Annotated in this window: 49 protein-coding genes, 1 tRNA gene and 3 pseudogenes (1 of these 53 only partly in view); 22 read left to right on the top strand and 31 right to left on the bottom strand. The window is 72.9% G+C overall.

Going from position 1 to position 57,247, the window contains the following annotated elements; translation table 11 throughout:
• The 5 genes in view from ABZX67_RS05685 to ABZX67_RS05665 are tightly spaced (at most 7 nt apart) and all read left to right on the top strand, a layout consistent with a single transcriptional unit that may run on beyond the window.
• Positions 1-578, top strand: the 3' end of a protein-coding gene (locus ABZX67_RS05685) for an ATP-binding protein (RefSeq protein WP_355355027.1). 1,138 nt of this gene lie to the left of the window's left edge; the window shows 578 of its 1,716 coding nt (coding positions 1,139-1,716); its start codon lies off the left edge, out of view; it ends in the stop codon at positions 576-578.
• A gap of 7 nt (positions 579-585) precedes the next feature.
• Positions 586-1,020, top strand: a complete 435-nt coding sequence (locus ABZX67_RS05680; RefSeq protein ID WP_355355024.1) for a roadblock/LC7 domain-containing protein — start codon at positions 586-588, stop codon at positions 1,018-1,020.
• A gap of 3 nt (positions 1,021-1,023) precedes the next feature.
• Entirely contained in the window at positions 1,024-1,422 is a 399-nt protein-coding gene (locus ABZX67_RS05675; RefSeq protein WP_355355021.1) for a DUF742 domain-containing protein, read from the top strand.
• Positions 1,400-2,029 (top strand): ATP/GTP-binding protein, encoded by a 630-nt coding sequence (locus ABZX67_RS05670; protein ID WP_355355018.1) that lies wholly within the window; start codon positions 1,400-1,402, stop codon positions 2,027-2,029. The genes ABZX67_RS05675 and ABZX67_RS05670 overlap by 23 nt, the downstream gene beginning before the upstream one ends.
• Positions 2,026-2,610 carry a GAF domain-containing protein gene (locus ABZX67_RS05665; RefSeq protein ID WP_355355015.1) on the top strand — a complete coding sequence of 195 codons (585 nt, stop codon included), beginning with the start codon at positions 2,026-2,028 and terminating at the stop codon, positions 2,608-2,610. The genes ABZX67_RS05670 and ABZX67_RS05665 overlap by 4 nt, the downstream gene beginning before the upstream one ends.
• 121 nt (positions 2,611-2,731) lie before the next feature.
• On the opposite strand, the gene ABZX67_RS05660 is transcribed toward ABZX67_RS05665, so the two are convergent.
• Positions 2,732-3,928 (bottom strand): acyl-CoA dehydrogenase family protein, encoded by a 1,197-nt coding sequence (locus ABZX67_RS05660; protein ID WP_355355012.1) that lies wholly within the window; start codon positions 3,926-3,928, stop codon positions 2,732-2,734.
• A 647-nt stretch (positions 3,929-4,575) separates the two neighbouring features.
• On the opposite strand from ABZX67_RS05660, the gene ABZX67_RS05655 reads away from it, so the two are divergent.
• A tRNA-Pro gene (locus ABZX67_RS05655) sits at positions 4,576-4,649 on the top strand.
• A gap of 96 nt (positions 4,650-4,745) precedes the next feature.
• On the opposite strand, the gene ABZX67_RS05650 is transcribed toward ABZX67_RS05655, so the two are convergent.
• From ABZX67_RS05650 to rhaI, 3 genes are all read right to left on the bottom strand, one after another.
• Positions 4,746-6,278 carry a rhamnulokinase family protein gene (locus tag ABZX67_RS05650; protein WP_355355009.1) on the bottom strand — a complete coding sequence of 511 codons (1,533 nt, stop codon included), beginning with the start codon at positions 6,276-6,278 and terminating at the stop codon, positions 4,746-4,748.
• A gap of 185 nt (positions 6,279-6,463) precedes the next feature.
• Positions 6,464-8,509 carry a bifunctional aldolase/short-chain dehydrogenase gene (locus ABZX67_RS05645; RefSeq protein ID WP_355355006.1) on the bottom strand — a complete coding sequence of 682 codons (2,046 nt, stop codon included), beginning with the start codon at positions 8,507-8,509 and terminating at the stop codon, positions 6,464-6,466.
• Between the two features lie 75 nt (positions 8,510-8,584).
• The gene (gene rhaI / locus ABZX67_RS05640; protein ID WP_355355003.1) at positions 8,585-9,754 is read right to left on the bottom strand and encodes an L-rhamnose isomerase; all 1,170 of its coding nucleotides are present in this window, start codon (positions 9,752-9,754) and stop codon (positions 8,585-8,587) included.
• A gap of 41 nt (positions 9,755-9,795) precedes the next feature.
• On the opposite strand from rhaI, the gene ABZX67_RS05635 reads away from it, so the two are divergent.
• Positions 9,796-10,482, top strand: coding sequence for a LacI family DNA-binding transcriptional regulator (locus tag ABZX67_RS05635; RefSeq protein WP_355355000.1), 687 nt, complete (start codon positions 9,796-9,798; stop codon positions 10,480-10,482).
• A gap of 138 nt (positions 10,483-10,620) precedes the next feature.
• Here the strand turns inward: ABZX67_RS05635 and ABZX67_RS05630 are convergent.
• The 8 genes and pseudogenes from ABZX67_RS05630 to ABZX67_RS05595 all read right to left on the bottom strand — a co-directional run.
• Positions 10,621-10,728, bottom strand: a pseudogene (locus tag ABZX67_RS05630) (fumarylacetoacetate hydrolase family protein); the annotation flags it as partial.
• The gene (locus ABZX67_RS05625; protein ID WP_355355271.1) at positions 10,725-10,910 is read right to left on the bottom strand and encodes an SDR family NAD(P)-dependent oxidoreductase; all 186 of its coding nucleotides are present in this window, start codon (positions 10,908-10,910) and stop codon (positions 10,725-10,727) included. The gene ABZX67_RS05625 and the pseudogene ABZX67_RS05630, both read right to left, overlap by 4 nt.
• On the bottom strand, positions 10,907-11,878 hold the full coding sequence (locus ABZX67_RS05620; protein WP_355354997.1) for a fumarylacetoacetate hydrolase family protein: 972 nt from the start codon (positions 11,876-11,878) through the stop codon (positions 10,907-10,909). Before ABZX67_RS05620 ends, ABZX67_RS05625 begins: the two co-directional genes overlap by 4 nt.
• A gap of 178 nt (positions 11,879-12,056) precedes the next feature.
• On the bottom strand, positions 12,057-12,995 hold the full coding sequence (locus ABZX67_RS05615; protein WP_355354994.1) for a VOC family protein: 939 nt from the start codon (positions 12,993-12,995) through the stop codon (positions 12,057-12,059).
• Positions 12,996-13,009: 14 nt separating this feature from the next.
• Entirely contained in the window at positions 13,010-14,062 is a 1,053-nt protein-coding gene (locus ABZX67_RS05610) for an amidohydrolase family protein (protein WP_355355237.1), read from the bottom strand.
• A 20-nt stretch (positions 14,063-14,082) separates the two neighbouring features.
• Positions 14,083-15,213 carry an FAD-dependent oxidoreductase gene (locus ABZX67_RS05605; RefSeq protein WP_355354991.1) on the bottom strand — a complete coding sequence of 377 codons (1,131 nt, stop codon included), beginning with the start codon at positions 15,211-15,213 and terminating at the stop codon, positions 14,083-14,085.
• Positions 15,214-15,251: 38 nt separating this feature from the next.
• Complete coding sequence (locus ABZX67_RS05600) at positions 15,252-16,226, bottom strand: cyclase family protein (RefSeq protein ID WP_355354988.1); 975 nt, start codon at positions 16,224-16,226, stop codon at positions 15,252-15,254.
• Positions 16,205-17,203: a fumarylacetoacetate hydrolase family protein gene (locus ABZX67_RS05595; RefSeq protein ID WP_355354986.1), complete on the bottom strand. Its 999-nt coding sequence runs from the start codon at positions 17,201-17,203 to the stop codon at positions 16,205-16,207. Before ABZX67_RS05595 ends, ABZX67_RS05600 begins: the two co-directional genes overlap by 22 nt.
• Before the next feature lie 130 nt (positions 17,204-17,333).
• Between ABZX67_RS05595 and ABZX67_RS05590 the strand changes: the two genes are divergently transcribed.
• On the top strand, positions 17,334-18,248 hold the full coding sequence (locus ABZX67_RS05590; protein WP_355354983.1) for a LysR family transcriptional regulator: 915 nt from the start codon (positions 17,334-17,336) through the stop codon (positions 18,246-18,248).
• A gap of 239 nt (positions 18,249-18,487) precedes the next feature.
• Positions 18,488-18,781, top strand: a complete 294-nt coding sequence (locus ABZX67_RS05585) for a hypothetical protein (RefSeq protein ID WP_355354980.1) — start codon at positions 18,488-18,490, stop codon at positions 18,779-18,781.
• A 126-nt stretch (positions 18,782-18,907) separates the two neighbouring features.
• Here the strand turns inward: ABZX67_RS05585 and ABZX67_RS05580 are convergent, their stop codons facing one another.
• The 6 genes from ABZX67_RS05580 to ABZX67_RS05555 form a co-directional block, all read right to left on the bottom strand.
• Positions 18,908-19,099 carry a lasso RiPP family leader peptide-containing protein gene (locus tag ABZX67_RS05580; RefSeq protein ID WP_355354977.1) on the bottom strand — a complete coding sequence of 64 codons (192 nt, stop codon included), beginning with the start codon at positions 19,097-19,099 and terminating at the stop codon, positions 18,908-18,910.
• 83 nt (positions 19,100-19,182) lie between these two features.
• Positions 19,183-20,625 (bottom strand): serine/threonine-protein kinase, encoded by a 1,443-nt coding sequence (locus ABZX67_RS05575; RefSeq protein ID WP_355354974.1) that lies wholly within the window; start codon positions 20,623-20,625, stop codon positions 19,183-19,185.
• Positions 20,622-21,431: an FHA domain-containing protein gene (locus tag ABZX67_RS05570; protein ID WP_355354971.1), complete on the bottom strand. Its 810-nt coding sequence runs from the start codon at positions 21,429-21,431 to the stop codon at positions 20,622-20,624. Before ABZX67_RS05570 ends, ABZX67_RS05575 begins: the two co-directional genes overlap by 4 nt.
• An 89-nt stretch (positions 21,432-21,520) precedes the next feature.
• Complete coding sequence (locus ABZX67_RS05565) at positions 21,521-23,551, bottom strand: family 43 glycosylhydrolase (protein WP_355354968.1); 2,031 nt, start codon at positions 23,549-23,551, stop codon at positions 21,521-21,523.
• 87 nt (positions 23,552-23,638) lie between these two features.
• The gene (locus ABZX67_RS05560; RefSeq protein WP_355354965.1) at positions 23,639-25,153 is read right to left on the bottom strand and encodes a peptidoglycan DD-metalloendopeptidase family protein; all 1,515 of its coding nucleotides are present in this window, start codon (positions 25,151-25,153) and stop codon (positions 23,639-23,641) included.
• Positions 25,154-25,286: 133 nt separating this feature from the next.
• Positions 25,287-25,490 carry a hypothetical protein gene (locus ABZX67_RS05555; protein ID WP_355355268.1) on the bottom strand — a complete coding sequence of 68 codons (204 nt, stop codon included), beginning with the start codon at positions 25,488-25,490 and terminating at the stop codon, positions 25,287-25,289.
• Here ABZX67_RS05555 and ABZX67_RS05550 point away from each other — a divergent pair.
• The 4 genes and pseudogenes from ABZX67_RS05550 to ABZX67_RS05535 form a co-directional block, all read left to right on the top strand.
• Positions 25,396-25,794, top strand: a pseudogene (locus tag ABZX67_RS05550) (penicillin acylase family protein); the annotation flags it as partial. The gene ABZX67_RS05555 and the pseudogene ABZX67_RS05550 sit on opposite strands and share 95 nt — an antisense overlap.
• Positions 25,795-25,873: 79 nt before the next feature.
• A complete protein-coding gene (locus ABZX67_RS05545) occupies positions 25,874-26,437 on the top strand; it encodes a penicillin acylase family protein (RefSeq protein WP_355354963.1) in 564 nt (187 codons plus the stop codon).
• Positions 26,434-27,459 carry a penicillin acylase family protein gene (locus ABZX67_RS05540; protein ID WP_355354960.1) on the top strand — a complete coding sequence of 342 codons (1,026 nt, stop codon included), beginning with the start codon at positions 26,434-26,436 and terminating at the stop codon, positions 27,457-27,459. The genes ABZX67_RS05545 and ABZX67_RS05540 overlap by 4 nt, the downstream gene beginning before the upstream one ends.
• A 10-nt stretch (positions 27,460-27,469) precedes the next feature.
• Positions 27,470-28,134 (top strand): annotated as a pseudogene (locus ABZX67_RS05535) (alpha/beta hydrolase-fold protein); the annotation flags it as partial.
• A 50-nt stretch (positions 28,135-28,184) separates the two neighbouring features.
• Here ABZX67_RS05535 and ABZX67_RS05530 read toward each other — a convergent pair.
• Entirely contained in the window at positions 28,185-29,855 is a 1,671-nt protein-coding gene (locus ABZX67_RS05530; protein ID WP_355354957.1) for a peptidase M23, read from the bottom strand.
• A gap of 322 nt (positions 29,856-30,177) precedes the next feature.
• Between ABZX67_RS05530 and ABZX67_RS05525 the strand changes: the two genes are divergently transcribed.
• Positions 30,178-30,837: a cutinase family protein gene (locus tag ABZX67_RS05525; protein WP_355354954.1), complete on the top strand. Its 660-nt coding sequence runs from the start codon at positions 30,178-30,180 to the stop codon at positions 30,835-30,837.
• A 48-nt stretch (positions 30,838-30,885) separates the two neighbouring features.
• Here ABZX67_RS05525 and ABZX67_RS05520 read toward each other — a convergent pair whose 3' ends face one another.
• From ABZX67_RS05520 to ABZX67_RS05500, 5 genes are all read right to left on the bottom strand, one after another.
• Positions 30,886-32,031, bottom strand: coding sequence for a BTAD domain-containing putative transcriptional regulator (locus ABZX67_RS05520; protein ID WP_355354952.1), 1,146 nt, complete (start codon positions 32,029-32,031; stop codon positions 30,886-30,888).
• Positions 32,032-32,188: 157 nt separating this feature from the next.
• A complete protein-coding gene (locus ABZX67_RS05515) occupies positions 32,189-33,859 on the bottom strand; it encodes a tannase/feruloyl esterase family alpha/beta hydrolase (protein WP_355354949.1) in 1,671 nt (556 codons plus the stop codon).
• A gap of 145 nt (positions 33,860-34,004) precedes the next feature.
• Positions 34,005-35,240 carry a cytochrome P450 gene (locus ABZX67_RS05510; protein WP_355354946.1) on the bottom strand — a complete coding sequence of 412 codons (1,236 nt, stop codon included), beginning with the start codon at positions 35,238-35,240 and terminating at the stop codon, positions 34,005-34,007.
• Positions 35,241-35,314: 74 nt separating this feature from the next.
• A complete protein-coding gene (locus ABZX67_RS05505) occupies positions 35,315-36,151 on the bottom strand; it encodes a DUF4097 family beta strand repeat-containing protein (RefSeq protein WP_355354943.1) in 837 nt (278 codons plus the stop codon).
• A 79-nt stretch (positions 36,152-36,230) separates the two neighbouring features.
• Positions 36,231-36,779: a hypothetical protein gene (locus ABZX67_RS05500; RefSeq protein WP_355354940.1), complete on the bottom strand. Its 549-nt coding sequence runs from the start codon at positions 36,777-36,779 to the stop codon at positions 36,231-36,233.
• A 194-nt stretch (positions 36,780-36,973) separates the two neighbouring features.
• Here ABZX67_RS05500 and ABZX67_RS05495 point away from each other — a divergent pair, with 194 nt between their 5' ends.
• The 8 genes from ABZX67_RS05495 to ABZX67_RS05460 all read left to right on the top strand — a co-directional run bounded on the left by ABZX67_RS05495 (position 36,974) and on the right by ABZX67_RS05460 (position 47,398).
• Positions 36,974-38,476, top strand: coding sequence for an ABC transporter substrate-binding protein (locus ABZX67_RS05495; protein WP_355354937.1), 1,503 nt, complete (start codon positions 36,974-36,976; stop codon positions 38,474-38,476).
• 8 nt (positions 38,477-38,484) lie between these two features.
• A complete protein-coding gene (locus ABZX67_RS05490; RefSeq protein ID WP_355354934.1) occupies positions 38,485-40,236 on the top strand; it encodes an ABC transporter permease subunit in 1,752 nt (583 codons plus the stop codon).
• Positions 40,233-41,264 carry an ABC transporter ATP-binding protein gene (locus tag ABZX67_RS05485; RefSeq protein ID WP_355354931.1) on the top strand — a complete coding sequence of 344 codons (1,032 nt, stop codon included), beginning with the start codon at positions 40,233-40,235 and terminating at the stop codon, positions 41,262-41,264. Before ABZX67_RS05490 ends, ABZX67_RS05485 begins: the two co-directional genes overlap by 4 nt.
• Positions 41,261-42,106, top strand: coding sequence for a dipeptide/oligopeptide/nickel ABC transporter ATP-binding protein (locus tag ABZX67_RS05480; protein ID WP_355354928.1), 846 nt, complete (start codon positions 41,261-41,263; stop codon positions 42,104-42,106). The genes ABZX67_RS05485 and ABZX67_RS05480 overlap by 4 nt, the downstream gene beginning before the upstream one ends.
• Before the next feature lie 16 nt (positions 42,107-42,122).
• A complete protein-coding gene (locus ABZX67_RS05475; protein WP_355354925.1) occupies positions 42,123-43,094 on the top strand; it encodes a succinylglutamate desuccinylase/aspartoacylase family protein in 972 nt (323 codons plus the stop codon).
• A gap of 117 nt (positions 43,095-43,211) precedes the next feature.
• Positions 43,212-45,446: a glycosyl hydrolase gene (locus ABZX67_RS05470; RefSeq protein WP_355354922.1), complete on the top strand. Its 2,235-nt coding sequence runs from the start codon at positions 43,212-43,214 to the stop codon at positions 45,444-45,446.
• A 98-nt stretch (positions 45,447-45,544) separates the two neighbouring features.
• Complete coding sequence (locus ABZX67_RS05465) at positions 45,545-45,934, top strand: hypothetical protein (protein WP_355354919.1); 390 nt, start codon at positions 45,545-45,547, stop codon at positions 45,932-45,934.
• 87 nt (positions 45,935-46,021) lie between these two features.
• Positions 46,022-47,398, top strand: coding sequence for a carbohydrate-binding protein (locus ABZX67_RS05460; RefSeq protein WP_355354916.1), 1,377 nt, complete (start codon positions 46,022-46,024; stop codon positions 47,396-47,398).
• Positions 47,399-47,419: 21 nt separating this feature from the next.
• On the opposite strand, the gene ABZX67_RS05455 is transcribed toward ABZX67_RS05460, so the two are convergent.
• From ABZX67_RS05455 to ABZX67_RS05425, 7 genes are all read right to left on the bottom strand, one after another.
• Positions 47,420-48,982: a GMC family oxidoreductase N-terminal domain-containing protein gene (locus ABZX67_RS05455; RefSeq protein WP_355354913.1), complete on the bottom strand. Its 1,563-nt coding sequence runs from the start codon at positions 48,980-48,982 to the stop codon at positions 47,420-47,422.
• Complete coding sequence (locus tag ABZX67_RS05450) at positions 48,979-50,532, bottom strand: APC family permease (protein ID WP_355354910.1); 1,554 nt, start codon at positions 50,530-50,532, stop codon at positions 48,979-48,981. Before ABZX67_RS05450 ends, ABZX67_RS05455 begins: the two co-directional genes overlap by 4 nt.
• Positions 50,525-51,655 (bottom strand): aromatic ring-hydroxylating dioxygenase subunit alpha, encoded by a 1,131-nt coding sequence (locus ABZX67_RS05445; protein WP_355354907.1) that lies wholly within the window; start codon positions 51,653-51,655, stop codon positions 50,525-50,527. Before ABZX67_RS05445 ends, ABZX67_RS05450 begins: the two co-directional genes overlap by 8 nt.
• 9 nt (positions 51,656-51,664) lie before the next feature.
• Entirely contained in the window at positions 51,665-52,819 is a 1,155-nt protein-coding gene (gene solA / locus ABZX67_RS05440) for an N-methyl-L-tryptophan oxidase (protein WP_355354904.1), read from the bottom strand.
• A 16-nt stretch (positions 52,820-52,835) separates the two neighbouring features.
• A complete protein-coding gene (locus tag ABZX67_RS05435; RefSeq protein WP_355354901.1) occupies positions 52,836-55,271 on the bottom strand; it encodes an FAD-dependent oxidoreductase in 2,436 nt (811 codons plus the stop codon).
• Between the two features lie 23 nt (positions 55,272-55,294).
• Positions 55,295-55,930 carry an MBL fold metallo-hydrolase gene (locus ABZX67_RS05430; RefSeq protein ID WP_355355234.1) on the bottom strand — a complete coding sequence of 212 codons (636 nt, stop codon included), beginning with the start codon at positions 55,928-55,930 and terminating at the stop codon, positions 55,295-55,297.
• A gap of 233 nt (positions 55,931-56,163) precedes the next feature.
• Positions 56,164-56,907 (bottom strand): IclR family transcriptional regulator, encoded by a 744-nt coding sequence (locus tag ABZX67_RS05425; RefSeq protein WP_355355231.1) that lies wholly within the window; start codon positions 56,905-56,907, stop codon positions 56,164-56,166.
• Positions 56,908-57,247: the final 340 nt, after the last annotated feature.

Below are 57,247 nucleotides of genomic sequence, written 5' to 3'. Positions count from 1 at the left end.
CCCGCCGGCACGGCATCGCCGTCCGCCTCCAGACCAACATCTACGGCGGCGTCCAGGCCGCCATCGTCCTGCCGCAGGGACTCCTCGGCGCCGAATCCGCCTCGACCCCCCAGGCCGCGTCCACCACGGGGACCCCGGGGACCCAGGGGACGGAAACCCCGGCGGCCGGCGACGTACCGGCACCGCTCGCGCCACCGGACGCCGCGCGCCCCGAGCCCGTACAGCCGCGACCCGCCCCGCCCGCCCCACCCGCCCTGCCGCCGCAGCAGCCGGCTCCGTACGTACCGGACCCCGCGCCCCTCCCCGTACAGGAGGAGCACGGCGACCGGCCCCGCCTCCCCAAGCGGCGCGCGCAGGAGCACCTGGTGCCGCAGCTGCGCGACGCGCCCGTGGTGCGCCGCCACGACGACGAAACCCTGCACGACCCGGGCCTGATGGCCGCCTTCCGGCGCGGTATCGGACTGGCGGAGCTCGCTCACGCCGACTCCGACACCGACCCGGCCCCTGCCCCCGTCCCCGACACCGCTTTCGACCGACACCCCGCACCGCAGCGACACGACGAAGCTCACAAGGAGTAGATGCACCATGGCGAGTGATGTGCCCACCGGCCATTCCTCGGATCTCGACTGGCTGCTCACCGGTCTGATCCAGCGGGTCCCCCATACCCGCAGCGCGGTCCTCCTCTCCTCCGACGGCCTGGTGAAATCGGTGCACGGCCTCGACGCCGACAGCGCCGACCACATGGCGGCCCTCGCCTCCGGCCTGTACTCGCTGGGCCGCAGCGCCGGTACCCGCTTCGGCGACAACGGTGAGGTCCGGCAGGTCGTCGTCGAACTCGACAACACCCTGCTGTTCGTCTCCACCGCCGGATCCGGCACCTGCCTGGCCGTGCTGGCCGGGCGCGAGACCGACGCCGCCGTCCTCGGTTACGAGATGGCGATGCTGGTCAAGAGCGTACGGCCCTACCTCGTCACCCCGGCCCGACAAGCGGCGGCGGTCCCGGGCGCCACGGGACGCTGAGCCGTGCCGTCCTCCCGATCACGGCAACGCCAAGGGCAGTGGCAGGACGGGCCCTGGCTCGACGACGCGGCCGGCCGGCTCATCCGCCCGTACACGGTGAGCGGCGGCCGCACCCGGCCGACGGCCGCGCTGGACCTGCTCTCCCTCGTGATGGCCACCGGGGCGGTGCCGCAGGCCCCGCTCGGCCCGGAGCACACCCAGGCCCTCGGGCTGTGCCACGGCCCGACCTCGGTGGCCGAGGTCGCGGCGCACCTGCGGCTGCCCGCGGTGGTCACCAAGGTGCTGCTCTCCGACCTCGTCGACTGCGGGGCGCTGACCGCCCGGGCGCCCCGCGTCCACGACAACCCCACCGACCGTTCCTTGCTGGAGGCAGTGCTCCATGGCCTACGACGACGGCTCTGAGGCTCCAGACGGTTTCGACGACGACGTCTTCCCCACCGCCGTGAAGATCCTGATCGCGGGGGGCTTCGGGGTCGGGAAGACCACCTTCGTGGGCGCGGTGAGCGAGATCGAACCGCTGAGCACGGAGGAGCTGCTCACCCAGGTGAGCATCGGCACCGACGACCTCGCCGGCGTGGAGTCCAAGACCACCACCACGGTCGCCATGGACTTCGGCCGCCTCACCCTCGACCGGCGGCACGTGCTGTACCTCTTCGGCACACCCGGCCAGGAGCGGTTCTGGTTCATGTGGGACGAGCTCTCCGAGGGCGCGCTCGGGGCGGTGGTGCTCGCCGACACCCGCCGGCTCCAGGCCTCCTTCTCGGCCGTCGACTTCTTCGAACGGCGCGGCATCCGCTTCGTCGTGGCCGTCAACGAGTTCGACGGCTCCTTCCGGTACGCACCCGACGAGGTCCGCGCCGCCATCGACCTCAAGCCGGAGGTACCGGTCGTGCTGTGCGACGCCCGGATCGCGAGCTCCGGAATCCAGACCCTGGTCACCCTCGTCCAGCACCTGCTGGCGACCAACCCCGCCCCGGCCCCGGCGCCGAGCTACGGAGCACCGTCATGACCTACGACCCCACCCGTCACCTCCTGCTCACCCCCGTCGACCGCGAGGCACCCCTGCGCGTACGACGGCTGCGCGAACTCGGCCTCGGGGAGCAGCCCGACCCCGCCCTCGACGCGTTCGCCGCCAGGCTGGCGCAGGTGACCGGAGCGCCGTACTCGATGGTCAACTTCATCGACGAGAACCGGCAGTTCTTCGCCGGCCTGCACACCCCGGACGGCACCCACGCGCGCCAGGACCTCAAGTCCACCGCTGCCGCCACGGCCGCGGCCACGGGGGGCGTCAGCCGCTTCATGGCGCGCGACCACGGCTACTGCCCGCACGTGGTCGTGCGCCGCAAGGCGCTGGTCCTGGAGGACGTCTGCGACTATCCGCGGTTCGCGGGCAACCCGGTCGTCGACGAGATCGGCATCCGCTCCTACCTCGGCGCGCCCCTCATCGACCGTACGGGCACGGCCCTCGGCACGATCTGCGTGGTCGACACCGAACCCCGGCCGTGGGGGCGGGCGGGCCTGGAGACGATCAAGTCGCTCGCGGCGGAGCTCGTGGAGCAGATCCACCGCCGCGAGGACGGGGGCCTGTGAGCGGCCCTCGCCCCGTGGTGCGCCGGCCATGATGTCCCCGAGGGGCGCCTTCCGAGCCCCTCGGGGACATCATGCGTTCCGTGCGCGCCCGTTCCGTGTGCGGTGCGCCGCAGGGCGGGCACTAAAGGGCTGGTTGCATGCGTACGACATCGGCGAGCCGCTCCGACCACTGGCCTTTCGACGCGCCCAGCGCGACCTCGGCGAGGCGCAGCAGCTGGACGTCGGAGGTGCCGGCGGGGGCGAAGATGTGGTGCGCGTCGCGCAGGTAGCGCTCGATGGGGCGGTCGGTGAAGAGCCCGGCCGCGGCGTGGATCTCCATGGCGTCGCGCGCGGAGTCCAGCGCCGACTCGACGTTGAGGAGCTTGGCGTTCATCAGCTCCGCGTCGCAGGGCATCCCCTGGTCGAGCAGGTGCACCGCGTGGTAGGCGGCCAGCCGCGCCGTCATCAGCCGTGACTGGATCCGGCCCAGCTTGAGCTTGACGGACGGCAGCTCGTGCAGGGGCGCGCCGTAGCGCTGGCGCTCCTCGCCGAAGCGGATCGTCTCCTCCAGGATCGCCTGGTGGATGCCGAGGGAGACGGCGGTCAGGTTGGCCCGCCCGTACAGCACGCTGGAGGAGTAGGCGACGGCGAGCCCGTCCCCCTCGTCGCCGAGGCGGTTCGCCGCCGGGACGCGGCAGTTGTCGAAGAACAGCTCGCCGAAGCTGAAGCCGTGCAGGCCCATCGTCGGCTTCTGGTCGCCGACGCGGAAGCCGGGCCGCCACGGCTCGACGAGGAAGGCCGTGAGCCCCTTGGAGCCGGGGCCGGTGCGGACGACGACACCGTGCAGATCCCCGACATGGCTGTTGCCGACGAACACCTTCCGGCCGTTGAGGAGGTAGTCGTCGCCGTCCCGGACGGCGGTGGCGTTCATGCCCAGGACATGGCCGCCGGACTCGGGCTCGGTGACCGCGATCGTCGGCAGGCAGTCACCCGCCGCGATCGCCGGCAGCCACGTCTTCTTCTGCTCGTCACTGCCGAAGTGCACGATCTTGGCGGCGCCCAGCTGCGAGGCCTGGACCATGGCCCCCATGGCGCCGCTGACCCGCGACAACTCCTCGATGATGATCGTCTTGCCGAGGTGACCGATCCCCATCCCGCCGTAGTCCCTGCCGATCGTCGCGCCCAGCCAGCCCTGCCGGGCGATGAGCCGGGACAGCTCATGGTGCACCGACCGGGCCGCCTCCATGGCGGGTATCAGTGGCCGAACCCGGTTCTCCGCGAAGTGCCTGACTTCCTCCCGTAGTTGGTGATGGAGTCGACTGGCGAAATACCCGTCCATGCGAGCCCTCCTCTGCGAAACGCCTGCTCGTGCGGTTGTCGAACAGGTGGTGCATCGGTAGTGGTCCCGTCCCGAACAGGCCGACCACCTCATGGTGTTGATCGTCTCCGACCCTTCAGCGCGCCGCTCAACTTTGTCCAGAACACGGTCGGTTGACGTTTCACGGGGGCTGTGGTTCCCGTGGTACTGGCCTGTCCGGTCCTATCCGGGGTCCATTCCCCCTGCGCTTCTTTCTGCCACATGCCAAGGGCAAAGCTTTCGCGGGCCTCTCGCCCGGAGGGGTGGATTCCGACCTCACTGGTTCACCGTGGCCCCAGGCGTACGGGGTGGGCGGATCGATTCGGCACGGGTGCCGACCGAATCCCTACCGTGGATGAGCGGGATGTGCGCTTCGTTGCGCACGGGTGGCTGCGGCGAGGCGGGGAGGGGGCGTGCGCGGTTCCGGCGCGTGAGGGCGCACGGCGGCGTACGTCGCGTGGCGGGGTCGCTCGCGTGGTGTGCGGGGGCGCGTGCGGGTGGTGCGCGCGCGGCCGGTCTGATGGTTTCGAACTGGTGACCGATACGGAAAGCGGTTCGTGATCACCGCTGGGAGTGCGGTATTGTTCTCATGCACGCCGGGCCGGGGAAACCCCAGGTCAGACGGGCATCGGGACGTGGCGCAGCTTGGTAGCGCACTTGACTGGGGGTCAAGGGGTCGCAGGTTCAAATCCTGTCGTCCCGACTTTGCGGAGTCGCAGGTCAAGGGGCCGTTTCAGAGTGATCTGAAACGGCCCCTTGACCGTTTTGGGGTATCGGCGGCGAAGAGGGGCGACGCGCGTCAGGAGAGCCTCGGGGCGGAGTCCAGCCGGGCGGCTGCCGCGTCCCAGGCGGCGCTGTCGCCCCGGGGGGTGTAGTGCCGCAGGTGCTGAGTGGAGGCGACCAGCCGGCGCATGTCGGGGAGGTCGCCGACCAGGCCGGCGGCGCGGGCCTGGACGAGGATGTTGCCCAGCGCGGTGGCCTCGGTGGGGCCGGCGACGACGGGCAGGCCGGTGGCGTCGGCGGTGAGTTGGCAGAGCAGGTCGTTGCGCGCTCCGCCGCCGACGAGGTGGATCCGGGTGATGTCGCGGCCGGCGAGCTCGGCGGCCTGGCGCAGGGCGCGGCGGTGGGCCAGGGCCAGGCTCTCCAGGATGCAGCGGACCACCGCGCCCCGGCTGCCGGGAACGCGCTGGCCGGTGCGGGCGCAGTGGTCCCGGATGCGGGCCGGCATGTCGCCGGGGGCGAGGAACTCCGGGGCGTCCGGGTCGATGAGGGAGGCGAACGCCTCGGACCGGGCCGCGTCGTCGAGGAGGGCCGGGAGAGGGGTGGGCGGGTTCTCCTTGCCCCAGGTGCGCCGGCACTCCTCCAGCAGCCACATTCCCATGATGTTGCGCAGGTACCGCACGGTGCCGTCGATACCGCGCTCGTTGGTGAAGTTCGCCGCCCGGGACGCCTCGCTCAGGACCGGGGCGTCCAGTTCGAGGCCGGCCAGCGACCACGTACCGCACGAGATGTAGGCGAAGTGCGGCTCCGTCGCGGGCACGGCGACGACCGCGGAGGCGGTGTCGTGCGAGGCGACCGTCGTCACCGGCGTCCGGGGGTCGAGCCCGGTGTAGGCGGCGACGTGGGGCAGCAGGGTGCCCGCCGGGTCGCCGGGGGAGCGCAGCGGAGGGAACAGGCCCGGCTCGAGAGAGAGCCGGTCCAGGAGCTCCTGGGACCACGTACCCGTGCGGGCGTCGAAGAGACCGGTGGTGGAGGCGTTGGTCTCCTCGGCGCCGATGGACCCCGTCAGCCAGTGGACCAGCAGGTCGGGGACGAGCAGCAGCATGCGGGCGGCGTCCCGCTGGGCGGTTCCCTCGGTCGCGGCCAGCTGGAAGACGGTGTTGAACGGCAGGTGCTGCAGGCCCGTGATGCCGTACAGCTCCTCGGGGCCGATCCGCTCCCAGACGCGGGCGGCGGCGCCGTCGGTCCGGTTGTCGCGGTAGTGGAACGGATTGCCGAGGAGGGAGCCGTCGGCGTCGAGGAGTCCGAAGTCCACGGCCCAGGTGTCGACGCCGATCGAGGCGACACCACCACCGGAGCGGCCGGCCTCGCGGAGCCCGTCGAGGACGCCCTGGAACAGGGAGAGGACGTCCCAGCGCAGGCCGTCCGGCAAGCGCACGGGCGTGTTGGGGAAGCGGTGCGCCTCGATGAGGTCGAGGCTGTCCGGACCCACCCGACCGGTGATCACACGTCCGCTGGTGGCGCCGAGATCGACCGCGGCGAACGCGGACGCGGACGAGGGCGCGGACGAGGGCGCGGACGAGGGCGCGGACGAGGGTGGCGTGGTGGTCACGTGGATACCTCTGCGGTGGGGGCGGCTCAGCGGCTCGTCGAGGAGCGAGAAGGAAGGTGCAGGCGGACCGGCGGCGCCGTGCGGGCACGGTGTCAGGGCCGGTTCCCGTACGGCAGGGTGCCGCCGGTCCGCGGACGCACCTGGGGCCGGTGGGCCGGTCGCCGGCCCCAGAAAGAGAGGGACCGTCAGCGGAGGAAGGCCGCGGCGACGCCGGCGTCGACGGGGATGTGCAGGCCGGTGGTGTGGGTGAGGTCGCCGCCGGTCAGGGCGAAGACGGCGTTCGCGACGTGCTCGGGGAGGACCTCGCGCTTGAGGAGGGTGCGCTGGGCGTAGAACTCGCCGAGCTTCTCCTCCTCGATGCCGTACGTCGCCGCGCGCTGGGCACCCCAGCCGGCGGCGAAGATGCCGGAGCCGCGCACCACTCCGTCGGGGTTGACGCCGTTGACGCGGATGCCGTGCTCGCCGAGTTCGGCGGCGAGCAGCCGGACCTGGTGGGCCTGGTCGGCCTTGGTGGCGGAGTAGGCGATGTTGTTCGGCCCGGCGAAGACGGCGTTCTTGGAGGCGATGTAGACGATGTCGCCGCCCAGGCCCTGCTCGATCATGATCCGGGCGGCCTCGCGGGAGACGAGGAACGAGCCGCGGGCCATGATGTCGTGCTGCAGGTCCCAGTCGCGGGCGGTGGTCTCCAGCAGCGGCTTGGAGATGGAGATGCCGGCGTTGTTCACGACCAGGTCGACGCCGCCGAAGGCGAGGACGGCCTCGCGGAACGCGGCGGCGATCGCCTGCTCGTCCGTCACGTCCACCGTCACCGCCACGGCCCTGTCCGGCCCGCCGATCTCTTCGGCGACCGCCGCGGCGTTCTCGGCGTCGAGGTCGGCGACGACGACGCAGGCGCCTTCGGTGGCGAGGCGGTGGGCGACGGCCTTTCCGATGCCGCTGCCGGCGCCCGTCACCAGGGCGACGCGGGTGGCGAGCGGCTTCGGCTTCGGCATGCGCCGCAGCTTGGCCTCCTCCAGCTCCCAGTACTCGATCCGGAACTTCTCCGACTCCTCGATCGGCGCGTACGCCGAGACCGCCTCGGCCCCGCGCATCACGTTGATCGCGTTGACGTAGAACTCGCCCGCGACCCGCGCGGTCTGCTTGTCCTTGCCGAAGGAGAACATGCCCACGCCGGGGACCAGGACGATCGCGGGATCGGCCCCGCGCATCGCGGGGGAGTCCTCGGTGGCGTGCCGCGCGTAGTAGGCGGCGTACTCCTCCCGGTAGGCGGTGTGGAGTTCGCCGAGCCTGGCGAGGACGGCGTCCAGGGGCGCGGTGGGCGGCAGGTCGAGGACGAGCGGGCGGACCTTGGTGCGCAGGAAGTGGTCCGGGCAGGATGTGCCGAGCGCCGCCAGCCGGGGGTGCTCGGCGCGGGACAGGAAGTCGAGGACGGCCTCGGTGTCGTTGAAGTGGCCGACCTGGGGCCGGTCGTGGGAGGCGAGCGCCCGGATACGCGGCGCGAGAGCGGCGGCACGGTCCCGGCGCGCCGCCTCGTCCAGCGGCTCGTAACCGGCGACGACCGGTCCGAACGGCTCGGGGCGGCCCCGCTCGGCGAGGAAGGCCTCGGCGGTCCGGATGATGTGCAGGGAGTTGCGCTCGCACTCCTCCGACGTGGTTCCCCAGGCTGTGATGCCGTGGCCGCCGAGGACGCAGCCGATCGCGTCGGGGTGGGCGGCCTGGACGGCGGCGATGTCGAGCCCGAGCTGGAAGCCGGGCCGGCGCCACGGCACCCACACCACGCTGTCCCCGAAGCATGCGGCGGTCAGCTTCTCCCCGTCGGCGGCGCAGGCCAGAGCGATGCCGGAGTCGGGGTGCAGGTGGTCGACGTGTGCCGCCTCCACCAGGCCGTGCATCGCGGTGTCGATCGACGGGGCCGCACCCCCCTTGCCGAACGAGCAGTGATCGAGGGCGGCGACCATCTCGTCCTCGCGCTCCACGCCGGGGTAGACGTCCTTCAGCGCCCGCAGGCGGTCCAGTCGCAGAACGGCGAGGCCGTCCTCCGTCAGGGTGCCCAGGTCGCCACCGGAGCCCTTGACCCAGAGCAACTCGACCGCAGTGCCGGTCACCGGGTCCGTGTCGACGCCCTTGGCCGAGGTGTTCCCCCCGGCGTAGTTGGTGTTGCGGGGATCGGCGCCCAGGCGGTTCGAACGCTGCAGGAGCTCACGGGGCGTGGGGCGGGGAGCGGAAGACATGGACCATCCTTCGAGGATCGCGAGAGGAGGAGGAAGGGGCGGTCGGCGGGCTGCCGGGCATGACGCACGACGAGGTCAGGCGCCCCAGCCGGCCTGTTCGCCGCCGACGCGCTCGGCAGCGGTCTTCTCGGCCCAGCCGGACGCGGCGTACGCGGCGACGGGGTCGGCGGCCAGCCCCATCTCCTCGCGAACCTCCCGCAGCAGGGGGCGAACGTCCGTGGCGTAGGCGTCCATCAGCACCGCGTTGGCCGCGAGTACGTCACCGGCGCGCTGCGCGGCGGCCAGCGCGTCGGTGTCGACGAGGAGGGCCTTGGCGGTGGCCTCCTGCACGTTCATCACCGAGCGGATGACCGCGGGGATCTTCGCCTCGATGTTGTGGCACTGGTCGAGCATGAAGGCCACGTTCGCGGCCGGACCGAGGCCGCCGTTCTTGGCGACCTCGTGCATGATCCGGAAGAGCTGGAACGGGTCGGCGGAACCGACCATCAGGTCGTCGTCCGCGTAGAAGCGCGAGTTGAAGTCGAAACCGCCGAGCTTCCCCTCCCGCAGCAGCAGCGCCACGATGAACTCGATGTTGGTCCCCGGCGCGTGGTGGCCGGTGTCCACGACCACCTGCGCCCGTGGGCCGAGCTTCAGGCAGTGGGCGTACGAGGTCCCCCAGTCCGGCACGTCCGTCGTGTAGAAGGCCGGCTCGAAGAACTTGTACTCGAGCAGCAGGCGCTGGTCGTCCCCGAGGCGTTCGTAGACCTCGGCCAGGGCGTCGGAGAGCCGGTCCTGGCGGGCGGCGACGTCGTCCTGCCCCGGATAGTTGGTTCCGTCGGCGAACCACAGCTTCAGGTCCTTCGACCCCGTGGCGTCCATGATGTCGACACACCCCAGCAGGTGGTCGACGGCCTTGCGGCGCACCGCCGCGTCGGGGTGGCAGACGCTGCCGAGCCGGTAGTCGTCGTCCTGGAAGGTGTTCGAGTTGATCGCGCCGAGCTGGAGGCCACGCTCCTTCGCGTACGCGGCCAGGGCGGCGTAGTCGTCGACCTCGTCCCACGGGATGTGCAGGGACACCTTCGGGGCGACGCCGGTGAACTCGTGGACCTTCGCCGCGTCGTCGAGCTTCTCCCAGGGTGTCCTGGGGACGCCGGGCCGGGCGAACACCTTGAAGCGGGTGCCGGAGTTCCCGTAGCCCCAGGAGGGCGTCTCGATGGTCTGGGCCTTGAGCGCGGCCTTCACGGCGTCCCGTACGACAGTCATGGGCAACCTCGGAACCTGGGCCGCGCTTGCGTCGGCGGCGGATGAATCGTTTCATTGACACGGAAACACGCTTCTGGAGACTGGTCAAGACGCTGCGACGTAAACGGAGTGAAAGGATTCACTTCGAGTGGCAAGGGGGCGGCCTACGATGGCGATCACACGGAACCGAGGTGAACGGACGGTCGGCAGTGGTGGGCATCAAGGAGGTGGCGCGCCAGGCGGGCGTCTCCGTGGGCACGGTCTCCAACGTGCTGAACCGGCCCGAGCGCGTCTCCAGCGAGGTCCGGGACCGGCGCGAGGGGCTCGTCCGCGCGGTGGAGGAGTCGGGGAGGGGACGCGACGCGATCGTGGACATCCCGGCCGAGAGACTGGACGTGGGCGCCGGCCGGGACGCGGGGGCACGGCTCGTCGGGCTGTCGTCCCGGCCGACCGCCGTCTTCTGCGCGAACGACCTGCTGGCCCTGGGTGTGATGCAGACGGCCTTCGACATGGGCGTCCGCGTGCCGGACGACCTCGCTGTCGTCGGCTACGACGACATCGAGTTCGCGGAAGCGAGCCTCATCCCGATGACCTCGGTGCGTCATCCGGCCGGCGAGATGGGCCGGCTGGCGACCGAGCTCCTGCTGCGGGAGATCGACCCGCCGGAACCGGGGAGCGAGCACCGGCACACCGGCATCGTGCTCAAGCCGGAGCTGGTCGTGCGCCGATCCAGCATGCCGCGGCCCTGACCCACGTCAACGCCGCACTCGGCCGCGACGCCGCACTCGGCCGCGACGCCGCACTCGGCCGCGACGCCGCACTCGGCCGCGGCGGTGCCCCGGCAGGGAGCCGTAGGGCGTGGCCCTGGAGCCGTCCACACCCACGTCGAGCCTGCCGATCCGCTCGATCTCGACGACGACACGATCGCCGTGGCCGATCGGGCCGACGCCGGCCGGGGTGCCCGTCGCGACCACGTCGCCCGGGTACAGGGTCAGAACCGACGCGCGGCCCGATCGTCGGCCAGGGTGACGTCGAGCCTGCGGACGCCCTCTTTGCTGTTCCGGTCCGTGGCGATGACCGTGGCGCCTTCCCGCTCCAGAGCGGTTACCGCGGCGGCGCCCTGGCCCCGGGCCGCGCCCGTGACGACGACCTTCTCCGCGAGGCGCCCGCCGTTCACGGCCGCTCCCGGCTGCGGCGCCGCCCCCGGGGCAGCTCGACCGGCGCCGGGCCGGGCACGACACGGGTGGTGAGGGACCCGATGCCCTCCACGGTCAGAGTGACGGTGTCGCCCGGCTTCAGCGGCGGGGGCACCTGTTCACCGCGCCGGCCCCACAGTTCGGCGAGACAGCCGCCGTTGCCGCAGGTGCCCGAGCCGAGCACGTCGCCGGCGACGATCCGGGTGCCGCGCGAGGCGTAGGCGGCCATCTCCTCGAAGGTCCAGCTCATGTTGGACAGCAGGTCCGAGCCGATCCGCTCGCCGTTGACCTCGGCGGTCAGCGCCAGGCGCAGGAAGCCGTCGGGATCGCGGTACGGCTCCAGCTCGTCCGCGGTCACCAGGCAGGGGCCGAGGGTGGTGGCGGTGTCCTTGCCCTTGCACGGGCCGAGTCCGACCCGCATCTCGGCGGACTGCAGGTCCCGCGCGGACCAGTCGTTGAAGATCGTGTAGCCGACGATGTGGTCCCGCGCCCGCTCCGGGGTGAGGTCGCGGCCCTCCCGGCCGATGACGGCCGCCACTTCGAGTTCGAAGTCGAGCACGGACGAGCCCGGGGGCATGGGCACGTCGTCGTGCGGGCCGAAGACCGCGTGCGGATTGGTGAAGTAGAAGGTGGGCGCCTCGTACCACTGAGCGGGTACTCCGGACTCGCCGCTGACGGACCGGCGTACGCCCTCGACGTGTTCCTCGAACGTGACGAAGTCCCTGACGGAGGACGGCTGGAGAGGGGAGAGCAGTCGGACTTCGGAGGCGTGCGGACCAGGCGGCACGTCCAGCGCCGCGGCGCCGGCGGCGAGCAGTCCGGCGAGGCCGTCCGTCTCACGGATCAGATCGGTCAGCGAGGTGACCCCCGGCAGAGGGAACAGCGTGCCGTCGTGCTCCACGACGGCGACACGCGGCCGGTGCCGGTACTCGAAAGCGGCGAAGCGCATGGTGCGGCTCCAAGGGAAGGAGGAGAGGAGTGGGCCACGCGGCCGGGGACACCCTGGACGGAGAGGCACTACCGGCTCAGGGCGGGCGCCCGGCCGCGCGCACCGGCCGGGGACGCGGCGGCGGGAGCCAGGGCGGGACACCGCCTGCCGCGCCCCCGGGGATCGGACGGGCCGGGCCCTACACCGGCGGGGCGACGAAGCAGCCGCGGTCGGGGTCGTTGAAGGACTCCTTGGCGACGAGCTCGTTCATCGGGTTGGCGGTGCCCCACTGGTCGGTGACCTCGGGCTGCGAGAAGTCGTAGACGTGGGGGTGCCAGGTGTCCTCGTCGAGCTCCTCCAACTCGGTGGTGTACTCGACGGTGTTGCCGTGCGGGTCGAGGAAGTAGGTGAAGGTGTTGTCGCCGGCCATGTGCCGGCCCGGGCCCCAGATCTTCCGGAACCCGGCCCGCATCACCCGGCCCGAGCCGCGCATGTACTCGTCGAGGCCGCGCATCTCGAAGGAGACGTGGTGCAGGGAGGTGTGCGGGCCCTTGGCGAGGGCCATGGAGTGGTGCTGGGTGCTGATCCGCATGAAGTGCATGACCTCGCCCATGTGGGGCGAGCTGAGGGTGTCGGACAGCCGGAAGCCGAGGTGCCGCTCGTACCAGGCGCGGGTGCGCTCCAGGTCGGGGGAGTTGAGGACGACGTGGGACAGCTTGACCGGGATGGCTTCCTTCTCCTCGATCTTGCGGTGCTTGCGGACCTGGACGTCGGCGGAGACCTCGATGGTGCGGCCGTCGACGTCGAAGAACCGGAAGCCGTAGCCGCCGCCGGGGGTGTCGACCGTGCCGGGCCGGGAGATCAGCCGCACGCCGCCGGCCAGGAGCTGCTCGGCGAGCGTGTCCACGTCGGCGGCGGAAGCGGCCCCGTACGAGACCAGGTCGAGGCGCTTCTCGTCGGCCTTGCGCAGCCGGACGACGTACTGCTCCGGGCTGCCCTCGGCGGCGAGGAAGGAGATGCCGGAGTCCTCGGCGACCTTGGTCAGGCCCCACACGCCGGCGTAGAAGTCGAGCTGCTTGTCGTAGTCGGGCACGGCGAGGTCGACGTGCCGCAGGTGGGTGAGCAGGCGGTTGTTCATCGCGGGGTGCCTCCTCAGGCGGGGGAGAGGTGGAGCAGGGCGGCGGCGTTGGCGCCGCGGACGGCGTGGAAGTCGGCGGCGGACAGGTCCGCTGCCCGCAGTGCGCCGACGGGGTCGTCGCAGCCCATGTCGAAGGGGAAGTCCGAGCCGAGCAGCACCCGGTCGGCGCCGGCCGTCTCGACCAGCGCCCGCAGGACGCGGTGGTCGTGCACGAGGGAGTCGAAGTACAGGCGTCGGAGGTAGCTGCTCGGCGGCTGCGCGCAGCCGGCCGACGCGTCGGCGCGGGCGCGCCAGGCGTGGTCGCTGCGTCCGATGTGGGTGGGCAGGTAGCCGCCGCCGTGGGCGGCGACGATCTTCAGCCCGGGGTGCCGGTCGAGGACGCCGGAGAAGATCAGGTGGGAGAGGGCGACGGCGTTCTCGGCGGGCTGGCCCACGGTGTTGGACAGGTACCACTGGTCGAGGCGCTCGTCGAGCGTGCAACCGAACGGGTGGAGGAAGATGATCGCCCCCGCCTTCTCCGCGCGCGCCCACAGGGGCTCGTACGCGAGGTCGGAGAGTTCCCGGCCGGGGGCGTGGCTGGAGATCTCCACCCCGGCCAGGCCCTGCTCCAGGGCGTGGTCGAGGGCGGCGACGGTCTGTTCCGGGTGCTGGAGCGGCACCAGGCCCAGGCCGCGCAGGCGGTCCGGCGCCGCCGCACAGTGTGTGGCGGTCGCCTCGTTGGCCAGCCGGCAGACCTTCTCGGCCGTGTGCGCGTCGGCCCAGTAGTGGTAGTGCGACGGCGAGGGACTCACCAGTTGTACGTCGACGCCCTGCGCGTCCATCCGGGCGAGCCGGACGGCCGGGTCGGTCAGGGCGGGGATCCGGTCGCGGACCATGGCGCCGCTGACCGCGAGCGCGGCGGGGCCGTTGCGGCGGGCATCGAGCTCCCCGGCCTCGGCGTGTCCGGGAAGGCCCGCGACGAGGGCGTCGATCTGGGGCAGCAGGACGTGCGCGTGGACGTCCACGGTGGGCGCGGCCGACGGAACCGGAACGGGGGCCCAGGCGGACGCGGCCGACGGAACCGACACGGGGGCCGGGGCGGGCGCGGTCACGGCAGCTCTCGCAACATGGTCATGGTGCGGGCCATCAGACCCGGTACGTCGGCGTCGCGGACTCCGTCGAGCTGCCACTGGCCGATCCGGACGGACGCCTCCACGACCGGGCGGACCCGGGCGATCCGCCGCTCGTAGTAGGCCTGGAGCAGGTCCCCGTCCCAGTCGTCGGCGGCGGTGAGCATCCCGGCGAGGACCCAGGCGTCCTCCAGGGACAGCGCCGCACCCTGCGCGAGGGTGGGCGGACAGCAGTGGGCGGCGTCCCCGACCAGGACGACCCGGCCGCGGTGCCACGAGCCCTCGACCAGCAGCCGGTCGAACCACGTGTAGTTGACCTTGGCCGGGTCGGTGATCGTGGCGGTGATGGCGGGCCAGGCGCCTCCGTAGGCGGAGGCGATCCGGCGCATCTCCTCGGCGTACGACCCCGCGGGCAGGGAGGCGCGGTCGCGGTTCCTCTCGACGACGTACGCGTAGAGGGTCGTGTCGCTGGTGGGGCAGTAGCCGGCGATGAACGCCGGTCCGCCGTAGGCGAGGTCGGTGCGCTCGACGCCCACGGGCCGCGGGGCGGCGACGCGCCAGATGGCCATGCCGGTCGGCTCGGGCCGGTCCGCGATCCCGATCTGCGCGCGGGTGGCCGAGCTCAGTCCGTCGGCGGCGATCACCAGGTCGTAGCGGTGCTCGGTGCCGTCGCTCAGCCGGACGGAGACACCGGTCGCGTCCTGGTCCAGGATCGTGGCGGTGGTCCCCAGGCGGACGGTCGTGCCACCGGCGCGGACGGCGTCGATCAGGATCCGCTGCAACCGGGGACGCTGCATGCCGACCGTGGCCGGAAGATCGTCGCCGCCGGTGCGCAGGTCGCGCTGGACGTGCAGGACGGTGCCGTCGGGCGCGGTGATCCCGACCGACCCGAAGGGGAAGCCGGACCTCTTCACCCGCTCCCACACGCCGAGTTCGCGCAGGACGCGCAGGGCGTTGCCCTGGAGGGTGATGCCGGAGCCGGCGGTGGCGTTCCAGTCGTCCTTCGCCTCGACGAGGTCGACGCCGATCCCGGCGCGGCTCAGCAGGATCGCGGTGGCGTTGCCGGCCGCCCCGCCGCCGATGACCAGGACCTTGCGTGGTGTGCTCATGGGGAACTCCCTTGTTCCTCAGACCTGTCGGCCCGGGACTACTTGACGGCGACGGGGTTGACGGGGGACCCGACGGCGCCGGTGATGGGCAGGGGCGCGGCGGTGAGCCAGAACGCGTACACGCCGTCGGCCGCGCAGTCCTCCGCCAGGGCCTCGAAGTCCCACATCTCGCCGACGAGCAGCCCGATGTGCGGGATGACGACCTGGTGGAGCGGCTGGAAGGCGTGGTCGAACTCGTTGGGCCGCACCTCGAAGCCCCACGTGTCGGTCGCGATCGCGGCGATCTCACTGCCGTGCAGCCAGGACGCCGTGGTGAAGGACAGGCCGGGGGCCGCGCCGCCGGCGTAGTCCCCCCACCCGTCCCGGCGTACTCGGGCGAGCTGTCCGGTCCGTACGAGGACGATGTCACCGCGGCCGACCGTGACCCCATGGGCCTGGGCAGCGGCCGTCAGGTGCTCCTCGGTGATGGCGAAGCCGTCCGGCAGTTCACCGTCCTGGCCGGCCGTCCGGCCGATGTCGAGGAGCACGGCGCGCCCGGCGATGTGCGGGGCCATGTGCTCGATGCCGGTGACCTGGTCGCCGTCGGAGGTGACGACCTGCTCGGCCGGGCGTCCGTTCCACGCCCTTCCGTGGTCGAAGATGTGCCCCAGGCCGTCCCACTGAGTCGAGCACTGCAGCGGCATCGCGATCACGTCGTCGGCGCCTCCGATGCCGTGGGGGAGGCCTTGGTTGCCCAGGGCCGCGTCCGTACCCGTGTCGAGCATGGTGTGGACCGGGTTCGTCCGCCGCCGCCAGCCCTTCTGCGGGCCGTCGATGTCGAAGCGCTGGGAGAGGGAGAAGCTGACGCCGCGGCGGACGAGCGCCGCACCTTCGCGGCGCTTGGCCTCGTCGAGGAAGTTGACGGTGCCCAGGCGGTCGTCCTCGCCCCAACGGCCCCAGTTGGAGCACTCCTTGGCAGCCCGGGCGATCGCGGCCTCGGGGTCGGCGCGGTTCACGCCTCCTCCGCGACACATCGCGTGCGCTGCGCGCCGAGGCCGGTGATCGAGGCGTCCATGACGTCGCCGTCGCGCAGCAGCCGGCCCCAGTGCATGCCGTTGCCGGCGGGGGAGCCGGTGAGCACGAGGTCCCCGGGCAGCAGCCGGGCGGTCCGGGAGGCGTACGCCACCATGCGCGCCACGCCGAAGATCATGTCCTTGGTGGACTCGTCCTGCATGACCTCGCCGTTCAGCTTCAGCGTCAGGCGCAGGTCGCCGGTGTCGCCGACGGACTCGGCCGGCACGATCCACGGGCCCAGCGGGGTGAAGCCGGGGGCGTTCTTGCTGCGCAGCCAGTCCGTCCCGATCTGCGGCATGTCCCGGCGGAACACCGTCGCCCGGTCGGTCAGGTCGTTGGCGATCGTGTAACCCGCGACGTACTCCAACGCCTCCTCGGGGGACACCCGGTACGCCGGCCGGCCGATCACCGCGGCCAACTCCAGCTCCCAGTCCGGCTTCTCGGCCCAGGCGGGCAGCGTGACGTCGTCGTACGGTCCGGTGACCGCGCTCGGCAGGCCGATGAAGACGTACGGCAGGTCCTCGGCGGCCCGCCGGTCCATGATGTCGGCCGCCTCGGCCCGGCGTTCCTCCTCGGAGCGCTCGTCGCCCGGCGCCCGGTGTGCGACATGCAGGTCGATGACGTGCTGCCGGTAGTTGGCGCCCGACTGGAAGACCTGCCGCGGTTCGACCGGGGCGAGTACTCGGAAGTCCGACAGCGGGCGCCGGACGGCTCCCGCATCGGCCGCGAGCTCCCGCAGTCGGGGAAGGATCGCGGGCCACCGCTCCAGCAGGTCCCGCATCGTCAGCGCCGGGTCGGCCAGCGCCGTCCGCAGGTCCACGGCCTGCCCCTCGGCGTCGACGAGGGCGGGGAAAGCGGGGCCTTCGGCTGCCGAAAGGGTGCCGAGGGCGAAGGGCCCGGAGAAGAGCGCGGAAGCGGATTCAGGTTTCACCGACATGTCCTCCTGATTGCGTTGGGCCTAATCTGGACCCGCACCAAGCAATCAGGGAAATAGATTCTGTGGATCCCTGAGATCGGTGAAACAAATAGCGCGTGCTGATGCCGCTTCCGAGAAGGGACTCCGCGTCGTGAACCTCGCCCGACTCGACCTCAACCTCGTCGTCGCGCTCCGCGCCCTCCTCGAGGAGCGCAACGTCACCAAAGCCGGACAACGCGTCGGACTCAGCCAGCCCGCGATGAGCGCCGCCCTGGCCCGCCTGCGCCGCCACTTCGGCGACGAACTGCTCTCCCGGGTGGGAAGCCAGTACGAACTGACCGCCCTCGGCCAGGTGCTCCTGGACCGCACCGCCACCGCGTACGACGTGCTGGAACGCCTCTTCACCAGCCAGGCGGCCTTCGACCCGGCCACCGAGACCCGCGAGTTCCGCATCGTCGCCTCCGACTACGCCGTCGACGTCTTCGGCGTCGAACTGGCCCGCGTCATCCACGAAGAGGCCCCGGGCATCCGCCTGCGCTTCACCCGGACCCCCCTCACCGTCGTCGACGACACCGCGAGCCTCCTCAGCGCCACGGACGGCCTCCTGATGCCCCACGGCGTCATCAGCGACTTCCCCGCCACCGACCTCTACGACGACCGCTGGGTCTTCGTCGTCGCCGACGACCACCCCAGCGTCGAGGACCGCCTCACCCGCCAGGACCTCGCCCGCCTGCCCTGGGTCACCTACCAGCGCACCTATGACGCCCCCGCCGTGCGCCAGCTTGGCATGCTCGGCATCGAACCGCGTGTCGAGGTCTCCGTCGACAGCTTCCACGCCCTGCCCGCGCTCGTCGCCGGCACCCGCCGCATCGCCCTCGTCCAGGCCCGCCTCGCCCGCATGCTCGCCCCCCTCGCCGCCGTACGCGTCCTCGACCCGCCCTACGAAGCCGTCCCCCTGCGCGAAGCCCTGTGGTGGCACCCCGTCCATACCCACGACGCCGCCCACATCTGGCTCAGGGAGACCGCGGCCAGGGTCGGACGCCGCATCGCCGACACACAGGCCTGAGGTCTCCCGCCTCCGCCTGACCGGAGAGTATCCATCCGGTGGATCGGGACCATCTCCACATCGAATGGCGCGAGGGGTGGGCAGGAGGCACACCCGGACGCATAGTCGAAGGTGTGATCAGTGCCCGGGTGGCCGGGCACTCGAGGTCCGCGCGGTCTGCGGCCCGTGGCCCGCGGCTATCGGACGCCGGGCGCCGCGGTGCTGCGCCGGACGACCAGCCGGGGGGCATCGTGGTCTGCATGGCTCGGTCGCGCCGTCCCTCGACGCGTGCGATCAGCATCCGCGCGGCGGTCGCGCCCATGGTGCGCCCGACCAAGGCGATGTCCCGGTGCCCGAGCGCGACGAGGTGGTCGACCACCAGCCCCGCGCCCAGATCGTCCGCGTCGACCACGGAGTCGTGCACGTCGGAGGTGCCGTGGTGGCCGACCGTCTGGACCGCCGGCACCTGGACCCTCGTCCCCGGCCTCTACACCTTCGCCACCGCCCGCGACTCCCGCGCCGTGACCGCGCAGAGGACCGTCGGCATCGGCTGACAGCGCTGTTCACCGGTGCGCGTGGTGTGAGGCCCGTCGTCTTCGACGGCGGGGATGTACTCAAGGGCGGACGCCGCCCCGCGGCCCGGTGAAACCGCGAACCAGCGTCCACCACAGGCCGTACGGTCAGCCTCCGGGGGTCAAGAAGCCGCTGAAGCCGTCCCACACCCACCCCGCGTATCCGCGGGTGGCCTCGGCATAGGACCCTGCCTCGACCAGCACGGGCGGCTCGTATACCTCAGCCTCTTCGATGTGCGAAACCTCGCCCGTACCTACCCCTTTTCGTTGAAGGTGACATGGACCCTTCTGATGGGTCATGTCCCCCTCCGTCTCCTTCGAAGACACGGGAACGCACACCCAGGAGTGAAGCGGTGAAGGCGTGAACGGGGTCCACCCCCCCGTCAGCGCACGGCCGCGGCGTGCGGGCACTCCGGCAGGGGCGGCCGGTCCCTGGTGCGTACGGCGGGCAGCCAGGCCGCGGGGGGTGTGGAGCCGGGTGGGAGGCGGACGCGGAACCAGTGGGTGGACCGCAGGTCCTCCTCGTCGATGATGGGCTGCCCGTCGGGCACTTCGCAGTCCGCGGTGAGGACGTCGCCGTGCCACACCCTCGTCGGGACGACGTTGTCCGCGGTGTAGGGCCGCACAGGATCGATCGCCAGGCCCAGACTGCACTGCGGGTCCCGGTCGACCCGGTCCTGGCAGCCCCGCTCCGCGTTGAACACCCGGACCGTGCCGACCGTCGCGCCCGCACGGCCGGGCGGTGCGGACGAGCTCGCCCGTACCGCGTCCGAGCACAGGGTCGCGCCGGCGATCCCGCACAGCGCGGTGGCGAGGACGGCGGCGCGTGCCCGGTCCCGCCGCCGCCCCGCCCCCACCTCGGGCCCCTCCCCCTCCCGGGCGGTGATGCGCGCGAGCAGGCTCTCGGCGGTGTGGGGAGCGCGGGCCGCGTGGGTCGGTGCGAGGCAGTCGGCGATCAGCGCCCGCCAGAACGGCGGCACGGCGTGGTCCATGCGCAGCGGGGCGCGCCCCGCGCCGTACTCCTGGACGGCGGCGCCCCGCGCCATGGGTGTGGCCCCGGGGAACGGTGATTCCCCCGACGCGAACACCTCGTGGATGACGATGCCCAGGGCCCAGATGTCGGCCGTCGGCCGGACCTGCACACCGAGTTCGCCGAGGGGCGCCCTCCAGCGCTCGGGCGGCAGGTAGTCCAGGGTGCCCATCGGCGGCGCGTAGCCGTGCGTCCCCGTCAGCTCGGTGGCGAGGCCGAAGTCCGACAGCTTCACGGAACCGTCCTCGCCCAGCAGGACGTTCTCCGGCTTGAGATCCGCGTGGACCCAGCCCGCCCGGTGGAGATGGGCGAGCCCCTCGCAGATTCCCGCGATGAGCCGGGCGCGATCGGCCTCGGGCACCCCCGCGTCGACGCGTTCCCGCAGACTGCCGGCGGCCCGTTCCATGACCAGCACCAACGCGCCCTCCAGGGAAGGGAGGTCGGGTGCGGGGAGGACGAACGACTCCAGCAGGCCGATCAGCCGGGGATGCCCGGCCCTGCGCCCGAGCTCCACCTCGCGGCGGGCGGACTCCACGATCCTGCGCGCCTGCCGCGGCGCCAGCCCGGCGGTCGGCATGATCTTGAGCGCGACCTCGGTGGGGCCCGGGGCCCCGCCCGCGGGGAGCCCGCCGGTGCCGCCCGGGTGCTCGTCGGCCGGCCTCGCCGCGTAGACGGTGGACCAGCCTCCGGACCCGATCAGCCGGGTGACCACCCAGTTGCCCACCCGGTACCCGGGCGGGAGCAGCTCGCTCCGGTCGTACTCCGCGGTGTCTCCCACTCTGTGCGGCGCTGTCATCGTGCGGCCGGCCGCTCCCGCCCGCCGGCCCCCGTCAGGGGCGGCAGCAGCGCGAGGTGCTCTTCCCGTACGAGCCCGAACCGGAGCGCGAGCCCGACGATCTCCTCCCGTTTGCCGTTGCGGCGGTCACCCTTGCCGGGTTCGTGGGCGTCCGGGGCACCCATGCGCAGCTTCTCCTCGGCGAGGTAGTCGATATGCGAGCTGACCGCCCGCGCGGTCAGCGCACCGCAGGTGACGTGCCCCCTGAGCCGCTCCACGATCTGGGGGGTCGTGGGGACCGCCACGCGGGACTGGTCACGCAGGCGCGGTTCGCACAGCGCGACGAGAACCAGGAAGTACGTGGCCGTCTCGTCCAGGGAATACGCGGTCACCGTGCTGGTTCCCCATGGAACGCCCATGGCGTCCGGGTCCAGATAGAGGTGGTCGGGGGCGAACACCTGGAAGGAGATGGTGACATCACCGCGGGTGGGCAGCACCACGCGGGAGAACTCGAACGGGATGGGCGCTCCGACCCGGCGCGGCGCGACCCTCAGGTATTCCCCCGCTCCCTCCGGATTCTCCACGAGGTAGCTGTGGGTGGTGCTGTGGTTCGTCAGCTGCCAGTGGTCGTCGGTCACGCGGATCTCCCCGGCGAGCCGGGAGATCGCCGGATCCGCGAGGCGCAGCTCGACGGGAACCGCTGTGGAACCCCGTCCGAAGCGGGCGACCTGGCCGGGACCGAGCCGTAACGTCACCGCCTCACCGCGCGGTTCGCCGCCGTCGGCGCCACCGTTCCCCTGCGGCAGATGGACGACTACGCCGCTCACCGCTGCCCCCGTTCCCCTCGTCAGACTTTCCGGACGAGCCGAACGATACTCATCGATCAGGGGTTCACCGGCGTACTTCGGCCACTCGCTCAGCCGGCGGGAGCGCCCGACACGAGGGGCGCGACCGCGCGCTCGCCGAAGGCCGCCCAGGGGCGCCATCCGCCGCTCGGCCGGTCCTGGACACGGGTCCGTATCCTGCCCGCGACGGTGACGGCGAAGACGTGCAGCCGCCCGGAGGAGTCGAGCGCGGCCGTGGGCGTGGCGGCGAGCCTCATGCCGGGCTCGCCGAACTCCCCGCCCGGATGCCAGTCCCCACCGGGAGCCACCTGCCAGCGGTGGCTCAGTCGGGCGCCGCCGGGCGACAGGGAGAGCGCCTCCAGCCGGCCGTCGGCGTTGGTGGCGAGAGCGGGGGCGGCCGCGCTCCAGCCGAACAGCGGCAGCCACTCGCCCCAGCCGCCGCTCGGCACGGTCTGCCGCCGGACGAAAGTCCCCACGCCCGACGGTCCGATCGCGGCGACGGTGAGCCTGCCGCTGCCGTCCCTGGCCACCCGGGGCGCGGCGCCGGCCGCGGTGCCGAACCGGTGCCATGCCGCCGTCCAGGGGCCACCGGTGGCCTCCTGCCAACGGTGGTGGATCCCGGCGCCGCCGGGCGACAGGGCGAACACCTCCAGCCGGCCGTCCGCGTTCGCCGTGACCGCCGGTGGCGCGCCCGCCGCCGCACCGAAGCCGGGCTCCCACGGGCCCCAGGCGAGGGACCCGGGTGCCCCCTGCCGTCGCCGCGCGACGGACGCGCCGCCCGGGCCGAGCGCGAGGACCTCCAGCCGGCCGTCGGCGTCACGGGCCACGGCAGGGGCGGCGCCGGCCGGGCCGCCGAACTCCTCCCAGGGGTGCCAGCCGCCGTCCGGCCGCTGCACCCGGTGGTGCAGGTTGGCGCCGCCCGGGGCGAGCGAGAACACTTCGAGCCTGCCGTCGGCGTTGCGGCCGAGTGCGGGAACGGCGCCGGCCGGTCCGCCGAAGGGCTCCCACTCCGACCAGGTGTCCGCGTACGGGTCGGTCTGGACGCGCCGCAGCATCGAGCGGTCGGTGGCGTCGAGCGCGAACACCGTGAGACGGCCGTCCACATCGCGGGCGGCCACGGGGTTGTCGGGGCTTTGCCACGGCGGTGGCGTGTCCCGCCAGTGCAGGGGCGCCACGTACAGCCCGTTCCGGAACCAGCCCGCGGCGGTGGCGTACCACGCCTCCCCGTCGCCGACCACCTCGACGGCGTGACCGGGCACATGCCCCGCGTACCCGGCGAGCTCGAAGCGGAACGGGTCCCGCGACGCCAGGACGTCGGTGCCCTCGTAGCCGTTGCGCGGACCGATGAACAGGTAGTACCAGCCGTCCCGTTCGACGACGCACGGCGACTCCGTGACGGAGACGGTCGCGTCCGTGCTCGCGTCGGTGAACGCGACGCCCGGCTCGCTCCAGTGCAGCAGGTCGGCGGACCGCCGGAAGGCCACGACATGGTGGCCGCCCGCGGCCGAGAGTTCCGTGTAGTACATGACCCACTCGCCGCCCACCCGCAGCACCATGGGGTCACGCGCCGCGAGCCCCCGGAACAGCGGGCCGGAGGGTTCGCGGGTCCAGGTGAACAGATCGGTCGACGTGGCGAGGTTGATCGCGGCACCACGCTCTCCGCCCGCGGCGTAGAACATCCAGAACCTGCCGCCGGCCTCGACGACGTGCGGCGCCCACAGGTGTTCCTCGCCGAAGTAGGACGGGTCGACGGTGAGCGCGTCGGCGTGGGTGGTCCACGGCCCGTACGGGCTCGACGCGGAGGCGTGGGCGAAGGCGATCTCCGCCGCACTGTCCGGGGACTCGCCGCGCGGCGCGCTGTCCCCGACGATGGCGAACACGTGCCAGCGGCCCTGAGCCTTGATCAGCGTGTGGTCGTTGAGGTAGCGCGGGCCGGCGGGGCCGGACGGGTCGTAGACGTACGCGAAGGGGCCCGCGCCGACCCAGTACGGTGGCGGGATGGCGCCCGGGGCCGCGGCGACGGCCGGGCCGGCGCCCAGGAACGGGAGCGCGCCCGCCCCGGCGGCGCCGCGCAGCAGGCTCCGTCGGCTGATCGGAAGCACGAGGTCCCTCCAGAGGGGCCGTGTGGCCGGCCGTGCCGTACGGGCGCGGCCGGCCAGGGGCCGTGGGTGTGGGGTGTTCGGAGACGGTCAGTCGAGGGTGGGGCCGGCGGTGTCGTTGACCCACGTCCATGCGGACCAGGTGGCGAAGCCGGTCTGCCATCGGTGGAAGGTGCCGGCGTGGCTGGTGCCGAAGATCTCGATGCGGCCGTCGGCGTTGGCGGCGGCGGTGACTTCGGTGCCGCCTGTCCCGAAGGGGGCCCAGTCGCTGTAGGGGGCGTTGACGGCGCTCTGCCACATGTGCATGGCGGTGCCGCCGTTCATGGCGAAGACCTCGACGCGGCCGTCGGGGGTGCGCTCGCTGGTGAGCTGGGCGTCGGCGGGGCCACCGGTGGGCTCCCAGTCGGACCAACTGGTGGCGCTGGTCTGGTACTTGTGGAACACGCCGACCGGGCCGGAGGCGAAGACCTCCAGGCGTCCGTCGGCGTTGTGGTCGACGGTCAGGTCGCGTCCGCCGCCGCCGAAGGCGCCCCACGGGGACCAGCCGCCGTTGGGGGCGGTCTGGTACCGGTGCTCGAAGGTGCTGCCGTTGAGGGCGAAGACCTCCAGGCGTCCGTCGGGTGCCTTCCCCATCTCCACGCGGCTGTCGGCGGGGCCGCCGCCCGTGGGCTCCCACTCCGACCAGCCGCCGTTCGGGGTGACTTGGTACTTGTGGAACAGCCCGACCGGGCCGGACGCGTAGACCTCGATGCGGCCGTCGGCGTTGACACCGGCAGCGGTGTCCCGGCCGCCGCCGCCGAAGGTCTCCCAGGCCGACCAGCCACCGGACGGGCTCGTCTGCCAGCGGTGCTGGAAGGTGTTCCCGTTGAGGGCGAACAGCTCCAGGCGGCCGTCGGCGTTGGGGGCGAGGGCGAGTTCCGCGTTGGCGGGCCCGCCGAGGGCTTCCCAGGCCGACCAGTCGCCGTTGGCTTCCCGCTGCCAGGCGTGGTGGACGCCGTCGGCTCCCGCGGCGAACACCTCCAGGCGCCCGTCCGCCGACCGCGCCGACACGACCCGGCCCGACTCCGCCGGATACACCAGCGGCCGGGGCCGCGGGCCGCTGCCCGGGGTGCAGGGCAGGACGACGCCACGCTCCGCGAGGTAGTCCTCGGGGTCGATGCCGTACGAGGCGGACCGGTCTCCCCAGATCCGCAGATGGAGGTGGGGGCCGGTGGAGTTCCCCTCGGAACCCATCAGGGCGATCTGCTGGCCGGCCACCACGTGGTCGCCGACGGAGACGTCCCGCCGGGACATGTGGCCGTACTCGGAGATCCTCCCGTCCGGGTGCTGGACGCGGATCCACTGGCCGTAGTCGCCGGTGTACCCGGAGATGGTCACCTCGCCGTCGCCCACGGCGTAGATCGGCGTCCCGACATCGTTGGCGATGTCGACGCCGTTGTGACGGCTGTGGAAGTGCTGGGACACGAAGCCGGCGGCCGGGCAGGCCGCGGTGGCAGCGGCGGCCCGGGCCGCGGCCGCAGGCGCGGGTGCCAGGGCCGGCAGCAGCAGGGCGGCTGTCGCCGCGAGAACACAGGCCTGTGCGCGTCGGGAAAGACCACGAAGCACGAAACCCTCCTTACCCATGAGGCCGAGCGGCCGGGAGGTAGGGAAGGTAGCAACGGGCGGACGCCGGGGGACCCCGGAAGATGACGGACTGACAGGCGGACGCACTTCGGCTAGGAAGCGCCGCTTCATGGCGTCACCTCGCCACACCGTGCCCGGCGGCATGCATCATCGGGATTTCATCGCTCCTCCTTAGCGTGGCCGCGTTCGGGCGACGGCCCGTCGACAAAGGGAAGGACGGAGCGATGGCGTGGAGGAGACGCGGATCGAGGCTGCCGATGGCGGTCACGGCCGCGGTGCCGGTGATGAGCACGATGGCGGCCACCGGTTCGGCGGCCACGGGAGCGGCCGCCGCCGGACCGGGGCCGGACAGGCCGACGATCCGTTACACCGAGTACGGGATACCGCACATCATCGCCTCGAACTGGGAGGACCTGGGAACCGGCTACGGATACGCGGCGGCCAAGGACAACATCTGCACCCTGGCGGACACCTATCTGATGGTCAACGCCCAGAGGTCCCGCTATCTGGGACCCGACGGCAGGGCGAGCCCCGGCCAGGACCAGAACACCACGTCCAACCTCAACAGCGACCTCTACTTCCAGCGGATCAAGGACAACCGGGTGGTGGAGCGGCTGCTTGACCAGCCCGCCCCCAACGGACCGGAGCCGGAGGTCAAGGAGGCCATTCGCGGGATACAACAGGTACCTGTCCGAGACGGGCGTGAACGACCTCTCCGACCCGGCCTGCCGCGGCGCGGCCTGGGTGCGGCCCATCACGGAACTGGACGTCTACCGGCACGCGCACGCCGAGATCATCATGGGCAGCGCCGATGCGCTGCTGGACGGCCAGGTGAACGCCGCACCCCCGGGAGCCGCATCTCCGGGAGCCCCGGCCGCGGCGCCGCCGGCCTCCTCGCCCGCCGAGACCGCGAAGAAGATACGCGACGCCATGGCGGTGAGCCGTAAACAGGGCATGGGCAGCAACGCGTTGGCCGTGGGTTCACAAGGCGTGTCCGGGGGCACCGGCATGCTGCTGGCCAACCCGCACTTTCCGTGGCAGGGCAAGAACCGGATGTGGCAGAGCCAGCTGACGATCCCGGGGAAGGTCAACGTCTCCGGAGCGAGCCTGCTCGGATTCCCCGCGGTGAACATCGGCTACAACGAGAACGTCGCCTGGAGCCACACGGTCGCCACCGTAGCTCCGTTCGGGCTGTTCGACGTGCAGGTCGATCCGCTGAACCCGACCAAGTACCTGGTCGGGTCGACGGCGTGTGGGAGCAGATGACCTCCCAGCAGGTCGGCGTCGACGTGCGGAACGCGGACGGCACCCTCGGCAGGGTCACGAGGACGCTGTGGTCCACCCGTTACGGCCCGATCACCACCTCGCTGCAGGGCGTCCCGCTGCCCTGGGTGGTCAGCGCGCACGCGGTGCGCGATGTGAACATGGACAACCTGCGGGCGTTGAACACCTGGTTCCGCCTCGACCAGGCCAAGGACGTCCACGACGTGGTGAACACCCTGGAGACCACGCAGGGCGTCCCCTTCTTCAACACCGTCGCCTCCGACCGCAAGGGCAACGCGCTGTACGCGGACATCCAGGCCACCGCGAACATCACCGATGAGCACGCCCGGTCGTGCCTCACCATGACCGGTCAGCTGCTGTTCAACCCGGGGCTGCGGCCGTCGAACGTACCGCCGGTCTCCATCTTCGACGGCAAGCGCAGCGCGTACGACTGGCCCGACGACCCCAACGCGGTCGCGCCGGGACTCATGGACCCGCACAAGCAGCCCCGCCTGATCCGGTCCGACTTCGTGGGCAACGCCAACGACAGCGCCTGGCTGGCCAACCCCGAGCAACCGCTGTCCTTCCCCAAGGTGATGGGCGACACGGTGACGCCCCGGTCGCTGCGCACCCAGGAGCTGATCCTGACCGCGCGGAACCGGATCAACGGCACCGACGGCCTGCCGGGCAAGGGCTTCACACCGCAGACCATGGGGAAGCTGCTCTTCGCCGGCAACAGCAGGGCGGCCGACCTGGCCCTCAACGCCACGGTGACGGCCTGCCGGAACGCACCCTTCGGGCTCGTCCTGGTGGACGGCAACCTCGTCAACGTGAGCGAGGCCTGCCCGATCCTGGACGCCTGGAAGGACCACGACTACACGGCGGACAGCCGGGGATCCTGGCTGTTCGCGAACTACTGGGTCCGCCTGCTCGGCGGGCAGTCGATCGACAAACTGCCGTGGCGGGTGGCTTTCGACCCCAAGGACCCGGTCCACACGCCCAACTCGCTCGTCTCCGGCAACTAAGACCGCGGCCGGTGCCCAGAACTGGGAGAACTTCCACCTCAAGCAGGTGATCCCGTTCATCGACGCGAACCTGCGGACCATCGCCACCAAGAGGGCGCGGGCCATCGCCGGCGTCTCCATGGGCGGGTTCGGGGCCTTCCACTACGCCCAGGTCCGTCCCGACCTGTTCAGCCACACCGCCTCCCTGTCGGGGGACATCGACCTGTCGGTCAGGTCCATGGACCTGCGGCTGGCCGTCGTCGCCTCCCTGATCGACGCGGCCGGCGCGATCTGCGGCTCGGCGTCCGGAGCCTGTGACCCCAACGACTCCCCGTACAAGCCCGCTGTGGACAGTGACGCCGCGTTCGGCTCGCCCTACCCGGTGTTCAACGCCGACTGGCGGTGGAACGAGGTCGACCCTCCCAGCACATGGACAGGCTCGCCAAGGGCGGAGTCGGGGTCTCCGTCTACGTGGGCGACGGGGGCGGATCGCCCCTCGAACCCGAGTTCTGGGTCGCGGGCGCGGCCAAGAACGTCAAGGCCGCCATGGACGCCCTGGGCATGTCCTACTCCTACGTCAACTACGGCGACGGTTCCGGCTGGGGCACCCGGTGCAACGGCGGCCACAACGCAGGCTGCTGGGAAGAGGACCTCCGGGACCTGATTCCCCGGCTGGAGAGGTCCTTCGCCTCCTGAAGGACCCGGCAGGGCCCTGACCTACCGGACAGGGCCCTGCCGGACGACACCTAGTCGACCGCGGGGCCGGAATCGTTCAGCCAGCCCCATTCCGACCACGTGGCGAACCCGGTCTGCCACCGGTGGTAGACACCGGCGTGGCTGGTGCCGAACACCTCGATCCGACCGTCGGCGTTGTTGCCCGCCCCGATCTCGGTGCCGCCGCCACCGAAGGTCTCCCACGGCGCGTACGCCGCGTTGGGGGCGGTCTGCCAGGCGTGGCTCGCGCTGGTGGCGTTGATCGCGAACACCTCGACCCGGCCGTCGACCGACCGCGAGGTGGTCAGCTCGGCGTTGGCGAGCCCGCCGGTGCCCGTCCACTCCGACCACGTGGTCGGACTGGTCTGCCAGCGGTGGAAGACGCCGTTGGTGTTGGAGGCGAACACCTCCAGCCTGCCGTCCTGGTTGTAGCCGGTGGCGACGTCGTGTCCGCCGCCGCCGAAGTTCTCCCAGGCGGACCAGCCGCCGTTGACGCCGGTCTGGTACAGGTGCCCGAACGTCGCGTCCGACAGCGCGAAGACCTCGAGTCGTCCATCGGGCGCGGTCTCCATGGCGAGGCGCGCGTTGGCGGGGCCACCGCCGACGCCTTCCCAGGCGGCCCAGCCGCCGCTGGGCGCGGTCTGCCAGCGGTGGAAGACGCCGTTGGCGTTGGAGGCGAACACCTCGATGCGGCCGTCGGCGTTGTTGCCCGCCGCCAGTCGGTACCCGCCGGTGCCGAAGTTCTCCCACGCGGACCAACCCGCACTGGGCCAGGTCTGCCACATGTGCTCGAAGGTGCTGTCCGACAGCGCGAAGAGCTCCAGCCTGCCGTCCGCGTTGGACGCCACCGCCAGCTGCGCGTCGCGCGGGCCGCCCGCGAACCGCCACTGCGACCAGGCGCCGTTCACCGTCGTCTGCCACGCGTGGTACACGCCGTCTTCACCCGCGGCGAAGGCCTCCAGCCTCCCGTCCGCGGACCGCCCGGACACCACCCGGCCGGAGGCGTACGGGTGCTTGGGGCCGCCGCCCGTACCGGACCACAGCGCGTTGGCGATGAGTACCGCGTCGTCCGCCTCGATCCCGTACAGGTGGCGCAGGTCCTCCCTCGGGCGCTGGACGTTCCAGCACACGTCGCCGATCGCCACGTTGTTCCACGAGCCGCCCGGGTACTGCCGTTCCATCGCGTCGAGGAAGGCGTTGGTGGCGTAGGTCGGGTTCAGGCGCTGCTCCCGGGTGCCCCACCAGTCCTGCTGCTGGAACAGCCCGAGGCTGGTGTGGTCGACGGCCTGGGAGTAGTTGTTCATGCTGCTCTCGACGATGATCGTGGCGATGGCGATCGCCGCGGCTCTCGGGTTGAGCCCCCGGTCCTTCACCGCCTGCGTGACCATCCGCGCGCAGGACATCTTGTAGGCGTTCAGGTAGCCGGCCATCTTCGCGCGCAGCTGCGGGTTGAGCTGGTCGGCCATGACGCCGTCGGTGGCCGACGGGCCGGCCGGATCACACGGCACGGTCGGAATGGCGAAGCCCTCTGGGCCACTGAAGTACCGGGAGACGCCGGACCGGTCGTCGCCCGGGTCCGGGACGGGCCCGGGCCGGGCGACAGCGGCCGAGGCGGTCATCCCGACGACCAACGCCCATATGCCGGCCACGACGGCCAGTCTGGTGAACACGGTGAACACGCGGTATAAGCCGGTTCTTGCCACGGTGTGCCTTTCCGTTGCGGAGTGCGGAATGCGGGGTGCGGGGTGCGGTACGCGGAGTCCAGCCGACCGGCCGAGCGGTCGCTTCTTCTCCGGCGGCGGGCGGTCGGCGGTCGGCGGCCGACGGTAGAGGGCGCCGATGAAATACCGATGGAACCGGCCCGCACCCCCGCCGCGTTGGCGCCGGAGCCTCTCCCTCGCACTCGGCCCGTGCGCGTTTCATCGGGATGTCATCGGCTGCTGCCAAGGTCGTCCGGTAACCGCGGCCGACCGCGTACCGCATCGGAAAAGCGGGCGCGGAGGCCGACTACATGGGGAGGATCGAATGCGGGCGAAAAGGTTCGCGGCCGCGTTGGCGGGGCTCGTGCTGACGGCCGGGCTCTCGGTGGCACAGGGATCCACGGCGCAAGCGGCGGCTCCGTGCGAGGGCACCTACACGATCGTCGTCGGCGGCACGGGAAGCTCGTGGAACAACGACGGCTTCACCGGCAACATCCAGCAGCACGTCGGGTACCCCACCCAGATCCCCAACGGTGCGAGCGCCCGGGCGGGCGTCAACGAGCTGAACCGGCTGGTGCGCGACCAGCGCGCCGCGTGCCCGGGCCAGCACGTCAAGATGGGCGGGTATTCACTGGGCGCGGCGGTGGTGCACATCTGGGTCACCGAGAACTGGCAGACGTTCAAGAACGTCAACGCCATCCTCATCGCGGACCCCAAGCGCCAGGGCCCTCCCGGGGCCAACGGCGGGGCCGTGCCGTTCGGCGGCTTCGTCGGCGCCCCGCTCGCCGGCGCCGACCGGTTCTTCGGCGACGTGCCGGTCAAGACGATCTGCCACTGGGACTACGTCTGCGACGAGTCCGCCGGCATCTGGACCTACCCGAACAACCACGTGAAGAACTACCCCCACGACTTCAACATGGACCACCACAACGACAGCGCCAACGAGGAGTGGTACAACGGCGCCTGGCACCCCGCCTCCTGGTAACCACGGAGACTCGCGGGCCGGGCGCGTAGCCGCATGCTTCACCATCTGTCATCGGCCGGAGGAACCGGCTGCCGGCAGGTGGTGACGCGCCTGTGGCGTTCGCGGACCCCGCGAGAGGCGCGCGGCCGAGGGGGAGGGGATGAGGCCGAGGCCGGACTCGTCGCCGCGCAGGATCATCTGGTGCGTCCCCCGCAGCATCCGGCTCGGAGGAACGCCCAGGTCGTCGGCGAGACGGCGGCGGGCGCGGTCGAACACCGCCAGTGCGTCGGCCTGGCGGCCGTTGCGGTACAGCGCCCGCATCAGCAGGGCGGCCAACGGCTCGTTCAGGGGATGCGCCGCGGACAGGGCGAACAGCTCGGCGATCGCCTCCGCGTCCTGGCCCAGCTGCAGCTGCCCCTCCACCTTCCGCTGCACGACGAAGAGCCGGCGCTCGGTGAGCCGCAGCCGCTCCAGTTCGGCGAGCGGCCCGGGCAGACCGGCCAGCGGCCCCCCGCGGAACAGCTCCAGCGCCTCGGCGCACAGGCGGACCGCCTCGGCCGGTTCACCCGCCCGATCGGCCGTCCCGATGGCGGTGACCAGTTCCTCCAGACGCACCACATCCACGTCGACCGCCCCGGGGACCAGCCGGTAGCCACGCCGGGCGTACTCGATGACCGAATCCGGCCCGTCCCCGCCGCGCAGGACCTTGCGCAAGCGGTAGACGTACACCGGCACCACGTTCGCGGCCGGCGGCTCCATGCCCCATACGTCATCGAGCAGTTCCTGCTGACTGAGCCCGCGCTCCGGGCACAGGGCCAGCGTCGCCAGTACGGCTTGCTGGCGGGGGTGCCCCAGGTCCAGAGGCCGCCCGTCCCGCCACGCCTGCAGCGGTCCGAGCAAGGAGATCCGTACCGTCGGCCCGGCCGCCTCACCGGCGGCGGCCCGCGGCACCGATCGCACCGACGGTGTGCGGGGACCGCGTCCGGGGGCGACCAGGCCGCAGTCGAAGGCGTGGACGATGGCGGCGGCCCGGTCGCGCAGCCCGAGCTTCGCGAGGATCCGCGCGAGGTGTTCGGCCACGGCGTCCTCGCGGAGGCCCAGGGCGCCGGCGATCTCGTCGTCCCGCAGACCGCAGCCGACGGCGCCGAGCACCTCGCGCTCCTGATGTCCGAGGGCGGTGGCGGTGGGGCGTTGGGTGGTGGCGGTCGTCGACATCGCTGCTCCCCGGGCTCCGGACGGGTCGGTCTGGCGGGCGTCGACAAGGTAGTGCGGAGAGCGCCGGGCACGGCATCCGGAACGATCCGGAGTGACACGGGCGAGCGGGACACCCGGGGGCGGGTCACGAGGGGCTCGCGTCCCCGTGTTCCGTGCGTCAGGGCGTGGAGGAACAGAGGAAAGCGTCCGCGGAGTCGGGGCTTCCGGTGCCCGTGAACCGCGGCCAGGACGGGTAGGCGCACAGCGGCCGGGTCCGGCCGTTCGCCGCGGGGTTGGCGTCCCTGACGACCGGTCGCAGGGGAGCGGCGTCCTTCTCCACCCACTGCTCCAGGGCGCTCAGCGAGTCCCAGCTCGCCGCGAAGGAGGTGTCGATGTTGACGTGGTTGGCGCCGGGCACGAGGTAGAGCCGGGCGAAGTCGTCGGTGGCGTGCTTGCCCATGCGCTTCTGCACGCGGTGGAAGTAGTCGACCGTGGAGCGGTGGCTGACGAGCTCGTCCGCCGTGCCGTGCAGCATGAGCAGCTTGCCGCCGGCCTCGGCGAAGGGGCGCAGGTCGGGATTGTTGACGTCCTGCAGCGCCGAGAGCTCGCTGATGCGCTGCTGCCAGGCACCGGGGCGGCGGGGGTCCAGGGCCAGGGAGTCGTACGCGGGGTCGCGGGTGACGAAGTACCGCACCCACTGGTCCCAGAACTGCACGCCGTAACCGCTGTTCTTGGGCATCGGGCGGCCGGGGGGCTCGGAGCCCATGCCCAGCAGGGGCGTCGACATGTCGGCACCGGAGAGGAAGGGGAAGCCGGGGTAGCCGGTCTCGCCGCTGGCGAGGCGGTACCGCCAGCGCAGCGGCGAGGACAGGGCCGTTACGGCGCGGATCTGGGCATCCGACAGACAGGTGTCCGCGGTGTCCCGGCCCTGCGGGCAGCGCAGCGTGCGCGGGTTGAAGTGGCAGCCGCGTTCGTGGGAGACGACGCCGTCGCGGAGGCCGTCGTCGCCGTCGCAGTCCGCGACCACGGCGCGGTGCAGCAGCTGCTGCTCGGCGGTGCCGAGGAAGGCTCCGGGTCGGGAGAGGACCTGCGCTTCGTAGCCGAAGAAGAGGTCGAGGCTCGCGGCGTTCCAGGCCGGGTAGGCGGCGATGACGCCGTCGAAGTCCGTGGGCCAGCGCTGGGACACGGCGAGCGCCTCCCGCCCGCCGCTCGATCCGCCGGCGAAGTAGCTGTGGACGGGAGCACCACTCTTGTAGTGAGCGCGCATGAGGAACCGCGCGGTGTCGCTGGTCTTCTTCAGGGCGTCGCCGGCGAAGTTGCGTACCGCTTCGTCGTTGACGCCGAAGGACCCGTCCAGCGAGGGGGTCGGCTTGAAGCCGGGTGCGGCCTGGTGTCCGGAGTCGCTCGCGAAGGTGGCGTAACCGCGGCTCAGCGGGCGGGGCCGGTCGGTCGGGCCGAACGGGACGTTGCCGGTGACATCGGGGATGGTCCCGTCGTAGCCCCCGCCGCCGAACATCATCGCTTTCCCGTTCCACTGCTCGGGAAGGGCGACCCGCATCCTGATGTCGGGGGCCCGCGGATCCACCGGGTGGATGGCGGCGTCCACGCGGCAGTAGGCGCCGGTCGCGGCGGCCCCGCTGCCGGCCGCCGGGACCGGCTGCGCGGCGGTCACCTCGCCGCCCGTGGTGGGCAGACCGATCGCGGAGGCGGGGATCCGCAGCCCGAGTAGATCGCCGCACACCGCGGGGGTGCGCGGGGCGGCTGGTGCGGGCGGGATGGGTGCGGCGGGCGGCCAGACGCCGCTGACCAGAGTGAACGCGAGTCCTGACGCTGCGACGATCTTTTTCATGGGGGTCTCCACCTGTGCGCCTGAGGGTGCGGGCGCACAGGCTATGGAGCCCGCTCTCCAGGGCACTATGGCCTGGGCGCACACTTGTGCTGCTCGCGTGGTGTGGGATGCGGCTGGTCCCCGACTTCGTGCGAGGCCCCCTCCCTCAGGACGCGTCCCAGGTGACCGGCAGCCGGTGCACGCCGTAGATGTTCATGTCGGTGCGCAGGGGTACCTCTTCGGCCGGCACGTCGAGGCGCAGGGTGGGGAACCGCCTCAGCAGCGCGGGCAGGGCCACCGTCAGTTCGACACGGGCCAGTTGCTGGCCCAGGCACTGGTGGATGCCGTGCCCGAAGCCCAGGTGTCCCGTGGCCGCGCGGCGCAGGTCGAGGACGTCCGGGTCGGGGAACTTCTCCGGGTCCCGGTTGGCGGCCTCGAGGGAGAGGGTGACGGTTTCGCCGGCCGCTATCGTGAGGCCGTCCAGCTCGACGTCCTCCAGCGCGGTTTTCACGGTGGTGTGGGCGACCGTCAGGTAGCGCAGCAGTTCTTCGACGGCCCGCGGGGCGAGATCGGGGTCCGTGCGCAGGGCCTCGGCCTGGGCCAGGTTGGCGAGCAGCGCGAACGTACCGTGGGCGATCATGTTCGCGGTCGTGTCGAGCCCGGCGGCGAGGAGGAAGCCCCCGATGCCGACCAACTCCTCGTCGGTGAGGTCGGAGTCCTGGGCCAGGTCGCCGAGCAGGTCGTCGGTCGGGGTGGCGCGCTTGGCGGCGACCAACTCGCCCATGTACTCCTGGAGTCCGACGAAGGCGGCGTACCGTTCCTCGGGCGTCACGTCCTGGGTCATGATCGTGTCGGCGTGCTGCTGGAAGCGCTCCCGGTCGGCGTAGGGCACGCCGAGGAGCTCGCAGATCATCAGTGCGGGAATGGGCCGGGCGTACGCCTCGACCAGGTCGGTGCCCGGCCCCTTGCGCTCCATCGCGTCCAGGTGCTCGGCGGTGATCTCCTCCACCCGCTCGGTGAGCAGGCGCATGCGGCGGACGGTGAACTTGCCCATCAGCAGCCGCCGGAAGCGGGTGTGCTCGGGGGCGTCCATGCCGGTCATGTCGCCGACGGGCGCGGGCGGCAGAGGGCCCTCGGGGCCGCCGGGGAAGGGGTAGTGCATCAGCTCGTACCGCGAGCTGAAGCGCGGGTCGCCCAGGATCGAGCGGACCGCGGAGTATCCGGTGGCGAGCCAGCCGACGTGCCCGTCGGGGTAGGTCATCCGGGCCAGCGGCCGCTCCTCGCGCACCTCCGCGAGTCCGGTCGGCGGGTCGAAGGGGCAGCCGGGGGTGCGCTGCGTGGACAGGGTGACGGGCTCGGTGGCGTCCGTGGCATCGGGTCGGGCGGACGGTTCGTGCGGCATGGTGCGACCTCCGTGACGGGTGAGGGAAGCGGGTGTCTTTCCGAGGGTGTTTTCCGAGGGTGCTTTCCGAAGGGTCAGGCGCGGCGGATGACGATGTCGCCGACGCCGGTACGGGCATGGATCTCGACGGTCTCGTCGGAGGCGCCGGGCCCTTCGGCGGCGCCGAGCGCGTTGCGGACCGTGCCGGCCTTGCAACTGACGTCCAGCCAGGCCGCCGTGGACGCGCGGACGCCGACCTCCACGTCGCCGACCGCGGTGTGGAGGTCGATCACGCCGCGCGCCACCTGCCGCACGCTGATCGCGCCGTTGGCGGACTTGGCCTCGACGGAGGCGTGCGCGATGCCGACCGTGATGCGGCCGTTGGAGGAGTTGGCCTTCAGCTCACCGGTGATCTCGCCGATCTCGGTCTCGCCGTTTCCGTTCCTGACGGTCGCCGCTCCCACGATCTCGCCGATCTCGACGCGGCCGGCCCCGCGGATCTCGGCGTCGCCCACCGCCCGGTCGACGCGGATGCGGCCGTGGTCGGTCCGCAGGTTCACGGTGGACGCCTCGTCGAGCCGGATGTCGCCGAGCGAGGTCTTGATGCGGCACTCGCTGAGCGGTCCCTCGCCGGTGTAGTCGCCGATGGGGGAGGTGCCGCGGACGCGTGATCCGGCGGGGAGCTCGATGATCACGTCGATCGACCCGCTCCTGCCGAACAGGGAGCGCCTCTTGGGTCCCTTGAGGGAGAGGGTGCCGTCGGCATACGTGACCTCGGTCTGCTGCGCGGCCCGTACGTCCGCGTCGTCGGCGCCGTTGCTCGGCAGCACCTCGACGACCGTGTCCCCGCGCTTGCTCGCGGTGAGCCGCACCTCGCCGACGTCGAACTCGAGGACCGCCGTGATGGGCCCGGAGGTGTCGTAAGAAGGCATGGCTGGTCCGTCCTCTTGGCTCTGGAAGGTGTTTCCGCAGGTGGTGCGGTAGGCGTGAAGGGGGAGCGGGGGGCTCCGGCTAGCGGACCCAGCCCCGGTAGCTCTGGCCGTGGCGCGGGGTACGGGCGGCCGGCCGGTCCGGTCCGGCGCCCGGTTCGAGGGCGAGGGCCACGGCCCGGACGAGCCAGGCGTTGACGGACAGACCCTCGCGGCCGGCCGCCTCCTCCACCCGGGCCTTCAGCGGCGCCGGGAGCCGGAAGTTGATCCGGGCCGTGCCCCCTCCTTCCTCGCCGTCCGCCGGGGAGGGCGCCACCGGCGCCACTGGTGCCACCGGTGGCGCCATCGGTGGCATCAGGCCGGACGCCTCCCCGGGGAGCTCGGCGGCGGGTGGTGCCGTCACCACGAACTCGGGGTCGAGCCCCCGCAGGCGAACGTCCACCGCGCCCGGGGCCAGCTCGCGGGTGATCTCGTCCGTGGCGGCGGAGAGCGCGTTCAGCAGGGTCAGCCGGGCGGCCGACTCCAGGGGCGCGGTGAGCCGCTCGGCCAGGGCGCGGGCCTCGTCCCCGCCGGCGTTCGCGGCGACCGCGAGCTCCCGGCGGAGGTGGTCGACGTACGGGGTCAGGTCCATGGGCGCCATATTGGCACCACTGTGGCGCCACGAAAAAGAGTTATGGCGCCACTCGCTGCCGGATGGCCCAAAGGGTTGTCATCGTGGCGCGTTCTCGGCGGGTCGGCAAGCGATAGTTGAATATGATTATCATCTGCTAGGGTCCGGTTCTGCGTTCTGTACGTCACCCGGTCCGACGGAGATGGAAAAGTCCCGTGCACACCCGTAAGTCCCTGCCCCTCCTCTCCGTGGCGATTGGCTCCGCCCTGCTCCTGACGGGTTGCTTCGCACCCGGCGCCGCACCCGGCGGAACCGGCGGGAAGGGCGGTGGGGACAAGCGCGTCCGGGTGGTGATGATGCAACCGCCGCGCTCCGGCCTCTCGCCCCTCAGTGACGACGCCTTCAAGCTGTCGCGGTGGAGCACCGCCGAGACGCTGGTCACCCTCGACGCCAACGGCGACCCGCGGCCCGCCCTCGCCGAGACGTGGCGGCGGGCGGGCGACAGAGCCTGGTCCTTCACCCTCCGCTCGGGCGTGACCTTCCACGACGGCACCGCCCTCACCGCCGAGGACGTGGTGCGCTCGCTCACCAAGGCCTCCCAGGCCGCGCCGAAACCGCGCATCCTCGACGGCGTCGACCTGACCGTCACCGCCGAGGGCGACACCGTCACGGTCACCACCGCCGCGGCGGACCCGCTGCTCCCGCAGCGGCTCTCCTCACCGCAGCTGTCGATCCTCGCCGCCAAGGCGTACCAGGGCAGGACGGTGAACCCCGTCGGCGCCGGCACCGGCGCCTTCGTCCTGAAGCGCGTGAACGGAACCAGCTCCGCCACGCTGGACCGCAACGACGACTACTGGGGCGGCAGGCCCAAGGCGGCGGGCATCGACGTGCGGTTCGTACCGGACGGCACAGCACGCGCCGCCGCGCTGCGCAGCGGTGAGGCCGACATCGTCGAGTCCGTGCCGGTCTCGCAGGCGGCCCTGCTCGACGAGGACCAGATCACCGAAGTGCCCATGCCGCGCACCAACACCCTCTACCTCAACACCCGCCGCGGCGCCTTCACCGACCCCGCGCTGCGCGCCGCCGCCCGTACGGCCATCGACGCGGGGCCCCTCGTCGACGGCGTGTACGAGGGCCGGGCCGACGTCGCCGAAGGCCTGCTCGGCCCCGCCATCCCCTGGGCGAAGGAGCGCGCCGGCCGCACCCGCCCCGCCACGCCGGCGAACCCGGCGGGCAGGACCGTCACGATCGGCACCTTCACCGACCGCGCCGAGCTCCCCGAGGTGGCCGCCGCGCTCCAGCAGCAGCTCCAGAAGGCCGGTTTCACGGTGAAGCTGGAGATACGCGAGTACGCCGCCATCGAATCAGACGCCCTCGCCGGGAAGTTCGACGCCTTCATCCTGTCCCGGGCCACCGTCCTCGACTCCGGAGATCCCGCCGCGTACCTCTACAGCGACTTCGCGAGCGACGGCTCCTTCAACCTCTCCCAGCTCGCCGACCCGAGCGTCGACAAGGCGCTGGAGAAGGCGGCGAAGGCGCCCGCCGGCGCCGCGCGCCGCTCCGCGATCCTGGCCGCGGAGACCGCGATCCTCAACACCGACGCCGCGATCCCGATGCTGCACGAGCGGGTCGTCCAGGGCGACGCCCCGCACGTCGTGGACTCGGCGAAGGACCCCCGCGAGCGCCTGCTGGTCACCCCCGGCACGTACGTCAAGTGAGCGGCGGCATGAAGACCGCGCTTGCCCGGACGGCCGCGCTCGCCGCCGTCCTCGCCACCCTCGGGCTGCTGCCGTGGCTGTCCGGCAGGGACGCGGCCCTCAGCGTGCTGCGCGCCCGCTCCGCCGAACAGGAGCCGACCGAGGAGGCGCTGGCCGCCATCCGCGACGACCTGGGCCTCGGCTCGGGGCCACTGACCCTGCTGGGGCGCTGGGCGGGCGGGCTGCTCCGCGGTGACCTCGGCACCTCCTGGGTCTCCGGCACCGACGTGCTGCCGTCGGTCGCCTCCGGACTCGGCGTGTCGCTGGGGCTGATGGGCGCGTCGCTGGCCGTGGCGCTGCTGGTCGCCGCCGCGCTCTGCACGGCGACGGTGGTACGCGGGGCGCGCGGCACACGACGCCGCGGCTCCGGCGGAGCGGCCGCCGCGATGCTCGCCTCCGTGCCCGAGTTCCTGCTCGCGACGGTCGGCCTAATCGTCGCCGGCGTCTGGCTGGGCCTGCTGCCGACGTCCGGCTGGCAGGGCCCGTCGTCCATGGTGCTGCCCGCGCTCGCCATGGGGCTGCCCGCCGGCGGGCTGCTCGGCCGGCTCGTGGACGACGCGCTGCCCGCCGTGTTCGGCGAGCGCTGGGTGGAGCTGTGGCAGGCGTCGGGCGTCTCCCCGTGGCGCCTGGCGTGTGCGGCGCTGCGCCGGGCCGTGCCCGCGATCGCGCCGCAGTTCGGCCTGGTCGCGGTCGGGCTGACCGGCGGCGCGGTCGCCGTGGAAACCGTCTTCGCGGTGCCCGGCATCGGCCGTACGGCCCTCGGCGCCGCCAAGGCCCAGGACCTGCCGCTGCTTCAGGGCGCCGTCCTGGCCCTGCTCCTGCTCGGCCTCGCGGCCGGCGCCCTCGCCCATCTCGTACGCATACGACTCCTCGGGCCCGGCCTGCGGGACGCCGCCCTCGCGCTGCCGGCCGCGCCGCGGGCCCCGGCAGGCCGGGCGGCGCGGGCCGTGCCCGTGGTGCTCGCCGGCGTCCTGCTGGCGGTCGTCGGGTGGGGCCTGCTGCGCGACCCGTACGCCGTCGACGTCACGGCGCGGCTGGCCGCCCCCTCCGGGGCGCACCCGCTCGGCACCGACGGGCTCGGCCGGGACGTACTCGCACGGCTCGGGCACGGCGCCGCGGCGACCGTCGGCGTGGCGCTGGCCGTGTGCCTGCTCAGTTACCTCTTCGCCGTCGCGATCGGCTTCCTGCCGGCCCTGTCGGCCGGGGTGGCCGACATCGCCAACGCCCTGCCGCCCGTCATCGTCGGCATCCTCGTCGCCTCGGCCCTCGGCCCCGGCACGGCCGGTGCGTCCGTCGCCGTCGCGTTGGTCTCCTGGCCACCGCTGGCCGCGCACGCCTCCGCCCTGGTCGAGGAGGTCCGGGCGAGCGGGTTCCTCACCGCCCAGAAGGCGATCGGTGCCACGCCGCGCTGGATCCTGACCCGGCACGTCCTGCCCGCCGTGGCCGGGCCCGTGGCCCGCCACGCGGTGCTGCGGCTGCCCGGGATCGCCCTGGCCCTCGCCTCGCTCGGCTTCCTCGGCCTCGGTGCCCAGGCACCCGCCCCCGAATGGGGGCTGCTCCTCGACGAGTCGCGGGCGTACGTCGAACGCGCTCCCTGGGCGGCCCTCGCCCCGGCGGGCGCCCTGGCCCTGCTGGCCGGCTTCGCGGTGTCGCTCTCCTCCGCGACGGGCTTCTCCGGGACCACGGCGGCCGTACGGCGTGCCGGGGCGGTGGCGTCATGACCGGCCGCCCCGTCCTGCTCTCCGTGCGCGACCTGTGCGTCGAGTTCCCCGCCGTGGCCGCCGTCCGCGGGGTGTCCTTCGACGTACGGGAGGGCGAAGTGCTCGCCCTGGTCGGCGAGTCGGGGGCGGGCAAGTCCCTCACCGCCCGCACCCTCCTCGGCATGGCACCGCACACCGCGCGGATCACCGGCAGCGTCCGTCTGCGCGACCGGGAGCTCCTCGGTGCGCCGCGGTCGCCGTACGCCGGGCTCCGGGGGCGGCGCATCGCCCTCGTACCGCAGGACGCGCTCGCGGTGCTCAGCCCCGTCCACACCGTCGGCGACCAACTGGCCGCGGCCGTGCGCTCGGTGCGCGGGCTCGACCGGCGCCGGGCGCGGGCCGCGGCGGTCGCCGCCCTGGACCGTGTGGGCATCCCGGACGCGGCCCGGCGGGCGAAGGCGTACCCGCACGAGTTCTCCGGCGGGATGCGGCAGCGTGCCGTCATCGCGATGGCGATGATCAACGAACCGGAGCTCGTCGTCGCCGACGAGCCGACCACCGCCCTCGACCCCGCCGTACAGGAACAGGTCCTCGGCGTCCTCGCGTCGCTGCGCGAAGCCACCGGCGCGGCGATGGTGCTGGTCACGCACGACCTCTCCGTCGTCGCCGCGCACGCCGACCGGGTCCTGGTGCTGTACGCCGGGCGGCCCGTGGAGTCGGGCCCGGTCGAGCGGGTGCTCACGCGGCCGCGCGCCCCGTACACCGCGGGACTGCTCGCCTCCCTGCCGCCCGACGAGCCGCTCACGGACCGCAGGCTCCCCGCCATCGGCGGCGCCCCGCCCTCACCGGCGGAGCTCGCGCACCTCACCGGCTGCGCCTTCGCCCCGCGCTGCCCCCTGGCGGCGGGGCACGAACGGTGCCGTACGCGTGAACCGGAGCCCGTCGCGGTCGGCGAGGCCGGCCACCTGGTCTCCTGCCACCGGTGGCAGGAGACCCCCGACGTGCCCGCCCTCGCGCGGCACCTGCGCCGGGAGAGGGGTGCCGCATGAGCGCCTTGCTCGCCGTACGGGACCTGACGGTCCGCCACCGCGGCCGTACGCGGCGCTCCGCGCCGGTGCTCGCGGTCGACCGGGTCTCCTTCGAGGTGTCCGCCGGGGAGACCCTGGCGCTGATCGGCGCGTCGGGCTCCGGGAAGTCCAGCACGGCGGCCGCGGTCCTCATGCTGCGCCGGCCCGACGGCGGCGAGGTGTGGTTCGACGGGCGCGAACTGACCGCGCTCGACGAGACCGCGCTGCGGCCCCTGCGCCCCGCGTTCCAGCCGGTGTTCCAGGACCCGTACGGCTCGCTGAGCCCGCGCCTGCGCGTGCGCGACGCGGTGGCCGAACCGCTGCGCGTCCAGGGGCGGTGGGACGCCGGGACCGGCCCGCGCCGGGTGGCCGACCTGCTGGAGACGGTGGGGCTCGACCCCCGGCTCGGCGACCGGCTGCCGCACGAGCTGTCCGGCGGCCAGTGCCAACGCGTCGGCATCGCCCGGGCCCTGGCGAGCGAGCCGCGCCTGCTCGTGCTCGACGAGCCGCTGTCCGCGCTCGACCCGTCCGTGCGGGCGGGGATCCTGAACCTCCTCGCCGACCTCCAGGACAGGCTGGGGCTCGCGTACCTCCTCATCTGCCACGACCTCGCCGTCGTACGCCACTTCGCCCACCGGGTGGCGGTCCTGCACGACGGCCGGATCGTGGAGACGGTGCCCGCGTCCGACCTGTACGAGCCGGCCGGCCTTCATCCACGCACACGCGAGCTGCTCGGTGGGGTCTCCCCAGGCCCGAAGGGCTACGGGGGAGAGGCGCGGTGCCAGGCGACGCGAGCCCGGCAAGATCGACAAGACACCCCCTAGCCCCGGGAGCGCGACCATGACGACCACCTGGACCCTCGGCCCGCTGCGTGCCGAGCCCGGCACCAAGGCCCGCGGCCCGGTACCGGCGGACCTCTCCACGGTGACCGTGGACATCCCGGTGACCCTGGTGAACGGTGCGCGCCCCGGGCCCCGGGTGGTGATCACGGCGGGCATGCACGGGGGAGAGTTCACCGGCATCGACGCGGCCACCCGGCTCGCGGCGCTGCTCGACCCCGCCGAGGTCACCGGCCAGGTGCTCGTCTGCCCGGTCGCCAACCCGCCGGCCGTGTACCACGGACGCCTCGGCGTCTCCCCGCTCGACGGCGTGAACATCAACCGGGTCTTCCCCGGCGACGCGCAGGGCGGCCCCACCGAGCGGCTGGCGGCCTGGCACACCGCGCACCTCGTCAGCGGCGCGGACGCGTACGCCGACCTGCACTCCGGCGGCATCGACGAGACGCTGCGCGACTTCGTCGGCTACCGGCTCACCGGCGATCCGGTCCTCGACGCGAAGACCCGCGCGCTGGCCCACGCCGTCGGGGTCGAGGACGTGATCCTCGGCCGGGACGCGAGCGGCGGCAACAGCCACGCGGCCGCCGCGCGCCGGGGCGTTCCGGCCGTCCTCGTCGAGACCGGCCGACTCGGCGAGCGCGACCCGGCCACCGCGCACCGCCTGGTCGAGGGCCTGTACGGGCTGCTGCGCGAGGCGCGCGCGCTGGACGGGCCGCCACCGACGAGCACGGCGCCCGCACGGGAATGGGTCTGGGCCGGAGCCGTCGCCGCGCAGGCCACCGGCCTGTGGTACCCGGCCTTCACCGCCGGGGACGACGTGACGGAGGGCCAGGTCATCGGCCGGATCACCGACCCGGCCGACGGCCGCGACGCCGACGTTCTCGCCCCGGCGACCGGCCGCGTCTTCTACGGCATGCACGGCCTGACCGTCGCCTCCGGCGCCGAACTGGCCGCCATCGCCCGGCTGTTGCCGTAGGGGACCGTTCCCTGCGCCTCTCGTGTCACAAAGGCCGACACGCGCCCTACTCCTCGCCCAGCCCCTCTCGTAACGTCGTCGCCGTTTGAAGTGGTCGTGGCAAACGAGAGGGTGCTCATGCGCAGACGCCTGCTGTCGTTCGTCCTCGCCGCGGTGGCCGGAGCCGCCGTCCTCACGGCGCCGAGCACGGCCCCCGCCACCGCCGCGCCACCCGGCCCGCCCGACGCGTACCGGCCGGTGCGCGGGCCGTCCGCGCCCGCGGAGTACCGGTACCAGCAGAAGACCCTGCCCGGGCAGGCGATGCCGCGCCACGCCCACGACCTCGCCGCGCAGCAGGCGCGCCGGCTCCCCTCGGTCGGCGGACGCTGGAAGGCCGTCGGGCCGACCGACATCGGCGGCCGGATCGTCTCGCTCGCGCTCGACCCGACCCGCGCCGACACCGTGTACGCGGCCGCCGCCAGCGGCGGGCTGTGGCGCTCCACCGACGCCGGGCGGGCCTTCCACTCCGTGTGGCCCGACGACTGGACGCAGGCGATGGGCGCGGTCGCCACCGCCCCGGACGGCACCCTCTACGCCGGCACCGGCGAACCCAACCCCGGCGGCGGAAGCATCACCTACGAGGGCACGGGGCTGTACCGCTCCACCGACGGCGGGGCCCACTGGCAGCCCGTCGGCCTGCGCGACTCGGGCGCGATCAGCGCCATCACCGTCGACCCCGCCAACCCGCGGCGCGTCTACGTGGCCGCGGCCGGCTCGCTCTACAACGGCGGCGGAGACCGCGGCGTCTACCGCTCCGACGACGGCGGCGACACCTGGCAGCGCATCCTCGCCGGGGAGACGGAGTTCACCGGCGCCACCGAGATCACCGTCGACGGCGACCGCCTGTACGCCGTGATGTGGGACCACCGCCGCCGCCCGGACCTGCGCACCTACGGCGGCGTCGGCTCGGGCGTCTTCCGCTCCACCGACGGCGGCCGGACCTGGCAGCGCCTGGCCGGCGGCCTGCCCGCGCGCGGCCCCGACGTGGGGCGCATCGGCCTCGCCGTCGCGGGCGACCGCCTCTACGCGCTCGTCAACAAGGCCGGCGGCGCCTTCGAGGGCTTCTACGCCTCCGACGACGGCGGCGACACCTGGACCCGTACGCCCGACGACCCGGCGCTCGCCGCGTCGCAGTCCAGCTTCGGCTGGTGGTTCGGCAAGGTGTGGGCCGACCCGCGCGACGCCGACCACGTCCACGTCGCCGGGGTCGCGCTGATGACGACGAAGGACGGCGGCGCCACCTGGACCGGCGACGACACGAGCATCCACGTCGACCACCACGCCATGGTGTGGGACCCGCGCCGGCCCGGCCGCGTCTACCTGGGCAACGACGGCGGGGTCTACCGCTCCGACACCGACGGCGACGGCGGTTGGGTCAAGGCCCGCCACGAGCCGTACACCCAGCTGTACAGCGCCGCCATCACCCCGCAGGACGTCACCCGGATCTCCGGCGGAGCGCAGGACAACGGCTCGCTGCGGTCCTGGGGCGGGGACGGGGACGGCTTCAACGAGTACCTCGGCGGCGACGGCGAGGAGAACCTCATCAACCCGACCGACCGCGACAACGTCTTCGCCTGCTACCAGTACGGCAACTGCTTCCGCTCCACCGACGGCGGCGACACCCTCACGTACTTCGCCGACAAGACGGCCTTCAAGCGGCGCAACTGGTTCACGCCCGTCGTCTTCGACCCGCGCGATCCGCGGATCCTGTACTACGGCTCCGAGGTCGTCAACCGCTCCACCGACGGCGGCGCGACCTGGCGCGCCATCAGCCCCGACCTGTCCGGCGGCCCCGGCACCGACCCCGCCTACCCCAACTACGGCACCATCACCTCCCTCGCCCCGGCGAGCGACGGGCGCACCCTGTACGCGGGCACCGACGACGGCCGCGTCTGGGTCACCCGGGACCTCGGCGCGACCTGGACCAAGCTCGCCGAGGGGCGGCCGTGGGTGACCCGCGTGGTCGTCGACCCGGCCGACCCCGACCGCGTCTGGACCACCCACTCCGGCTACCGCGCGGGCTCCCCGCTGCCGCACGTGTACGCCTCCACCGACGGCGGCCGCCACTGGCGGGACCTGTCCGGAAACCTCCCGGCCGCGCCCGTCAACGACCTGGTCGTCGCCCGCGGCGGCGCCCTCCACATCGGCACCGACCAGGGCGTGTTCACCAGCCCCTCGGGCCGGGGCCACTGGCTGCGGCTCGGCCGCGGCATGCCCCAGGTCCCCGTCGACGACATCGAGTACGACCCCCGCAACCACCGGCTCGTCGCCGCCACCTTCGGCCGGGGCTTCTACGAACTGACCACCCCCTGAGCCCTGCACCGGAAGGCCTGCTCACTCGTACGAGGGGCCGCGCGCGGGTCCCCGCTCCCTCCGCGCGCCCGCCACCGCACAATCCCCGATGAGGAGCGGTGCGCGGGCGCGCTGGGACGGGGCCATCTGCGGCGTACTGGCGATCGGGGGCGTGGCCGGCTCGCGGGCGCGGCCGCCGGAACGGCCGTCGGCCTCGGCGCCGCCCTCAGCCCAGCGCCTGGTGGCGCTACACGCTCGCCCGCCACCACCTGGCGCTGCGCGGCCACACACCCCGCGACCTGACCGCCTTCCTCGTGGACGCGCACGAGCGGCGCGGCGTACTGCGCCAAGTGGGGGCCGTGCACCTGTTCCGCCACATCGAGCTGCAACACCGCCTGGCCGCCGCCGGGGCGGCGGACGAGGTCCCCGGGACGCACCCGGCCGTTCCGGGGCCGCGGGCGCGCGGCGGTTACGCCGCATGGCGGGCCCGCGTCTCCCGTACCACCTAATAAACCGACAACCCGACATTTCTCGCGGGGCCTTCGGCAACACCTACGGATCGGGCCTTTCCCCCACCGAAACCGAGGTGACACCTGATGCTCCACCGACACGCCACAGCCGCGTGCACCGCCGCCCTCGTCGCGGCCGGCGCGCTCGTGCTGACCGGGCTGCCCGCCGCGGTCGCGTCCGAAACGCCCACGCCACCCGCCGGACCGTCCTCCACCGTCCAGTCGGCCGCCGCGCTCCTCGGCGCCGACAGACCCTCGCCCGAAGTGCTGCGCGCCCTCCAGCGCGACCTCGGCCTCACCGAGGGGCAGGCCCGCGCGCGCCTGGTCAACGAGGCCGAGGCCGGGGCCATCGCGGGCCGCCTGCGCGCCGCGCTCGGCACGCGCTTCGCGGGCGCCTGGGTACGCGGCGCCACCTCCGCCACCGTCACCGTCGCCACCACGGACTCCGCCGACGTCGCCACCATCAAGGCCGGCGGGGCCGAGGCCGAGGTCGTACGGTACGGGCTCGCCGAGCTCGAAGCCGCCAAGGCCAAGCTGGACCAGGCCGCCACGACCACCAGGACGCTCGACGCGCCCGTCTGGTACGTCGACGTGCGCACGAACACGGTGACGCTGGAGGCCGCCGAGGCGTCCGCCGCGGAGGCGCTCCTCACCGCCTCGGGTCTCGACCGCGCCCTGGTGCGCGTGCGGACCACGGCCGAGCGGCCGCAGCCACTGGCGCACGACCTGCGCGGCGGCGACGCGTACTACATCGGCGCCGCCCGCTGCTCCATCGGCTTCTCGGTCACCTCCGGCACCCAGCAGGGCTTCGCCACCGCCGGGCACTGCGGCAAGGAGGGGAACGAGACCACCGGCCACAACAAGGCCGCCCAGGGCGCCTTCAAGGCCTCCAAGTTCCCCGAGAACGACATGGCGTGGGTGGCCACGAACGCCGACTGGACCGGAACCCCGTACGTCAAGGGCGAGGCCGAGAAGAACGTCGAGGTCACCGGCTCCACCGAGGCCCTCCCCGGCGCCTCCATCTGCCGCTCGGGCTCCACCACCGGCTGGCACTGCGGCACCGTCGAGCAGCACAACACCAGCGTCACCTACCCCCAGGGCACCGTCACGGGCATGACCCGCACCACCGTGTGCGCCGAGCCCGGCGACTCGGGCGGCGCGTACCTCTCCGGCGGCCAGGCCCAGGGCGTCACCTCCGGCGGCTCCGGGAACTGCACCTCGGGCGGCACCACCTACCACCAGCCCATCAACCCGATCCTCCAGGCGTACGGGCTGACGTTGAAGACCACCGCCAGCCAGCCGGGCGAGGCCGGCAAGTCGGGCGGCACCTGGGCCGCCGGCAAGGTGTACGCACCCGGCGACCAGGTCACCTACGACGGTGTCACCTACCGCTGCATCCAGTCGCACCAGGCGCAGTCCGGCTGGAACCCCGCGGCGGCCCCGGTGGTGTGGCAGCGCGCCTGACCACGGGACTCCGCGGACCCCTCAGCGGTCTTCCTTCAGCAGGTCCGCGCACTTCTCGCCGATCACCATCGTCGTGACGCACGGATTGACCGTCACCAGGTCCGGCATGACCGAGCCGTCGGCGACCCGCAGCCCCGCCACGCCCTTCACCCGCAACCGGGCGTCGAGCGGGGCCAGCGGGTCGTCCGCCGCGCCCATCCGCACGGTGCAGGCCGGGTGGTAGACGGTGTTGTGGGTCGCGCGGATGTAGTCGAGCAGCTCGTCGTCGCCGCGGACGTCCGGCCCCGGCGCCAGCTCGGCGCCCGCCCACCCCGCCAGTGCCGGCTGGGCGGCGATGCGGCGGGCGAGCCTCAGCCCGTACGTCATCACCCGCACGTCGTGCTCGTGCGTGAAGTAGCGGGGGTCGACCCGCGGCTTGTCCCGGAAGTCGCGCGTCCGCAGCCGCACGGCGCCCCGTGAGCGGGCGCGGGTCACGTTGGGCGTGAGGCAGAAGGCGTTCTCGGAGGTCGGGTAGCCCTGCCGGACGGTGTGGAGGTCGAAGGGCACCGAGCCGTAGTGGAACATCAGGTCCGGCCGGTCCAGACCCGGCTCGGTGTCGTAGAAGACGCCCGCCTCCCACCACTGCGTGGACGTGGCGGGCATCGGCTGCTTCGCCTCCCACATGATCACGCCCTCCGGATGGTCCTGGAGGTTCGCCCCGACCCCCGGCGCGTCGACCAGCACCTCCACGCCCACCTCCCGCAGGTGCTCCGCCGGGCCGATGCCCGACAGCATGAGCAGCTTCGGCGAGTCGATGGCGCCGCACGAGACGACGACCTCGCGCCGGGCCCGTACGGTACGGGTGTGGACCAGGTCCGGCTCCAGGTAGGCGGCGCCGGCGCAGCGGTGGCCCTCGAACACCAGCTTCCTGGCCCGCACCCCGGTGCGTACCTCCAGGTTGGGCCGCCTGCCCATGACCGGGTGCAGGTACGCCACGGACGACGACTGGCGGATGTTGTTCTCGTCGGCGTTGACCTGGAACCAGCCCGCGCCCCGCACCACCGTCCGCCCCGTGTTGAACGGGGTCGTCGGGATGCCCGCCTGCGCGCACGCCTCCAGCAGCGCCGCACCGCAGGGGTCCGCGCCCTTGAGGGTGCGCAGCCTCACCGGGCCCGTACGGCCGTGGTGGTCGCCGGGGGCGTCGTTGTTCTCCAGGCGCCGGTAGAGCGGGAAGAGGTCCGCCGCGCCCCAGCCCCGGCAGCCCGCCGCCGCCCAGTCGTCCAGGTCCTCCCCCGGCGCCCAGAAGGCGATGCACGAGTTGTGCGAGGAGCAGCCGCCGAGCACCTTGGCGCGGGCGTGACGCAGGAAGCTGTTGCCGCGCTCCTGCGGTTCGACGGGGTAGTCCCAGTCGTAACCGGACTCCAGCAGGCCCATCCAGCGCTCCAGGCGCAGGACGTCGTCGTCGCCGACGTCGCTCGGGCCCGCCTCCAGGAGGCACACCGTGACGGACGGGTCCTCGCTGAGCCGGGCGGCGACGACACTGCCCGCCGTACCGCCGCCGACGACGACGTAGTCGAACTCCTGGCCGGGCAGGGGAGCGGTCATGAGAGCGTGGCCTCCTTCGGCGCCGCGGACACCTGCGGTGGGTCGGCGGCGTGCTCCGCCAGGACGCCCGTACGGTGCCGCTGGACGCACCAGTAGTAGGCGAAGCCGCCCGCGGCGATGCCCCCGACGAACAGCACCGCGCCCCACCGCAGGTACCAGTGGTACGGCGCGGTCGCGTTGTAGACGGCGGCGCGCGGCCAGATCAGGTTGAGGGTCATCGCCGCGCCCCACAGCACGGCGAGGACGTTCACCGGCAGGCCCCAGCGGCCGAGCGAGAACCTCCCCTCGGCCGGCTGCCACCGGCCGCGCAGCCGTGCCACCAGCATCGGCCCCGTCACCAGCAGATAGGCCAGGTAGATCATGACGATGCCGATGCCGGTGACCACCGTGAAGATCTGCGGCCGGCGGATGTTGACGAGCAGGACCGCCAGCGCCAGCACCCCGACGAGCACGGTCGGCAGCACCGGCGTACCGAAGCGCGGGCTCACCTTCGCCAGCCGCGCGGACGCCGGGAGGTTGGTGTCCCGGGCCATCGCGAAGGCGAGCCGGACGGCCGCCGTGTGCACGGCCAGCGCGCACACCGTGACGGCGATCAGCACGCACCACAGCATCGCCTTGCCGGCCGTCGGCCCGAGCACGTCCAGCACCACGTACTGGAGCCCCTCCGTCGACAGCTTGTCGCCCCGCAGGCTCGACACGCTCATCAGCGCCAGCAGCAGCACCAGCCCGCCCAGCACGAAGGAGGCGACGATCGCCCGGAGGACGGCCCGGGGCGCGTTGCGAGACGGGTCGAGCGACTCCTCGCCCAGCGACGCGGCCGTGTCGAAGCCGTACATGACATACGCGGAGGCGAGCGAGGCGATGAGGAACGCACCGAGGTAGCCGAAGGGCTGCCCCGCCCCGCTCCCTGCCGTCTCGGTCACGACCTGCGGGCCGCGTACGACATGGAGGGCGAGCAGCGCGATCAGCACCACCGTGGCGATCAGCTCCAGGAAGACGCCCGCGGTGTTGATCCGCGCCATCAGCTTCACGCCGAAGGCGTTGACGAGGGTGGTGAAGAGGATGAGGACCGCGGCGAGCAGGACGGCGTTGGCCGCCACGTCGTACGTGCCCGTCCCGTCGCCCACGAACTGGAACGCCGACGAGATGCGCGGCAGCGTCAGCTGGTAGGCGAGGGCCACGGCCGCGATCGACACGATGGAGGCGATGAGCATCATCCACCCGGCGAGCCAGCCGATGTGCGGATTGCCCAGCCGCTTCGCCCAGTTGTAGATGGACCCGGCCACCGGATGGCGGGCCGCGAGCTCGGCGAAGCACAGCGCCACCATGAACTGTCCGGCGAACACCATCGGCCAGGACCACCAGTAGGCGGGCCCGCCGCTCGCGTAACCGAAGTAGAAGAGCTGGAAGGTGCCGGTGAGGATGGAGATGTACGAGATGCCGGCGGCGAAGGTGTGGAAGGAGCCGAGGGTACGCGTGAGCCCCGCGCGGTAGCCGAACTCCGCGAGTGCGGCGTCGTCGTCCGCGCCGCCGGTGGGCAGGTCAGGCACCGGAGCCCCCCGTCTTCTCCAGCAGCCAGGCGTGGAAGAGGGAGATGTGGTGCTCGCTCGGGACGAGGACGCCGCCGGCGCGGTAGGCGCGCGACGCCATCGCCGGCTGGGTGCGTTCGCACACCGCGAAGTCCTGGAGGTTCACCCGGTGGAACAGCTCCACCGAATGGGACACGTCCGCGCCGGAGGCCACGACCTCGGGCGCGTACAGCCAGTCGCACTCGACGACCGTGCGGTCCTCGGCCAGCGGGAACATCCGGTGCAGGATCACGTGGTCCGGGACCAGGTTGACGAAGACCGTCGGCTTCACGGTGATCGCGTAGTACCGCCGGTCCTGCTCCGGGGTGACCTCGGGCAGGGTGCCGAACCCCTCGCCGCCGTCGACCGTGAAGCCCTTGACGTCCTCGCCGAAGGCGGCACCGTGGCCGACGTAGTACTGCGCGGCGTAGCCCCCGGCGAACTCCGGCAGCACGTCGACGAGTTCCGGGTGGATCGTCGCGCAGTGATAGCACTCCATGAAGTTCTCGACGATCAGCTTCCAGTTCGCCTTCACGTCGTACGTGATGCGGCGGCCGAGCGCGAGCTCCTCGGTGCGGTACCGCTCGATGGAGGCGGCGTCGCCGAGCCGCTCCACCGCCGCGCCGATCACGGTCTCCTCGAAGGACGGCGGCTCGCCGGCCAGGCACACCCAGGCGTAGCCGAGCCACTCGCGCAGGTGCACGGTCACCAGGCCGTACGCGGCGCGGTCGATGTCCGGCATCTTCGCCAGGTGCGGCGCGGCCACCAGTCTGCCGTCCAGGTCGTACGTCCACGCGTGGTACGGGCACCGGAGGGTGCGGCGCACCTCGCCGGACTCCTCCAGGCAGAGGCGGGCGCCCCGGTGGCGGCAGACGTTGAGGAACGCGCGCAGCTCGCCGGCCCCGTTCCGGGCGACGATCACGCTTTCCCGGCCGACCTGGACGGTCCGGAAGGCGCCCGGTCTGCCGAGGTCCGCGCTGCGCACCGCGCAGAACCACATCGCTTCGAAGAGCCGCTCCTGCTCCCGCCGGAAGACGTCCGGGTCGGTGTAGGAGGCGCCGGGCAGGGTGGCGATCAGGCTGGGGGAGAGGGGTGTCGGGGGCACGGCGGGCTCCTAGGCGGACATCGTGGCGAGACGCCGGGGGTCGAAGAGCTCGATCGGGTGCGCGGTGGCGCCGGTCAGCGCCAGATCGGCGAGGATCTCGCCGACGACGGGCACGAACTTGAACCCGTGCCCGGAGAAGCCGCAGGCGACGGTCACCGACTCCGGATGCCGGGGATGGCGCGCGATCACGAAGTGCTCGTCGGGCGTGTTGGAGTACATGCAGGTCGCGGCCTTCAGGAAACGGCCGGGCAGGTCCGGAAGGAGACGGCCCGCCTGCTCGGCCATGGCCGCGACCTCGTGGTCGTGCACGGTCCGCTCGACGGTCTCCGGCGTGCAGACGGTGCCTTTGCGGAAGAACGCCACCTTGGCCCCGAGTTCCGGCCCGTCGATCGCCGGGAAGCCGTAGATCTGGACGCCTTCCGCGTCCTCCCAGATGTAGACGGGATGGTTCTCGGGCAGGAACGCTTCGGCGGCGCCGCGTGGCCGGAACCAGTACATGACCTGCCGCTCGATCCTGAACGGCACCCCGAGGTCCGTGAGCAGCCCGGGCGCCCACGCGCCCGGGCACATCACCAACTGCCCCGCGGTGTACGTGTCCTCGGCGGTGTGGACGCGTACGCCGTCACGGTACGGCTCCCACCGCAGCAGCGGCTCCTCGAAGTGGAGCTCGGCGCCTGCGCGGCCGGCCAGCCCCAGATGGGCCGCGACGGTGTTCTCGGGCCGCAGCAGCCCGGCCCGCGCCTCGTACAGCGCCACGTCGTCCTCGCCGGGCGTCAGCGTCGGGAAGCGGCGGCGGATCTCCTTGGCGTCGAGCATCTCGTGCGGCAGGCCCCACCGCTCGGCCGAGAGCCGCGAGCCCGCGACGGTACGCGACTCGGGACGGCCCAGCATCAGCCCGCCGCACAGCGTCGCGATGTCCCGTCCGGTGTCGCGCTCCAGCCGCTCGTAGAGCTCGTACGCGCGCAGCAGCAGCGGTACGTAGGCGGGGTCCTCGAAGTACGACTGGCGCGTGATGCGGGAACCGCCGTGGCTGGAACCCCTGGCGTGGACGGGTCCGAACTTCTCCAGGCCCAGTACGCGGGCCCCGCGCGCGGACAGGTGGTGGGCGGCGGCGCTGCCCATGCCGCCGAGGCCGACCACGATCACGTCGAAGGTGGGTGACATCCAGGTCTCCTCGGGCTCAGCGGCGGATGCGGCTCATCTCCGGGTCGAACAGCGGCTCCTCCGCGACCGTCGCCGGCACCTTCTGGCCGACGTACTCCACGTGCACGGCCGTGCCCGCCGCGAGCGGCGGCAGCCACGCGTACGCGACGCAGCGGCCGAGCGTGTAGCCGTACGCGGCACTCGTCACGTATCCGGCCGGGACCCCGTCGACGTACACCGGCTCCTTGCCGAGGACGACGGCCGCCGGGTCGTCGAGAAGCAGCGCGGTGAGCCTCCTGCGCGGCTCACCCGCGCGTTCCAGGGCCTCGCGCCCGATGAAGCCGCCCTTGTCCATGCGCACGGCGAAAGCGAGCCCCGCCTCGTACGGGGTGTGCTCGTCGGTCATGTCGACGCCCCAGGCCCGGTATCCCTTCTCCAGGCGCAGGCTGTTGAACGCGGACCGCCCGGCGGCGACGACGCCGTGCTCCTGCCCGGCCTCCCACAGCGTGTCCCAGAGCCGCAGCCCCAGGTCGGCGCTGGTGTACAGCTCCCAGCCCAGCTCGCCGACGTAACTCAGGCGCATCGCCGTCACCGGGACGTGCCCGACGTACGCCCGCTTGGCGCGGAAGTAGCCGAAGCCCCGGTGGGAGAAGTCGTCGCGGGTCAGCGGCTGCACGAGGTCCCGGGCGAGCGGGCCCCACACGCCGACGCAGCAGGTGCCGGAGGTGACGTCGCGGATCCGTACGTCACCGGGGGCGTGGCGCAGCAGCCAGTCCTCGTCGGCGGGGCTGTTCGCCCCGATCTGGAACCGGTCCTCCGCGAGCCGCGCCACGGTGAGGTCGGAGCGGATGCCTCCGGTCTCGTCAAGGAGCAGCGTGTACGTCACCGCGCCCGGCTTCTTGGCGAGGTCGTTGGTCGTCATGCGCTGGAGGAAGACGAGCGCGCCCGGCCCGGAGACCTCCAGGCGCCGCAGCGGCGTCATGTCGTACAGCGCGACCCGCTCGCGCGTCGCCCGCGCCTCGGCGGCCGCGATCGGCGACCAGTACCGCGCCGACCAGGCGTCCCGCTCGGGGAGCTCCCTCTTCGCGGCGAGCGGGGCGTTGGCCTCGTACCAGTGCGGGCGCTCCCAGCCGCCGCCCTCCAGGAAATACGCGCCGAGCTGCCGTTGCCGCTCGTGGAAGGGGCTGACGCGCAGCGGCCGCGGCTGCTCCATCGGCTGCAGCGGGTGGATGACGTCGTACACCTCGACGAACTGCCGGGCGCCGCGCTCCGCGACGTACGCGGGGGAGCGCTGCGCCTCCTCGAAGCGGGTGAGGTCGCACTCGTGGACGTCGGCCGCCGGCCGCCCGTCGACCATCCACTCGGCGACCGCCTTCGCGACGCCCGCCGCGTGCGTGACCCACACCGCCTCGGCGAGCCAGAAGCCGCGCAGCGCGCGCGACTCGCCGAGGAGCGGCATGCCGTCGGGAGTGAAGGAGAAGACCCCGTTGAAGCCCTCCTCGATCCCGCTGTCCGCGAGGGCGGGCAGCAGCCACCGGCAGTCCGCCCAGCTCGGCGCGAAGTCGTCGGGGGTGAAGGGGTACGACGAGGGCATGACGGGCGCGTCGTCGTACGCCGGGACGGTGAAGGGGTCGACGGGCATCGGCCGGTGCGCGTAGCTGCCGATGCCGAGCCGGTCCCCGTGCTCGCGCACGTACAGGTCGCGGTCCTGGAAGCGCAGGATCGGCCGGGAGGCCTCGGCGCGCGCGCCGGCCAGGGCGGGCAGGGGCCTGGTGCGCGCGTACTGGTGGGCGAGGGGCAGGAGCGGCACGTCGACGCCCGCTATCCGGCCGATGACCGGGCCCCAGAAGCCGGCCGCCGACACGACGTGGTCGGCCGGGAAGGTGCCCCGGTCGGTGACGACGGCGGAGACCCGGCCGCTCTCGCGCTCGATGCCGGTCACGGTGTGCCGGCCGAGGAAGCGGGCGCCGCGCCGCTCGGCGCGCGCCGTCTGCGCGCGGCAGGCGAGGACGGCGCGGGCGAGCCCGTCGTCGGGGGTGTGGAACCCGCCGAGGACCTTCGTCTCGTCGAGCAGCGGCCACAGCTCCTTGCAGCGGGACGCCGGGACCACCTCGCCGCGCACGCCCCAGGAGGCGGCGAGCCCGGCCCTGCGGTGCAGCTCGGCGAGGCGCTCCTCGGTGGTGGCCAGCTCCAGGCCGCCGACCCGGTCGAAGCAGGGCACCCCGTCGACCTCCAGGGCGCCGAACTTCTCGACGGTGTACGCGGCGAACCCGGTGAGCGTCTTGGACGGGTTGGTCTGGAAGACCAGCCCGGGCGCGTGCGAAGTGGAGCCGCCGGGGGCGGGGAGCGGCCCCTGCTCCAGGACGGTGACATCGGTCCAGCCGCGGGCGGTCAGTTCGTCGGCGAGGGAGCAGCCGACGATGCCGGCGCCGATGACGACGACTCGGGGGTGGGCGGGTGACGTGCTGGACATGCCCCTCCTAGGAGTTGGGGGTGTCAGACGACTGCCGGGACGTGCGGCCGCTCGGCGGCGATCGTGGTGTCGCGGCCGTGCCCGGTGTGCACGACGGTGGCGCCGGACAGGGGCAGCAGCCTCCTGCGGAGGGACGCCATGATCGTCGCCCGGTCGGAGTACGAGCGGCCGGTCGCGCCCGGACCGCCGTGGAACAGGGTGTCTCCCGTGAACACCGCGTCAAGGAACGGGACATGGACCACGCAGCTGCCCCAGGTGTGACCGGGGGTGTGCAGCACCCGCGCCGCGACCCCGGCGACCAGCAGCCGCTGCCCGTCGCGCAGCGCGCCGTCCGGCGCGCGCTCCGGGTGCACCGAGTCCCACAGCACCCGGTCGGCGGCGTGCAGCAGGACGGGCGCCCCGGTGGCGTGCGCGAGGGCGGGCGCCGCGCCGATGTGGTCGTCATGGCCGTGCGTGCACACGATGGCGGTGACCCGGCGGCCCGCGACGGCGGCCGCGATCGCCCGGGCGTCGTGCGCGGCGTCGATGACGAGCACCTCGTCGTCGTCGCCGACGAGCCACACGTTGGTGTCGACGTCGAAGGTCTCGCCGTCGAGGCTGAAGGTGCCCGTGGTGACGACCCGTTCGGCGCGTACGCCGGCGGGCTCGCCCTTCTTCACGGCGACGACGGCACGGACCTCGTGGGGTTGAGGAGGCTCCGAGGGATCCGAGGGCTCAGGGGGCACGACAGCACTCCTCTGCTGTTGCACAGTGCGCGATGGGTTGCGCGGCGAGGAACATACTGGGAACGGCGCCGACAGACCGTCAAGAGGCCGGGGCGAAGGGCGCGCAAAAGCATCGGGTGCCGCGCTGGTTTCAGCGGCTCAGAAGCCGTACCACATGGGGTACGGGCTCAGAAGCCGTACCCCATGCGCCGGGACAGCTCGTCGGCCGCCGTCACGGTGCGCCGCGCCAGCTCCGGCAGCCGGTCCCGCTCCAGCCGGTACGCCGGCCCCGACACGCTCAGCGCGCCGATGACCCTGCCGTCGTGCGCCCGTACCGGCGCGGCCACGGCGTTCAGCCCGAGCTCCAGCTCCTCCGTGACGAGGGCGAACCCCTGCCGGCGCACCGCCTCCAGCTCGGCGCGCAGCATCCCGGAGCTGGTCACCGTGTGCTCGGTGAACCGCGGCAGCGCCCGCGCCAGCAGCCCCTCGCGCAGGGTCGCCGGCAGGTGGGCGAGGAGCACCTTGCCGCTGGAGGTGGCGTGCAGCGGGGTGCGCCTGCCCAGCCAGTTCTGCGCCGTGACGGCCGCGGGGCCGCGTGCCTGCATGATGTTGACGGCCGCGTCGTCGTCCAGCACCGCGATGTTGACCGTCTCGCCCAGTTCGTCGGCGAGCTCCCGGCAGACCGGCGCGCCCTCCTGCGAGATGTCCAGCCGGACGGCCGCCGCCCCCGCCAGGCGCAGGACACCGGCCCCCAGGAAGTACTTGCCGCGGTCCTGCGCCTGCGCGACCAGGCCCCGGTTCTCCAGCGCCCCGAGCAGCCGGAACGCCGTCGACTTGTGCACGTCCAGCTCGTCGGCGATGTCGGTGACACCGGCCTCGCCGTGGCGCGCGAGGATCTCCAGCACGCTGACCGCGCGGTCCACGGACCGGATCGAGCCGGCCGCGCCCTTGGGCGTCCGCTCGCGCACGTCCTCGCGCGTGTCGTCGGGGAGCTGCTCGGCCACTGACTGGTCACGGCTCACAGCTCGACTCCCACCACCTGGCGGCCGGTTCGGGCCGCATCGCCGGGAAGCCCTTGAAGTGGGGGCGGCCCGACCGGACGCTGTTGCGTACAACGCTCTCTCGTGCGCGGTACGAAACGTCATGCTACTCAAGGGGAACGCCTAGGACCTGTCCTGGCGATCACGCGTCCCGTCAAGGTGGCTGCGCGGAGGGACATGATGAGTGCAGTGGAGATGAGCCGTGCGGAGGCGGTCGCGCTTGTGCAGCGGT

It is taken from the genome of Streptomyces sp. NPDC003036 (assembly GCF_040611175.1).
GTDB lineage: Bacteria > Actinomycetota > Actinomycetes > Streptomycetales > Streptomycetaceae > Streptomyces.
Note: the sequence above shows the minus strand (reverse complement) of the source record. Positions and strands in the feature narration are given on the sequence as shown.

Coding starts and splice junctions, on each gene's coding strand:
- ABZX67_RS05500 (WP_355354940.1), bottom strand. CDS start 36,779: ATGGACCTGACCCCGTACGTCGACCACCTCCGCCGGGAGCTCGCGGTC.
- ABZX67_RS05525 (WP_355354954.1), top strand. CDS start 30,178: ATGCGGGCGAAAAGGTTCGCGGCCGCGTTGGCGGGGCTCGTGCTGACG.
- ABZX67_RS05460 (WP_355354916.1), top strand. CDS start 46,022: ATGCTCCACCGACACGCCACAGCCGCGTGCACCGCCGCCCTCGTCGCG.
- rhaI (WP_355355003.1), bottom strand. CDS start 9,754: ATGACTGTCGTACGGGACGCCGTGAAGGCCGCGCTCAAGGCCCAGACC.
- ABZX67_RS05540 (WP_355354960.1), top strand. CDS start 26,434: ATGACCTCCCAGCAGGTCGGCGTCGACGTGCGGAACGCGGACGGCACC.
- ABZX67_RS05455 (WP_355354913.1), bottom strand. CDS start 48,982: ATGACCGCTCCCCTGCCCGGCCAGGAGTTCGACTACGTCGTCGTCGGC.
- ABZX67_RS05645 (WP_355355006.1), bottom strand. CDS start 8,509: ATGTCTTCCGCTCCCCGCCCCACGCCCCGTGAGCTCCTGCAGCGTTCG.
- ABZX67_RS05665 (WP_355355015.1), top strand. CDS start 2,026: ATGACCTACGACCCCACCCGTCACCTCCTGCTCACCCCCGTCGACCGC.
- ABZX67_RS05575 (WP_355354974.1), bottom strand. CDS start 20,625: ATGACAGCGCCGCACAGAGTGGGAGACACCGCGGAGTACGACCGGAGC.
- ABZX67_RS05595 (WP_355354986.1), bottom strand. CDS start 17,203: ATGTCGGTGAAACCTGAATCCGCTTCCGCGCTCTTCTCCGGGCCCTTC.
- ABZX67_RS05485 (WP_355354931.1), top strand. CDS start 40,233: ATGACCGGCCGCCCCGTCCTGCTCTCCGTGCGCGACCTGTGCGTCGAG.
- ABZX67_RS05520 (WP_355354952.1), bottom strand. CDS start 32,031: ATGTCGACGACCGCCACCACCCAACGCCCCACCGCCACCGCCCTCGGA.
- ABZX67_RS05435 (WP_355354901.1), bottom strand. CDS start 55,271: ATGTCCAGCACGTCACCCGCCCACCCCCGAGTCGTCGTCATCGGCGCC.
- ABZX67_RS05580 (WP_355354977.1), bottom strand. CDS start 19,099: ATGACCCATCAGAAGGGTCCATGTCACCTTCAACGAAAAGGGGTAGGT.
- ABZX67_RS05490 (WP_355354934.1), top strand. CDS start 38,485: ATGAAGACCGCGCTTGCCCGGACGGCCGCGCTCGCCGCCGTCCTCGCC.
- ABZX67_RS05470 (WP_355354922.1), top strand. CDS start 43,212: ATGCGCAGACGCCTGCTGTCGTTCGTCCTCGCCGCGGTGGCCGGAGCC.
- ABZX67_RS05620 (WP_355354997.1), bottom strand. CDS start 11,878: ATGCGCTTCGCCGCTTTCGAGTACCGGCACCGGCCGCGTGTCGCCGTC.
- ABZX67_RS05505 (WP_355354943.1), bottom strand. CDS start 36,151: ATGCCTTCTTACGACACCTCCGGGCCCATCACGGCGGTCCTCGAGTTC.
- ABZX67_RS05615 (WP_355354994.1), bottom strand. CDS start 12,995: ATGAACAACCGCCTGCTCACCCACCTGCGGCACGTCGACCTCGCCGTG.
- ABZX67_RS05480 (WP_355354928.1), top strand. CDS start 41,261: ATGAGCGCCTTGCTCGCCGTACGGGACCTGACGGTCCGCCACCGCGGC.
- ABZX67_RS05670 (WP_355355018.1), top strand. CDS start 1,400: ATGGCCTACGACGACGGCTCTGAGGCTCCAGACGGTTTCGACGACGAC.
- ABZX67_RS05600 (WP_355354988.1), bottom strand. CDS start 16,226: ATGTGTCGCGGAGGAGGCGTGAACCGCGCCGACCCCGAGGCCGCGATC.
- ABZX67_RS05475 (WP_355354925.1), top strand. CDS start 42,123: ATGACGACCACCTGGACCCTCGGCCCGCTGCGTGCCGAGCCCGGCACC.
- ABZX67_RS05585 (WP_355354980.1), top strand. CDS start 18,488: ATGGCTCGGTCGCGCCGTCCCTCGACGCGTGCGATCAGCATCCGCGCG.
- ABZX67_RS05635 (WP_355355000.1), top strand. CDS start 9,796: ATGAATCGTTTCATTGACACGGAAACACGCTTCTGGAGACTGGTCAAG.
- solA (WP_355354904.1), bottom strand. CDS start 52,819: ATGTCACCCACCTTCGACGTGATCGTGGTCGGCCTCGGCGGCATGGGC.
- ABZX67_RS05515 (WP_355354949.1), bottom strand. CDS start 33,859: ATGAAAAAGATCGTCGCAGCGTCAGGACTCGCGTTCACTCTGGTCAGC.
- ABZX67_RS05680 (WP_355355024.1), top strand. CDS start 586: ATGGCGAGTGATGTGCCCACCGGCCATTCCTCGGATCTCGACTGGCTG.
- ABZX67_RS05605 (WP_355354991.1), bottom strand. CDS start 15,213: ATGAGCACACCACGCAAGGTCCTGGTCATCGGCGGCGGGGCGGCCGGC.
- ABZX67_RS05660 (WP_355355012.1), bottom strand. CDS start 3,928: ATGGACGGGTATTTCGCCAGTCGACTCCATCACCAACTACGGGAGGAA.
- ABZX67_RS05510 (WP_355354946.1), bottom strand. CDS start 35,240: ATGCCGCACGAACCGTCCGCCCGACCCGATGCCACGGACGCCACCGAG.